Genomic DNA, 57,671 nt, shown 5'->3' with positions numbered 1-57,671 from the left:
TAGCAGCCGTGCCGAGCGGGTGATGAAGGTGCGGCGGCCGGAATGCGACGAGCAGCCGGGCAGGGCGGTCTCGGCGTAAAGCAGGGCAAACCAGTTCACGACCGAGCGTGGACGAAGGTGGTCGCCTCGTTCCGACGCAATGACCGGGCCGCCGCAGGGGCGACCGGCAGCACGGTGCAGCTTGGCCAATGATAACTTTAGCTCGGGGTTCATTGGCACGCGGCGAGCGGTGCCGTTCTTCGCGATCGTGCCAGCGATGACCAAATGGTCCCCAAGCGATCCTCCGGGCTTCAGCACCATGGTCCAGTCCAGCCCCGCCATTTCACAAGCCCGCAGCCCGGCCTTGTAGCTGAGCAGGATCATGGTCTCGCTTCTGAGTGGATAGCGGTGGGCACGGACATGGCGAAGAAGACGGCGCACGTCGGCCGTCTCCAGCACGCGAGCGGGCTGGTTCATGGATGGTCTCCAAGCTGTTTGGGAGGTACAGCGGCCATGGCCACTGTATTAATATAGTAGCACAGATAGCTTGGATGAGCAAACCCGCCGGGCTTGCACCGGTTGGCTAACACCGTGGCCTTACATCAAGCGTGCCACGCCCTAGCAAGGAGACACGCGCGTTTTACGCACCTCTGCGATCGGTCGAGCCGGTATCGATGGCCAATCTCGCGCTCGAATGGCAGAGAAGAGCCAGGAGTGTTCTTATGCCCAACCCCCGCGTCCTGGCTTTCGACGTGTTCGGTACCGTGGTCGACTGGCGGTCCGGGATCATCCGCGAGTCCCAGCGTCATCTGGCGACGATAGGCCGACCGGATATCGATGCGGCAGCGTTCGCCGACGCTTGGCGCAGCCACTACCAACCCGCGATGGCAGCGGTACGCGACGGTAAGCGTACATTCGTCATCCTCGATGTCCTTCACCGCGAGACGTTGGAAGCCGTTCTCGCCGATCGAGACGTCGATGTTCAGGCAATCGAGGCAGCGCTGCTCGAGGATTGGACCCGCGCATGGCATCGGCTCGATCCTTGGCCAGACGCGGTGGAAGGCCTGACCCGGTTAAAGGCGCGGTTCCCCATCGTCACGCTATCGAACGGCAACATCGCGCTGATGCTCAACATGGCCCGGCGTGCAGGTTTGCCTTGGGATGCAATCCTCGGCGCCGAGGTGACCCGCACCTACAAGCCTTCAGCGGAAGCCTACACCACGACCGCGGCCATTCTCGACATCTTGCCCGGCGAGCTCTGCCTGGTCGCGGCGCATCACAGCGATCTTGGCGCGGCGCGAGGGGCGGGATTGCTCACGGCCTATGTCGATCGTCCGATGGAACGCGGTGGGGCACCTGCGCCGGATCGCGACCAGCAAGAGGCGTGGGAATGGCAGACCGACAGCCTTATCACGTTAGCCGAACAGCTTGGCTGCTGACGATCGGGCCCGCCCGGTCCCACACCCACGCACACGCTTTCACAGGAGTTTGCCATGATGCCCGACCGTCGTATGTTTCTCGGAGGGATGGCCACCGCGGCGATGACGACAAAGCTCTCCGCCCTCGCGCCGGAACGCGGCGCCTTGCTCGGCACATTGCAGGACCTCGCGGATGCCTTGCTCGCGGGCATGCCGGAACAGCGCACATCGCTGGGGCTGGACAGGGGCCGGTACGCGGCCGCCAAATCGCGCCTCAACAGCCAATCGCCGGCACGCTTTGCTCACGATGTCGCGACCTTGCGCTCCTACCGAACCCGTTTGGCGTCGCTCGACCGATCAATGCTAAATCCCGCCGATCGGATCGAGGCGGACAGTGTATCGACCGCGCTTGATCTTGGCATCGCCGGTTCTGCCTTCGCCTTTGGCGACAACAGCTTCGGCGCCGCCATGGGGGAAAGCGCGCGGCCCTATGTGGTAACGCAATCCTCCGGCGCCGTGTTCAGCGTGCCTGAGTTCCTGGATAGCCAGCATAGCATAGCCGTTGCAGGCGATGCCGATGCCTATCTCGCACGCCTAGCCATGCTGGGGTCCGTGATCGACCAGGAGACGACCCGTATACGGACCGACACTGCCGCCGGTGTCATCGCGCCGGACTTCATCCTCGACAATGCAATCGGGCAGATTACGCGCATCCGCGCCACGCCCGCGTCGCAACAAAAGCTCGTCGTGTCGATCGCGAGGCGAACTGCGGCGCTGCATATTCTCGGAAACTGGTCGCGTCGTGCGGAGACGAGTGTCGTCTTAGGTGTCTTTCCCGCCCTGGATCGGCAGTTGAGCGCACTTCGTGAAGCCCGCGCGCGCGCCAATGCCGATGCCGGCGTCTGGAAACTCAAAAACGGAGAGGCCTATTACGCCTGGCTGCTGTCGGTCGGCACCACCACCCGTCTTACCGCCGCGGAGATCCACCAGATCGGGATCGAGCAGGATCGCGAGCTCGAAGCTCGGATGGACGCCATCCTGAAGGGTCAGGGGCTAACCAAGGGTACGGTCGCCGAACGAACGCAGGCGCTCACCCGTGATCCCAAGAACCTCTTCGCCGACAACGACGCCGGCCGTGACGAACTGATCGCCTATCTGAACCAAACGATCGCGAACACGCGGCCGCGCCTCGCGCGCATGTCAAAACTCGGTCTCAAGGCGCCGGTAATCGTCAAGCGCGTTCCCGTCGATATCCAGGATGGCGCTGCCCAAGGCTACATGAACTTTGGCTCGCTCGATGGGGCTCGGCCTTCGATCTATTACATCAATCTGAAGTCGATGGAGAATTGGCCACGGTTCCAGCTGCCGACGCTGACCGCGCATGAAACGATCCCAGGGCATGCATGGCAAGGCGCGTATATCGCCGAGCATCATGATCAGGTCCCGCTCATCAACTCCATCATGGGCTTCAACGGCTTCATCGAGGGCTGGGCGCTCTATGCCGAGCAGTTGAACGACGAGTTCGGCGCCTATGTCGATGATCCACTTGGCAAGCTTGGCTACCTGCAGGCGCAGCGCTTTCGGGCAGGGCGGTTGGTCGTCGACACCGGACTGCATGCATCGCGGTGGACGCGCGACCAGGCCGTGGAATGGTTGATGGCGAGCACGGGACGGGCCCGCAACGGCGTGACGAGCGAGATCGATCGCTACTGTGCGACGCCAGGGCAAGCGTGCGGCTACAAAGTGGGGCATAACGAGATCCTGCGGCTTCGTACCAGGGCACAAGGACAACTTGGCGCCCGGTTCGATATCCGAGATTTCAACGATGTCGTGGTGTCGACTACAGGCGTGCCGCTTACCGTGCTGGCAACCGCGATTGACGCCTATATTGCTCGCACGGGGTCTAGAGGGGTCGGCTAAACTCCTTGCCTGGGGGTACCGCTCGAGCGTAATTTGAGGTCTGGTTGCAATAACAGCCGGATTTCAACTTCGTCATCCCTGAGTAAGATGGGTGGAGGGCGGCCTGTCCGGTTTGAGGCATCGATCGGCGTAAGCGGACGTTCGTTCAGATGGTGCCCGAGGCTAGGCGCCCGAAGATTCTGGCAGTTTGCGCCGTGGTCGCTTAGACCTAGAAGCAGTCAAGGCCAATGTGTTACCCTACGAGCAAGATCGGCAGCGACAAGCGTACTGACACTGGTCTATTCCCCAACATTCGCGCGCGCAGTTGCGTCGTCGCTCGTGAAGGGGAAGCAAACATGCAACTCAGCTCAGTCGCGATCCGAAATTTTCGGCGCCTAGAGAATGTTGAAATTGATATCGAAGCCGAGAAGACCATTTTCGTTGGTCCCAACAATAGCGGCAAGACCTCCGCGACGGCAATATTTCGCTGCTTTCTCGGCGGGCGCGAATTTAAGATTCATGATTTTTCGGTCTCGCGTATGGCCGATCTCGAGGCCTTCGCCGTCATGGGCGATCCGGCGCATCTACCGGAGATTACCCTCGACCTTTGGTTCTCGATTGATCCCGACACCATCGCTTATGGGCGCATATTCTCCCTGCTGCCCAACCTGACTGATTTCGAGCGCGTCGGCTGCCGAATGACATTCGGCTTCGCGGACCCGCAAAAATTGCTGGAAGCCTACCAGGCGGCTTATCCTGCCCAGGAAAACGGCAACCGCGGCAAAACTCTTGCTCAATATCTGGGAACGGACAACAACCTGGGTCGGCACGGCATTGTGCGGATCGCTTCCCTGGAACAGCGCCAAGATGACGAGGGAAACCCCTCGATCCATGTTTCGGCAATCGAGCCCGAAGAGGGCAGGCGACTTCTGAAGCAGTTAGTCCGGGTTGAGTTCGTCGACGCGCAGCGTAACATTAACGACGATGACAGCAACCGCAGCAATCGGCTTTCCTCAGCCTTCTCCGCCTTCTACCAAAAGAACCTGCAAGATGCCGGTCCCGCGGCTGCCGCCCATAAGGTGATCGACGAGAACAATGAACGACTGACCGATCACTATAAAATCCAGTTTGCCCCGCTAATTGACCTGATCAAGGGGCTGGGGGTACCGTCCGTCAATGACCGGGATCTGCGCATCATCTCGTCACTTAGCCCAGAGACAGCGCTCAAGGGCAATACAGAGCTCCTGTACGTCGATCCAACGCGGAAGCATGAACTGCCAGAGCTCTACAACGGCCTAGGCTTCAAGAACTTGATTTATATGGCTATCCAAGTCCGGCACTTTCACGCTCAATGGCTGGCAACGCCCGACAACCGGCCGCTCTGCATGCTGGTGTTCATCGAAGAACCGGAAGTTCACCTCCACGCACAGGTGCAGCAGACTTTCATCAACAACATTTGGAAAGTCATCGAAAAATCAGCGTTGGCCGCCGAGGAGCCGGCTTTAATGCCGCAGCTGGTCGTGACGACCCATTCATCGCACGTTCTTGATGCGGTCGACTTCGAGACGGTACGCTACTTTCAGCGCCGTCACGCTTTGGACGAGCAAGTTCCAGCCGGTATCCGCAACGTGTCGGACGTACGTAGCTTGCGCAAATTTCGGCCGGACGGCGACGTCATCGATGGTAAGGCCGTATCCACGGAAGACGCCATTGCCTTTCTAAAGCGCTACCTGCGCCTAACCCACTGCGATCTCTTCTTTGCTGACGCCGCCATTCTCGTCGAGGGAGCGGTAGAGAAGTTACTGTTGCCGATGATGATTGAAAAGTCGGCAGCGGAACTTAGAAAGTCCTACATCACGATTTTGGAAGTCGGTGGCGCCTATGCGCACCGCTTTGAAGGGCTGCTTTCGTTTTTGTGCATTCCCTATCTCGTGATCACTGATCTTGATTCAGTCACGCCTGATACCGGTGCGGCCTGCCGCGGTGATGTGAGTGAGGCTAAAACATCGAATGCAACGCTGAAGGTTATGTTGGAAAAAACTACCGTTGCGGAACTGATGGCCATGCCCCCGGAATCTAAGGCTAGCACCGAGAAGGACCGATGCGTCGCGTTCCAGATCGACGTAACCGTCGAGGACAAAGGCAATCAACTAGCGATGCGGCCGCGTACGCTGGAGGAAGCGTTCGCCTATGATAATTTTACCCTATTACGCGAAGGCACGATAACGATTGGCAAGCCGATACCCAATGATCTCGCAGACGCTTATCAGTCAATTTACGACCGTATCCGAGCGGATACCTTCAAAAAAACTGATTTCGCAATGAGTCTGCTCGACGGCGATATCGGCTGGAAGACCCCGGTCTATATCGCCGAAGGACTTACATGGCTGGAGACCAAGCTTCAGCCGATGGTCGTAATACCCGAACTCGCGCCTGTTGCGCTCGAGGACGATCTCGAGCTCGCTGTCGCCTTGAACAATGATGCTGCTGACGTGCAGCAGGGGGAGGGCTGAGATGGCAAAGGTTCTGACGCAGGCCGACCAAGACGTGGAGACTTGCCTTAACACTAACGTCAGTTTCGCGCTTATCGCCGGGGCAGGTTCCGGCAAGACCTCCTCGTTAATTGATGCCTTGGATTGGATTCGCCAGCATCGAGGTAAGGCCCTGCGCCAGAATGGTCAGCACGTCGCCTGTATCACATATACCAAGCGTGCCGTGGCCGTCATCAGTGAGAGGCTCGGCTTCGACGACCTATTTGTCGTCTCGACCCTGCACAGTTTTCTGTGGGCGCAGCTTGGGCGTTTTCATCGTGACATTCGTCTAGCGGTTGAGAACCGCCGGCTGCCGGACCTGATCGAGAAGGAGCGGGCAAAAGACAACGGCGGGCAAAGCAAGGCCGCTCGTGAAGCTCGCGCGAAAGCTGATCGCTACGAAGCGGATTTGGCAGCGTTGAAGGACGTCGATCGTTTCGAGTACGGCGACACGGTGTATGGCGACTACCCCAATGGGATCCTCGGGCACGACGACATTCCCGTGGTCGCGGCCTATCTTTTGGAGGAGAATGCGACTTTTCGCCGGCTCCTTGGAGTGCGCTTCCCTTATCTTTTTGTGGACGAGGCTCAAGATACCGCGGGGGATATCGTTCGGGGGCTGAACTTAGCCTACGGCGGTGAGGGCTTGCCGGTGGTCGGCTATTTCGGGGATCCCTGGCAGCAAATCTACGGCGAGACGGCAGAGGACTTCGCACCGCCCGAAGACGGTAAGACTATCACGAAGGTCGAAAACTTTCGCTGTTCCAAAAGCGTGATCCGGCTACTCAATGGGTTTCGCACGGACGTCGCGCAGGTTCCCGCCGGCGCCAACCAGGAGGTCGAAGGGAGTGTCATTTTCCGGCTGGTAAAGGCCGAAATTCCGGAAGAACCTCGTAATCGCTATTCGGAAGCCCAAACAGGACGCGCGCTCGTGAAATTGGACGAAGCGCTGGCAGCATGGGGCTGGGCAGATCGCAACGACGTCGTGAAGCTGTTTCTCGTCAAACAGATGATTGCCCGCCGCATGGGATTTGTGAACCTCAATCGCCTGTTCGCGGGAGATTTCGCTTCCTCACGCGCACAGGATGCATTTGATCGCGGAGAACACTTCCTTCTGGTCCCACTCACAAGCACGATCTGGCCACTCGTCCAAGCGCAGCGCGCTGGCGACAGCCGGGCAATCATCGACATCCTCAGGCGGAATAGCCCGGCTTTCGCAGTGGACGGTGTCAATGCCAAAAAGAGCCTGCGCTCGATGGTCGACACGTCGATCGATGTCGTGTCTAATCTACTCTTGCTGTGGGACACCGCGCCGGTTGGTGAAATCCTGCGCTTTGCCGCAGAGCGGCAACTGATCCGAGTCGGCGAGCGATTTCAGGCGCATTTCGATCGCGATCCTCGCGGCGAGGCGTATGACGCCGAGCAACACGGGGAGGAAAAGGGCGACTGGCTTGCCGACGCGCTCTTTGCCATGGATACAAAAGAGATTGCTTCCTACGCATCGTTCACCAGCACGAACACCGCCTATAGCACTCAGCATGGCGTAAAAGGCGAGGAATATCCTAAGGTTTTGGTAGTCTACGACGATATCGAGGCGGCTTGGCACAATTACAATTTTGGTAAGTTGTTAACGCCAGGCGTTGTGGGAGGTGTAGGAACCGGCAGGCAGGAGGCTCGCGGCAAGAAGCTCGCCTATGTGTCGTTCTCGCGGGCGCTTGAGGATTTGCGGGTTCTTCTATTTACCCCTAATCCAAAAGGCGCACGCGACGAATTGGTTGCGAACGGACTGCTTACGGTTGATCAGGTCGAGATAATAGATTGATGTGGTCGCCGCGAGGAGCGCGTCTTGGCAGACCGGCAAGGCTTCGTCCCGTCGCATAGCCCCATTCCTCGCCCATTGCGTTGAGGATCGCCAGTACACGGTTAAGGGTCAACGCCGCTGCAAGGTTGGCGTTAGCTCTCGACTAGAGCCGGTCGTTCGTCTCATCTCTGGTGAACGTCCGGTCCTGACGGAAGCTGCCTATCGAAGCCGATCAACGCAGATGTGTCAGCACTGCGCCTTAGCTGTCACCATTCCCTAGGAAGCGGGCCCTATTCTGGTTTAGGTACCAAACTAAGTACAAACCAATTCGGTCTCAGGGGAGCAGGGCGAATCATGAAGATTGAAATCTTGGAGTCAGCCGCGATCGCGCGCCGCTTGAAGTTGCTTATCCAAGAACATGATAGCATCTCCATCGCCGTCGCCTGGGGTGAACTGACCGACGTCGCCGAGGCCCTGATCGCTAACAAAGCCAAGTTCGAGTCGGTCTTGTTCGGTGTAGACTTTTCCGCGACGGATCCCGACCTTATCGACAAGCTAATCGACGTCGCCAACGCCTTCGTCGCGAAAAACCGTGCCGGCTGCTTCCACCCAAAGATTTTCTATTTTCAGTCCGGGGCCAAGGCAGAGGCCATCGTCGGCAGCGCGAATTTCACCAAGGCCGGTCTAGGCAAGAATCTGGAGGCCAGCGTTCATGTCAAAGGTGAGGCTGACGAAGCATTCTTCGACCAAGTCCGGGACCAGCTCGCGAGCTACGAGCATCTCCATCGCCCAATCACGAAAAAGCTGGCGGCGAGCTATCGACGGCAAGCTGAGGCTGCAGCAAACGCCCTCAGGCCGAAGAATCCTGTCCTGCCAGACGACAAGGATAAGTGGCCGCGCTTCAACTCTCCGCTTGCAACAATGTCCTGGGAGGAGTTCGTCAAACGGGTTCGGCGAGACAAATTTCACGGTTTTGACAAGCGCATCGATCTGGTGCGAGAGATCCAGAAGATGTTTGCGCGCAAGGGCTCCTTCGCCGACCTCACCGTCGCTGAATGGAAGGCTGTCGCCGGCCTGCTCGGCGCAGCCGAAGCGCGGACCGCCGAACTCGATGGTTTCGAATGGGGATGGTTCGGCTCGATGAACAGGGCCACCGAGTTCGCGAAGGCTGTTGGGCTTCAGGCCCCTTCTATCGCCCAGGCCGTTGATCTTATTCCGAGGCGCGGTCATTTTGTGACATTATTCCGTGCATTTGATTTGAACGCCTCTTAGCATAAGCCCGGTACGAGCACTGGGGAACGATGTTTGAGGGGCGCTGCTTGATCACTCCACTTCGAAAGCGGAAGAAGAGCGGAGAGCTCTACAAACGTCGTGACACCAACGAGGCCATTCTAGGCGAGCTTCTGGCACTCGATCGGGAGGATCTGCTCGAGCGTTGTCGCATCCGCTCCACTCGGGATCCGAATCGGGTGCCGAGCGAATGTCTCCTCTATCTCGTCAGGGCGTGCCGGGACGACAACTCGGACGGATGGTTCAACCTGCTCTGGCCGCTGCTGATCCAGCGCGTGCGGGACCGAATTCCCCGCATCGACGTCGCTAAGGGCGCTGAATCCTCGACGCGGATGACGATCCGCGACCAGATCGAGGGCCGCTTCCTCGAGCTCATCGCCGAGGACAGGGACCAGTATCAGCCGGCGCTTGACTACCTCGAGGTCAACTTCGACGCGGGACTGGCGATGCGGCGGCGCGACGCGCAGAAACCCGCATGGCGCCAGGAGAACCGCAGCCGCCCTCTGGAGGCTCCCGAGCACCCCGGCGAGATATCGGCCGAGGTCGAGGCGGCCGTGGGGGATTTCGACCCCTTCGCGGAAAATCTCGGCGAGGTTTACCGGTTGCGGCTCGATGCGGCGATTGAAGCATTACCAGAGGAACAAATCAGGATCATCGAGATGCTCCGCCTAGACATTCCGATTGACTCGAAGGATTCGTACATGATCACCATCGCGAAGACGCTCGATCGATCGGAGAAGACCATCCGCACCTATCGGGACAAGGCGTTCGCCGCGATCCGCGCCGCGGTCGAGGAGGACGGCGAATGACCGAGATGGACGAGATCCTGGAGGAGTTCGCCGTTGAGCCGGTGCACAATCGCGATACGCTCGAGCGCTACCTGCGCAGATGGCCGCAATACGCCGCCGCCCTCATCGACCTCTCGCGCGAGATCGCGCGCCCGATCGACGCCGATCCGACCGAGATCTCGGCGGCGGACATCGAGCGGATGAGTCACGTGTTCCAGCGCCGCCGAACGGTCGCCACCGAGCAGGCGGTCGATCCGTTTTCCACCATGAGCGCGCAGCTGCGAGAGAATCTGCCGTCGCGCCTTGGCGTGCCAGACATGGTGGTGCTCGCCTTCCGCGAGCGCCGGATCATCCTTTCGACCGTGCCTGCGTCTTTCTCGCGCGCGTTCGCCGCCATTGTCGGAACGACGCCAGAGGCCCTCCTGGCGGGGCTCGCGCTTCCTCGGACGACCAGGCTCGCCCGCGCCTACAAGTCGGACCGCAAGCCGAAGATCGCGGAGCAGGTCAGCTTCGAGCAGATGCTGGTCGAGGCGCGCGTCCCGGAGGACGTGCGCGCGTCCCTGCTGGGCGGGGAGGCATGACATGGACGCCGGAGAGATCGGACGCCAGACCGCCGCGGCGCTCCACGCCGCAGCCCTTGCGAGAGGAAGCGATCCTTGGGATGCCTACGCGTTCGCGCTCGCCGAGGCGCGAAACCAGGGACTGAGGGTCAACGCCTGTGCGCCCGGTAGCCATGTGCTCGACGGCGGACGGGCCACCTACGACCCCGAGGACCGGCTCATCATCCACGAGGACGCTGGCACGCACTTCGAACAGGCCTTCCTCGTCGCTCACGAGATCGGCCACGTCGTCCTAGGCGACGATCCGGACGAGGTCGTGGTCAACACCGTCGATCCGGCCCGCACCGCGGAGGCGATGGCCGGAGGTCTCGACGAAGGGCTGGCTGACTACGGCCGTCGTCAACGTCGCGAGGTCCAGATGGATCTCTTCGCGAGGGAGCTTCTCTTCCCCCGTGGGCTCGCGCGGACGCTGTTCGTAGAGGATGGCATGAGCGCCTCCGACATCGCCCTGAAGCTCGGGGCTCCGTTCGAGATGGTCGCACAGCAGCTTCTCGATGCACTGCTTCTTCCCCACGTGGTTCCGCCTGCGCCGGAAACCGAGAGGGTGCGTCGGCCGCTGAACGAGCGTCAGGGCGCCGCGGCCTCCCATCGGGGCGACGCGTATCTGCTCGAGGCCGGGCCGGGAACCGGCAAGACCCAGACCCTGGTGGGTCGCGTCGAGGGCCTGCTAGCGGATGGGGTCGATCCGCGGCGGATCCTCCTCCTCACCTTCTCCAACAAGGCGGCGGGGGAGATGGCCGAACGCATCGCCCGGGACAATCCCGAGGCGGCTGCGGCCATGTGGATCGGCACTTTCCACGCCTTCGGGCTCGATCTGATCCGCCGCTTCCACGACCGTCTCGGTCTTCCCGACGATCCCCGGATGCTGGATCGGACCGAGGCCGTCGAGCTGCTCGAGGACGAGTTTCCACGACTGAACCTGACGCACTACCGCGACCACTACGATCCGACGCAGATCATCAGCGATCTGCTCTCCGCGATCTCCCGCGCGAAGGATGAGGTCGTCGCGCCCGCCGAATACGCGGAGCTCGCCGAAGGGATGGCGCGAGCGGCGGGCGGCGACGCCGATCGGAAGACGGCGGCGGAGAAGGCCGGCGAGGTCGCCCAGGTCTATGCGCTCTACGAGGAGCTGAAGAGGGCAAGGCGGGCCATCGACTTCGGCGATCTCGTTTCGATTCCGGTCCGACTTCTCGAGGGTGACGAGGAGGCTCGGGCGGAGCTCCAGGAGCGCTACGACCATATCCTCGTCGACGAGTATCAGGACGTGAACCGAAGCAGCGTCCGGCTGCTGACCGCCCTGAAGCCCGACGGTCGCGGTCTCTGGGCGGTGGGAGACGCGAAGCAGTCGATCTACCGCTTCCGTGGCGCGTCGTCGTTCAACATGGCGAGGTTCGGCGACCAAGACTTTCCTGCGGGAGATCGCGGCGTCCTGGTCGAGAACTACAGGTCATCGGAGGAGATCGTCTACGCGTTCTCGGCGTTCGCGACCGCGATGCAGGTCGCCACTCCCGGCTCGCCGCTGAAGGCGACCCGCGGAGCGCTGGGCCACGTGCCGGAGCTCGTCCGGTTCGGCACCAAGGCGGATCAGGCGGCGGCGGTGGCCGAAAGCATCGAACGCATGCGCGACGAAGGCTTCCGCTTCTCCGACCAGGTGATTCTCTGCTCGGGAAACGACAGGCTGGCGGAGGTCGCCGCCGAATTGGAGGCGGCGGGGGTCCCCGTGCTCTTCCTCGGCAGTCTCTTCGAAAGGGCCGAGGTGAAGGAGCTTCTCTCATTCCTCACGCTGCTCGTGGACGACCGCGCGATGGGACTGGCCCTGATCGGTGCGTCGCAAGACTTTTCGATGGATCTCTCCGATGTCGCGACGCTCTTCGAGCGCCTCGGTGGGATCGACGAGGAGCCGACGCCGACGCGCTGGCGCGATCACCTGCCGGCGATCATGGATGCGATCTCCGAAGATGGGGGCGCGACGTTCGCCAGGCTCTGTGACGCCCTCGATGGATTCGATGAGACGGCTTCGCCCTGGCGGTTTCTCGCGACGGTTATCCTCGACCGGTCGGGCATCGGCGCGCGCTATGGAACGGCGTCCGACGTCGCCGGCAGGACCGGGGCGATGGCGGTCTGGCAGTTCATGAACTTCCTCCGGGTGCAGCCGTCGGGGAAGGGGCTGCCGGTCCAGAGGCTGCTCGATCGCGTCCGCCGCCTCGTCCGGCTCGGTGACGACCGTGAGCTCCGCCAGCTTCCCGCTGCCGCCGAGGAGCTGGACGGCGTGAGGCTGATGACGATCCATGGCTCGAAGGGTCTGGAGTTCCCAGTCGTCCACGTGCTGGGCATGAACAAGGGCTCGCTACCCCGCACGCCCCCGCTACCGAGCTGCCTGCCGCCCGACGGCCTCGTGAAGGAAGCCGAGGGCGACGCGGCCACCCTGTTCCGTTCGGGCCAGTCGCAGGAGCAGGAGTGCCTCTTCTACGTCGCCGTATCCCGTGCCCGCGACCGCCTCATGGTCTACGCCGCGAGCGAGACTGCCGACGGTAAGCGGCGGGAGGTCTCGCCATTCGTTGGCAGATTGGGTCCGGCCGTCGGGCGCATCGAGAGCGGCGCGACGGGGGCGGAGGGCGCGGCCGAGCGCCTGGTTCCCGTCGGGGGCGGCGCTCCGCTGGCCTTCGAGGCGACCGAGATCGCCATCTACGAACGCTGCCCGCGCCGCTTTCTCTACAGCCGTATCCTCCGGGTTGGCGGTCGCAGGACCATGACGCCCTTCATGCTGATGCATGAGGCGGTGAGGGCGACGATGGTCTCGATCCGGTCGGGCGATCTCGTCCTCGACCATGCGGACACTCGCTCGATCCTGGCGGCGGCCGACGCCGGCTGCGTCGCCCAGGGTCTGGAGGATCACGGCTACCGCGCCGACTTCGCGCGGATCGCCGCCTCCATGATCGGGCGGTTTCTCAGGATGCGCGACGGCTGGAAAGCCGAGCGCCCCGGCCGCATCGCGGTGGCGATCGGGGCGGATGAGGTTACTGTGCGGGCCGACGAGCTCCGCACCAATGCCGGCGCGCGCCCGGCGCTCGTCCGGGTGCAGACAGGCAGGAAGAGGTCGACCGATGACGGCGATCTGGTCGCGACCGCGCACATGCTGGCGGCCAGGACGCTCGGGGTTTCGGTCGAGGCCAGGATCGAGTATCTCACGGACGGCGGGGCCATCGAGGTCGCTCTGTCCGATGGGAAGCTTGCGACCCGTCACGGCAAGATCGCCGACGGCTTCGCCGGCATCCGCGCCGGCCGGTTTCCAGCGAGGCCTTCGGGCTTCAGCTGTCCCTGCTGTCCGGCCTTCTTCGTGTGCGGGCCGCTCCCCGAAGGCTTCCTCTGAATCTTTTTTTGCGCCGACCTTACCGGTCTGACCAGGTCCCGTCGATTGGCTGGATGGAGCCCCTGAGGCTGCCGATCAGTAGGACCAGAAACCAATGAACATTGATCACGAAATGCCATCCGAACCGCCAGACGGCGATCCGCTCGACCGCGCGCTGAAGGACGTGCGCAAGGCCGAGCACGATCTGGAGGCCGCCCACGAGGCCGAGGAGCGCGCCGAGCGCGAGCTGAAGGCTGCGGAGCATGAACTGGAGGAGGCGCTCCACCGCGAGACCGACATCATCGTCAACTCGCGCGAGCGCAAGGTCCCCGGCCACACAGTGACCTTCGAGCAGGTGGTTCTTCTCGCCTTCCCGGCGAACGGGCCGCCTCCACCTGGCCAGGCCTACGTCTACTCGATGACCTATCGTCACGCCGCTTCGGCTCCCCATGCGGGCGAACTCGGCCCGGGCGGTGAAGTCCACGTCAAGGAAGGAACCATCTTCAATGTCAGCCGGACCGTTCAGTCTTAGCCAAGACCTGAAGCGGCTCCGCGACGAGGGCTACTCCGTACAGATCAGGGGCAATCTCCTGATCCTGCGCGGCGTCCCCTATGTCGACGGTGCGCGCCAGGTCCGCCGCGGAAACCTCATCTCTCCGCTCGTGATGGCAGGGGACGTCACCCGTCGTCCCGACAATCACGTGATCTGGTGGGATGGCGCCTATCCCTGCAACCCGGACGGCGCGCCTATCGCCGCGCTTCGCCATCAGGATCATCCCGTCGACATGGGGCACGGGATCACAGCATGCCACGGCTTCTCCAACAAGCCGCCCGAGGGATACGCCGACTACCACCACAAGATGACCACGTACGTGGCGGTCATCTCCGGGCCGGCGACCACGCTCGAGCCCGGGATCAACGCGCGGCCCTACGCCCCGCCCGAACCCGAGGAGGAGAGCCCGTTCAACTACATGGACACGGCCTCGGCCCGGGCGGGCATCGGCGCCCTGGCCGAACGGCTGGCGAAGGATCGGGTCGCCATCATCGGGCTGGGCGGAACCGGCAGCTACGTGCTGGACCTCGTGGCCAAGACGCCAGTGCCGGAGATCCGTATCTTCGATGCCGACGAGTTCCTGACCCACAATGCGTTTCGCGCTCCCGGCGCGGCTGCGCTGGAGGAGCTGAGGGAAGCTCCGCTGAAGGTCGACCACTTCAAGGCGATCTATTCCAGGATGCATCGCGGGATCGTGGCGCATCCGGTGGCGATCACCGAGGCGAACGCCCAGTTGCTCGACGGGGTGACATTCGCGTTCATCAGCATCGACGACGGTCCGTCCAGGCGGGTCGTCATGGACAAGCTGGATGCGATCGGGGCCTCGTACGTCGACGTGGGCATGGGCCTCGAGCTCGACGGGGACTCGCTGGGCGGCATCCTGCGGGTCACCTCGAGCACCCCCGGTAAGCGCGATCACGTCCGGGCGGGGCGGGTCGATTTTGCCGACGCCGGCGGCGGAGACGTCTACGCCTCGAACATCCAGGTGGCGGATCTGAACGCGCTCAACGCGATCCTGGCGGTGATCAAGTGGAAGAAGATCCGCTGCTTCTACCGCGATCTGGAGCGCGAGCACCAAAGCACCTACACGACCGACGGGAACATGCTTCTGAACGGAGACCAGGCATGATCGTGCACAACATGCTCGAACATCGCTTCGTGAGGAACATCCCGGAGGAGCTGGAGCCTGGCGTGCTCTACGTCTCGATGGAGTATGGCATGGTCTCGCACAGCTGCGCATGCGGTTGCGGCGAGGAGGTGACCACGCCGCTCACTCCGACGGACTGGCACTTGGTCTACGATGGCGAGGCGGTCACGCTGAACCCGTCGGTCGGCAACTGGAACCTCGCCTGCCGGTCGCACTACGTGATTAGGCGGGGGCACGTCATCGAGGCCGGACCGTGGTCGGAGAGGGAGGTGGCAGCCGAGCGAGCCCGCGACCGCGCCTCGAAGGCCCGCTACTACGGCACTGCGGATCTCCCGGTAGAGATCGCCGAGCAGCAGGAAGCCGTTCCGGCACCTGCGGTGGGCTGGTTCGAACGGCTCAAGCGCTGGCTCGTCGGCTGATTGGGAAAGAGTAGGGAAAGGGTATAGCCATGCGCATCATCCACACGGCCGACTGGCAGATCGGCAAGTCCTTCGCGAGGTTCACGCCGGAGGTGCGGTCGGCCCTGACCGACGCCCGTTTCGACGCGATAGACGTGATCGGCGGGCTGGCGAGGGACAGAGGTGTTGGCAACGTGGTGGTGGCGGGCGACGTGTTCGACACCACCGGTCCCTCCGATCGGGAGATCGTCCAGGCGGTGACGCGGATGTCACGGGCCGACTGCACATGGTGGCTGATGCCCGGGAACCATGACTACGCCCGCTCAGGCGGTCTCTGGGACCGCGTGAGGGCCAAGCTGGCGCCGAACATCCGGATAGTCGATCGCCCCGAACCGGTCGAGGTCTCGGAGGGCGCGTGGCTTCTTCCGGCACCGCTGGAGTTCAGGCACACCCGGGAGGATCCCACGGACGCGATGACTGCGATGGCGACCCCGCCTGGCGCCGTCAGGATCGGTCTGGCTCACGGCTCCGTGGTCGACTTCGCGCAGCGCGGCGAAGCCAAGAACCTTCTGCCACCCAATAGGGCCGAGCTGTCAGGCCTGGACTATCTGGCTCTCGGGGACTGGCACGGCTTCCAGATGATCGGCAACCGCACCTGCTACAGCGGAACCCCCGAGACCGACCGCTTCGACAGGGACGTTGGCACGATCGCTCTGGTCGAGGTGAAAGCGGGCGCGCTGCCGGCGGTCGAACGCATTGAGACGGGGCGGTATCATTGGCTGCAGCGGCGATGGTCCATCTCCGATGCCTCCGAGTTTGCCGCTGCGCGCGCGAGACTGGAGGCCGAGGTCGATCCGGTCCGCACCCTCCTGCGGCTCGAACTGTCCGGTGCGATCGGCATCGCCGAACGAGCCGCTCTGATCGCCGAGGCAGAGGGCGATCTCTCCGACGCGCTGCGCTGGTGCGAGATAGACGACCGTGAACTGCTCGGTCGTCCGACCGACGACGATCTGGCCGCGATGAGCGTCGAAGGGACCCTAGGCGCCGCCGCGAGGCTGCTGCGGGCGGACTGCGATGCCGGTGGGCCAGACGCCGCGGTCGCGGCGAAGGCGCTGGAGCGCCTCTATGTGGAGACCATCCGCGCGGGAGAGCCGTCGTGAGCCTCGTCATCAAGCGGATCGAGCTGGAGAACTTCCGGAAGTTCCGCACGCCGCGCACGATCGACGGCCTGGCTCCGGGATTGAACATCGTCGTCGAGCCCAACGAGACCGGCAAGTCGACAGTGCTCGAGGCGCTTCGCGGGGCGTTCTTCATGCGGCATTCGGCCAAGACCGACCTGACCCGATCCTACTGCCCGGTCGGCGATGACGTCGCGCCGCTTGTCCAAGTGACCTTCTCCGTTGCCGGCGACGAGTGGCAGCTGTCCAAGCAGTTCCTTAAGAGCGCGAAGGTGCAGCTCACCGCACCGGACGGGACGAGGACGACGAGCGACGAGGCCGAGGAGCGGCTCCAGCACCTGCTTGGCTTCGAGAAGGGTAGCACCCGCTCGTTCGACCCGGACACGCTCGGCGCGCTGGGCCTGCTCTGGGTGGGGCAGGCGTCCGCGCTCGGCATCGACGCTCCCGGCCGGATCGTCAGGGAGACCGTCCATTCTGCTCTGGAGGCTGAGGTCGGCACGGTGGTGGGTGGCCGCGCCTACGATGCCGTCCGCCGGCGGGTGTCAGAGGCCTATGGCGAGCTCTGCACGGCCACGGGCAAGCCGACCGGGCGTCTCGCCTCCGCCAACGCCGAACTCGCGGAGGCACGCGCACGGTTGGCCGATGCGCAGCAGCGCAACGCCCAGTACGAGACTCATCTCGCGGAATTGGATGACGCCCGTGTGCGCCTGATCATCGTCGAGCGGGACATCGCCGATCCGGAGGAGATCGCTCTGCGCGGTCGTCTGCTGGGGGATCTGGATATCGCGAGGAGCGCTTCGGAACGGCTTGCGACGAGGAAGGCGGAGCACGAGGTAGCCAAGGGTGAATCGGCTCGCCTCGAAGGAGCGCTCGCAAGACTCCGCGAGGCGCGCGCGAAGGCCGTCACGACGGCCGAGGCCAAGCGTCTCGCCGACGATGCGGTCGTCGCGATCGGCGACGAGCGCGCGGAGGTGATCCGGATCGAGCGTGATGCCCGCAAGGCTCTATCCAGCGCCCGCACCGAACGGCAGAGGACAGCGATCGAACTGGAAGGCGCGCGCGGCGCGCTCGCCGAGAGGGCGAGGCGGGAGGCCTACGCGGGTGCAAGAAAGAGGAGGGGCGAGCTCAACGCGCTCGAGGCTCGCATCGCGGATCTCGAACCTGCCACGAAGGTTCGCATAGACGCCGACACGGTCAGGCGTCTGGAGGAGCTGGAGCGGGCGGTCGTCAGGGCGAAGGCGGCGCTCGAGGCAGGGGCGACGCGCATTGAGATCGAGCGGCATGACGGAACGCCAGTCACTGCGGACGGCGAATCGGTCGAAGGGGTGATCGACGCGATCAGGGAGACGAGGATCGATGTGGGCTGTCATGCGACCGTCGTCGTCCGACCTCCGATCTCCGGCATGGCTGCGGCGGGCGCAGCCCACGAAACGGCGCTGGAGAGGCTCGCCGACGCTCTCTCGTCCGCGGGTGCCCTTGACGTTGCGGATGCGCGCGACAGGGTCGAGGCGGCGCGGGTCGCCGCACAGGCGCTCGAGGCAGTCCGGCTCCAGATCGCAACCCTCTGCGTCGCCGACCCGATGATCGGCCTCGTCGCGGGACCGGTGGCGCTCATGGCTCTCGTCATCCCCGAGCCGGAAGCCGCCGTGGAGGACGGAGAGGCTCCGGATCTGAACGCTCCGGAGAAGACGGGGCGCGAAGCGGGCGAGACGGAGGGCGCGGCCCAGATCGCGCATGAGGTCGCGGAGTCCGCGCTGAAGGAATTCGAGGATCGCCATCACGGCCTCACACTCTCCCAGGCGACAGCGTCGGCCGACCACGCGAACGCCAGCGCGCTACTCGAGGAGATCGAGACCAGGACGCCACCCGAGGAGACCAAGGCGTCGGCCGTCGAGGCGGCCGAGAATCTGGTCCGCGCCGCCGGCTTGCTGGTGGAGGCTGAGCGAAACGCATCCGTCTTCGATGAGAAAGTCATCAGGAAGCGCGTCGATAATCTCCACCATGCGCGCAACGCGGCGGAGCAGCGCAGGACCGATCTGAAGGGGGCGATCCTGCGTCTCGAACTCCAGATCGACGGCGAAGGGGCGAAGGGGCTCACGGGACTTCTCGCGGATGCGGTCCAGGAAGAAGCCGTCGCGTCCGAGGCAGCCGACCGGCTCGCTGGCGAAGCCGCTGTCTTGAAGCTCCTGCAGGACAGGCTGGACAGCGCCCACGATGAAGCCGCCAGACGGTTTCTCGGTCCGGTTACGCGACGGGCGTCAGCCTACGTCGAGCGGATCCTTCCCGGAAGCGAGCTCTCGTTCAACGAAGGCTTGGCGCTCGCTTCGGTGTCGCGCGGTGGCATGCGCGAGGAATGCGCCGCGCTTAGCCGGGGCACGCAGGAGCAGCTCGCGGTCCTCACTCGGTTGGCCTTTGCCGATCTGCTGAAGGATCGTGGCGCCCCTGTGTCGCTCATCCTCGACGATCCGCTCGTCTATTCGGACGACGCCCGGCTCGATGCCATGACGACGCTTCTCGCTGAGGCCTCCGGGCGGATGCAGGTTATCCTCTTCACTTGCCGCGAACGCGCCTTCCGTCATCTCGAGGGGAACCGGATCACGCTGTAGCTGAGACCGAGCATCTTCCTCAAGTCGACAGCCGTGACTGGCGATCTGATTTGGGTTCATGTGGCACCAATAATGGAGCGGCTCATCTACATTTGGGCATGGAGCGAAGGTCTGCTTCCTCGCGCGCGGCCCTGAGACCGGTCAGTCACCTAACGGCCAGCCTTGCTCGTTCAACGAGCCATGGTGGCCGAACGCGCGAAGTGTCGGCTCGTGACGGAAGCCGACATTTGGCGGACCGGGCGGAAATGACGGGTTTGTCCCAAATTTCGCCATTGCGCGTGTGACCGGTTGCACAAGCCAATGGAAGTATCGCCGCGGATGAACGTACGTCCGCTTCCGGGAAGCGCGGATAGCGCCGCGAGAGACCGGGTTTGGGTCCTTGCAGCTTTATAGCGGCCGTTCGGCCTTTGCCCGAGTTGAGGGACCTGCGATGACGGGGCGCGGGTCGGCGAATGCCGCCGCCTTCGCCAAGCCATCGAAGAAACCGAAGCGATGGATGCGCTCTCATCTTCGGTGGGTCTCCTGAAGGCATCACCACTTTTGATGCATCAATCGCGTTTCCGCGCGCGTATCTTAGTCATGGGCCTAGATCTGAAAATCTGTCCGCCGGCATCGGAAGCGCCGTCGATCAACGAACGCGGATGCGCGTGCGACCGCTGTCGCCGCATTCTGGCCATGGCGGATTCCATGACCGACATGTTCGGTAACGCTGCTCTATCTGTCGCACAAAGTCAGATTAGCGGCAGCGACGTTGCCGGCCGGAGCGGTGTTCGTTGGCATGACATCGTGGATGCGCTGCGCGGCAACTGACCGGCGGTCGAAGTAACTGCCATGACGAGCATCATGGACGAGCGTCCCCTTCTCGAAGGCGGGCAGATCGCGCTGAATAACCGATTTGCGGGGCGAGTGTCAGGCCGGAAGAATGCGCGGCTGCAGCGTGGATCAGGTTACCTCAGCCATGCGCCATGGATCCCAGGCGGCACGCGATGCGGGATGCGGACGGATGCCACCGGTGGTGCCTCGAAGTTCCGGGCATCCAGTATCTCCAGCGCGGTGGTGTGCCCCCCGGCGTCGATCACGAGCCCGATGAGCCAGCCATCATCCTCATCTGCGCTTAGCGAGCGCGGCACGAACACGAATTCGCCCGCAACGCGCCCCGTCCCGAATTCGTGTAACCGCCGGGTTCCACCATCTAGGTCGTGCTTGATGAGCGGCGCCTCGCCGACCAGCGCTTCCGTCATTTGTTCTGGCAGGCCTAGCGCGTAGACATGGCGGTAGGCGCGGCCGGTGCGACGCTCGTCTATCGTCGGCAGTTCCTGCGGCGCGGGGTCGATCGTACGCTGGTTCACCAATCCGGTAGAAGGATCCAATGTCCAGCGCTCAAGGCCGCGCGGCTGCTCGTCTGGTGCCAGGTTGTCGCCAGCGAACATGCGGTCGTACGCGACCACATCAAGCGCCACCCGCCCGTCCGGCAGATCATGGGCGTTGGCGGTGTGGAATACGAAGCAGGGATCAAGCGGAAACCACCGGATATCCTCCGCCTCGCCATCGCGCGGCAGCAGCCCGATCCGGGCCGGGTGCTTTTCATTCCAGCGATAGGGAAAGCCGTGCCCCGCCAGCACCGTCCGCATCGACAGGGTGAGCGGCAGGTCCATGACGATGACGTAGCGCTCAGTGATCGCGCAATCGTGAATTAGCGGACCGTGCGACACCGGGATCGTCACCGATCGTCGCACCCGACCGGCGACGTCGACGATGTTGTAGCGAATGCGCTTTGGATCGGTCGCTTCGTAACACAGCGCGTGCAACTCGCCGGTCGCGGGATCCCGGCGCGGATGGGCGGTGAACGAGCCGGGCAGGGTGCCGCCGAAATCGTCGTAGCGCTGCGCCTCCAGATGCTCGTCGAAACGGACCGGCGTGCTGCCGGCCTCCACCAGCGCCCAGCCGCTGCCGGCATGATCCAGCACGCTGGTGTTGACCGTGTCGAAGATGTGCCGTGGCCCTGGAGCCGCCGGCACGTGCCTGGCCGCCGCAACATCGGTCGAGAGGATCCAGCGGTTCCGGTACCACCGGGCCCGACCGCCCTGGAGGCGGATGCCGTGCAGCATCCCGTCGCCGGTGAAGAAATGGTAGGAACGCGGGTCGGCATCGGCGGGGTTGGGTCCGATACGAACGTAGCGGCCGTCGAGCTCGGGCGGGATGATACCCTCGACGGCGAGGTCGGTGAGCGTCAGCTCCTCGGTCATCGGCTCGTGGATGCCGGTAAGAAGCGGATGCGGCGCATCGCGGGGCGGCAGGCGGCGCTTGTTGAACGCCGCGATGCCGGTGACGATCGGCGAGGCGACTGCGCCGACGACGTTGTCAATCGCCTGCTCGACCCGGCTGCCGAGCGTTGGGCGTGAGGTGACCGTCACGATGGCGTGACGGTCTGGATGACGTCAAAGCCCTCGAAGCGGGGCGGGGCCAGGTACAGTGGCTTGTGGTCGCCCGCGCCGCGATGGGCCGTGCGAAACGCCTCTGACCGGGTCCACGCCTCGAAATCCGCGCGCGACCGCCATACGGTATGCGAAGAATAAAGGGCGTGATCGTCGGTCGCGGGCCCGCTCAGCATGTGGAACTCGACGAACCCCGGAACGCCGGCAAGGTACGAGTCGCGCGACAGCCAGACCTGCTCGAACGCCTCCTCTTGACCCAGAACCACCCGAAATCGGTTCATGGCGATGAACATGGGGCAAGCTCCTGCGTCGACCAGAGGCCTAATGTGGGGCCGGGCGGGCTAGGATGCGAGGGCGATGACGCCTTGGAAAAATTAAAGCTTTGCGTGAACGAATGTCCGAAGGTGGAGGGTGGGCAGGGTGCCCGGAACGTCCGACACTGGGTCAACCTGCTTATCGGAACGGCGTTCCTTGCAGAGCAGCCTGCGTGCCCATGATCCCCCGATCGATCATGGCCAGGAAGATGCGTGCCGCTGCAACATCGTCGCCGGTGGCACTCGCTTCAGCGTGCGCTCGGGAGAGGGCGACACTTCCCGTCGCCGCGATCAACCCGGCTGCGAGATGGGCGTCGGGATCATCGGCGGGTCGGCCCGCCTCGTCCGCCAGCACGCCGGCCAGCGCGCGCACGAAGTCGTCACGCATCTGACGCGCACGCGCTTTTAGCGCCTCGCTGGCCTGAGCCGTCTCGACGAAGGTTCGGGTTTCGGCGAAAAGCGGAAAGGCCTCTGACGGCTGCGCGACCATATCGTGGGCGAGCGTGCCCAAGGCCTCGATCGGCGAGGTGCCGGGTGCGCGCGATCGAATGGCATTGAACGCGAGATCGCGCATCTCCTGCTCGCGGTCGAAGAACATGTCCTCCTTGCGCGGGAAATGGTTGAACACCGTCATGCGTCCGACGTCGGCGGCGTCCGCGATCTCATCGATCGTCACCCGGTCGAATCCTCGCTCCATGAAGAGGCGCGTGGCGACGTCGGAAATGAGCTGACGGGTCGCCAGCCGCTTGCGGGTTCGTCGATCCAGACTGCGATCCTTCATGGCTTGCGTATTACGATGTACTCGGTACACGTCGCGGCTGCATACTTATTGGAGGCTTCGCCATGGCACCGTCAACCACCATCCCAACGTCGCATGGGGTGCGCGCCGAAGCCGTGCTCGTCAGCGGTGCCAGCTTCGCTGGTCTCGCGACCGCCTATTGGTTGAACCGACTTGGGTACCGCGTCACGGTCGTCGAGACCGCGAGCGGCTTGCGGCGCGGGGGAACGCCCGTCGATATCGAGGACGAGACGGTCGACATCCTGGCCCGCATGGGTCTTGCCGATGCCGTTCGCGCCAAGGCGCTTCCTCACCGCCGATTCGAGTTCAAGGACGCGGACGACGTGACATTGGGCTCGATCGGAGCCGATGGCGACGCTGGCGGTGATCGACCATCGCACGAGCGCCACGAGATCCATCGCGACGACCTGCTCGACATCCTTTCCGGCGCGCTCGCGGACGACGTCGAGCTGCTGTTCGGCCGCTCGATCGCCCGGCTGGAGGAAGGCGCCGACAACGTCTCGGTCACGTTCAACGATGGCGAGCGGCGCGACTACGCCTTGGTGTTCGGATGCGACGGCAATCGGTCGAACACGCGCAAGCTGCTGTTCGGCGATGGCGAGCAGTTCACCTATTTCATGGGCGGCTACTTCTTCCTGAAGGTCGTTCCGGGGACGCGGCTGCTCCCCGCGAACGTGACGGAAACCTTCAGCGTGGCCGGCCGCATGGCGATGCTCAACGGCTATCACGACCGGACCGACATCGGCTTCGGTTTCCGCACGCCAGCCGAGATCGACTACGACTATCGCGATCGCGCGCAGCAACGTCGGCTGCTTCAGGAACGATTCGAGGGGCTTGGCTGGAAGGTGCCCGCCATGCTCGCGGCGGCGGCCGGCGACGACGACTTCTACTTTGATCGGATTAACCAGATACGGATGCCGTGCTGGTCGCGCGGGCGCGTCGTCCTGGTCGGCGATGCGGGTTATTGCGTCTCGCCGCTGGCGGGCTTTGGTGGCTCGATGGCGATCATCGGTGCCGGTCGCCTGGCGGCGGCGCTGGAGCGGTTTCCCGGCGATCACGTCGGCGCCTTTCGGCACTATGAGGATGGGCTGCGGCCGTTCGTCGAGGAGGTGCAGGAGCGCGCGGCCGTCCACGGCATGTCGATGATGTGCCCGGCCGACGAGGCCGAGCTCGCCGAGCGCGATCGGAAGATCGCTTTAGGCGACATCGGTTTTTAGCCGCACGGGGCAGCAGGCGGCGGATCCCCTATCTGAACGGATATCCGAAGTTCGGCGGCTGAGACCTTGCCGTGAACGGCCAAGAGCGGGTCAGGCTACCTTTCCGTTCAGGAAGACTGAACCTCGCAGCTGACGAAACGTCGGAAATATGGGAACGGCGAAGCTGAACCGCCGACATGAACAAGCGGCCGGAGTTGGGAAACGGAAATCAGCACGCGAATGGCGGCTTCTGGGTCAATTCCTCGAATTCAGCAGTGTCGCATCGCTGAAAGCAAAGGGCGGTGCGTGCAGGCCGACGGGGTGCAAGTTTTCGTTGCAGGAGGCTGTGGAGGTCGGGCTCGGCCTCCACAGCACCGCCGCTCGCTATCCCCTCACTCGGCGGCAATGCCCGAGTGGTTGGGCAAGCCCGCCTTGTCGTTGGCGGCCGTCGGACTGTTCAGCATCGCCATGCCCTTTTCCGACAGCAGCATCCCAATCAGCGCCTGCAGCGAGCCGCCACCGCCTTCTCCGGCTGCGACCGATCCGCTGTTGATCTGCACCCGTGGTACGATGTCGACGCCCGACTTCTCCAGCGCCTCGGCCAGCCGCTCGATCACCTGGCGTGTCAGCTGATATTGCGCACCGCCCGACGCCGCGGCCTGCTTCTCGATCGTCTCGGCCGTGGCAAGACCGGTCTTGGTGATGCGATCGGCCTCCGCGCCCGCCAGTGCGACGACCTTCGCGGCTTCGCCCTCGCCGATGATGCGGATGCGGTCAGACTCCGCCTTGGCCAGGGTACGGGTCTGCTCGGCATCCTGGGTCGCGCGCTTCAACGCTGCCTTGCCCTGGTTCTCCTGCACCGTGATCGACAGCTCGGACTCGGTGATCGAGGTCTGCTGGTGTGCGCGTGCCCGCGACTCCAGCAGCTCCTTCTCACCCTCGGCGGCGATGCGCTGCTTGGCATAGGTGGTCACCTGTTCCTCGGCCACCTGCCGCTCGCGCAGCTGCTGCAGCACCTTCTCAATCTGGTCGTTGCCGCCCACTGCGCGAGGCGTGCCGATCAGAACTTCCTGCAGTTCGAGATTATAGGCGGTAAATCGCGCCCGCATCTGCTCGCCGGCCTGCTCTTGAATGTCGGAGCGTTCCTGTAGCAGTTCAATAAGCGTCTTCTTCTGCGCGACATTCTTGAAATAGGCCGAGACCATCGGGTCGAGTGTCTGCTCCACCAGCTTCTTGATGTCGCCGAAGCGCTGGATGACGAGAGGCGCCTTCCGGTAGTCGATATGGACGACAACTGACAACGGCAGCGTCGGCTCGAACGCGTCGCGAGTAATGAGCGATACCTCAGACAGGTTCTCGTCCAGCTTATGCTGGCCCGTCGTGTCCTGGTCCCACTTCAGGATGAAGTTGGTGGTCGGCACGACGACGATCTTGCCGGCATAAGTGTTGAACGCGTATTTGCCGGGCAGCAGCGGATCGCTCCACACCCCGCGGGTGCCCCGCGCAACCAACTCCCCATGGCGGTAATCCTCGCCCGACGTGTCAGCGCCGCTGTCGCCCGTATAGCTGATGACGACGCCGACATGGCCGACCTCGATCACCGTCTTGGCGACCATCTCGACGGTCGCGAACAGGCGGTTAATGAAGTAGCTGCCCTCGACCAGCACCTGCAGCTGGCGTCCGCGACGCCCACCGGCGGCGATGAACTTCTCCGGGTCCTGGAAGCTGTTGTGGAAAGTTGAGATGTCGTTTTGGTCGGTGCCGACCTCGGGCGCGATGATCTGATCGGCGGTCAGCGCCGGGCCGTCATGCACCGTCACCACGCCGATCTGGTCGTTCGCATCCTTGATGACGACTGCGTCGAAGCCGCCGCGCTGTGCGATGACGCTCTGCATCTCGGCGAACAGCGGGCCGTCGTTCGCCTCCAGCATCAATCCATGGATTTGCTCGCGGGTGATGACGACGAATTGGGCCAGGTTGATGGCATAGGTGCCCTCGCGCAGGATGGTGCGCTGCGGTCCTTTTTGACCTCCGTTCGACAGAAAGGCACGCACGTCGAGGAAGTCGGCGGTGCGCACGTTGCTAGCCAGCGTCTGAGTCGGGCCGAGCGGCGCACCGTCGCGGGCGAAGATGTAGCCGATCTGCCCCTGCGGGATGGTCACCAACGGCTGGGCGTGCACGCGATACTGGAAGGGAATGAAGAAGTGATAGCCGCCGCGAAGGACGATTGGCTGGTATCCCGCCTCGTCGTTAAGCGCGATCAAGCCGCCGGCGATGGAGCCGTTGCGGCTCCACATCTTCTCGACGATGGCCACGCGGTTGTTGCCGACGTATCGAACGCAGCGCGAAGCAATGAAAAGCACGACGACAATGAGGGCCACGGCGAGCACTGCGCCGAGGACGTAAAGGTTTGTCATGTGAAAAGGTGTCCTTGGGACTTATAGACGAACGCCCCCCTGAGCGTTCCTTATCTGTTTACGCCTCACTGGACCGAGTCGCTAGCGTAATCGGATGGCGGATAGCGACTGTCGATGTAGCGGGCGACAACGCGCAGGTCGCCTTCGTCAAGCCGGCCGCGTTGTTCTTGCAGGTCGCGAAGGGTGGCGGCGATGCGGGTCAGCGTTGCTGTCGTGACGGTCGCGAGTTCTTGCCGACGCTGCGGTGTTGCCGTGGCCATCGCGGCGACCGAGGTTCTGATAACTTCGACAAGGTCGGCGGATATCGACTGGAATGCCGGCTCCGCATGCTGCCAGGCTATGCCGGCGATACCGTCCAGCGCCGACACGGCGTCACGATCCAACCGCGCCCGGCCCTCAGTCAGCGCGCCCGCCAGGTTGCGCTGCGATTGCCGCTCGGCGGCGCCGGGATCGCGTCCGACACGCCGTTGTTGGCGTCGGCGGAGCGGTGGGTCGAGCACCGCGGCGGCGGCCGTCGCGATCACCGCCAGGATCAGGTAAGCGACGGCGAACCGGACGCTATACGGCAGCGCCCACGCGGCAAGATCAGGCGGGGTCAGTCCGTCGAGTAGCCCCACCGCACCGCAGGCGAGCCCGATGAGCAGGTAGGCCGGAAGCGCGAAATGCAGGAACGCTCCCGCTACAATCGGCCACGGTAGCACCGGACGGTCGGTGACGTTCTTCCACGAAGGTTCGACCTTCCACATCTGAGCGTTGTGCCATGATGTTCGGGGAGCGTCATCAACGCTTCGCGTGAGGCCGGATCGATTAACAAGTGTCCGGTTCCGGGGGAGCTGATTTAGCAGGTGGATGACCGTTTCTGGGTCTTTACGTCTATGGATCAGCCGTATGGCATCACATCACATACCCAATTTGCTTCGCACACGCTCAGCTCGGCGCCCCGCGGCGAACTGTCGAAACATCCGCGCATGCATGTCTGCGATCTGCCCCACGTTCGTCGACACACCGGGCGTCGACCATGCCGGCAACTACACCGACGCATGGCTGTCGCTTCCCCCGGGCGCGCTCGCTGTGGATAGGCGTCGAAACGGGACCCCGCCTGTCAACAACACAAGTGATTGTTTTGGAGAAGAAACTCTAGTTTCGAACGGGGCTCCGATCGGCGCCGATCGAGTCCCCCTCTAGAGCGAACGTCTCTCGCAAAATGAAGGAGTTGAAATGAGATAGGGTGGGGTCCCGTTTCGACGCCTATCGCCACGCTGGCGCCCAGATCCTGGCACGAAGCAGGTCTGACGTGGCCGTCTTTGATGCCCTGATCGAAAGCTACCGTAAGGCGGGGCCGCTTCCCAGCTAAGGAGTCTTCGAAGGTGCTCGATCAGCGGCAGCTTTGAATAACTGTTTGGTTCGACCGGCAATTCGAACGTCCTGCTGCCGCGTGTATCAGCTTGACGGATGGCCGAAATCGGGAAGCGTACAGAGGGCGTTGGACGGCCGGTATTGGGTCATCCGGGCTTATGAGCATCCATGAGAAATGGGCCAAGTCCGAAATGTAATTCGCCTGGACCGTGACGTTCTTACTCGCCCGCGGCCATCGAACGCTGCTCATCACATTTCCGATGGGCTCCTCGCGACCGCCGATCCGACCATAGCTCGTCATCGATCGTAAAACAGGGCGTCAACGCCTTCGGCGGAGAACGGGCCGCGCCACCGAAAAGGACGCGGCGCGGCGGTGCAAGATTAAAGATTTCGGCGTTCGGTTCTTTTCGTGGGCGATTGCATTTTTCGGTCAAGAATCGCGGCAGCCCTCGCTGCAGCGTGACGTGCTTGGCTGGCTGCTACCTCAGAGAAAAGAGGTTGCATGGCTGCGTTCCACTGCAGATCGAGTGGCGCCTTGGCGTCGAATCTGATGACCGGTTCCGCGCGCTTTTTCCTGGTGCGGGTATTTTCCCACACCCGCTGAAATGCGCGTCGATAATCGAAATCTTTTCGCACTGGGTGCGCCTTCGTCCATGAAGAAACCTGTCTAATCCAAAGGCCCTTCGGCTTGACCAGATCGCCGTGCGCCGTGGTCGCATTGCCCAACGTGATGTGCGACAAAATCTGCATGAGCAGCAGCGCGCCCGATGGATCGAGAGCTTCGGTGTGTTTCGTGTACTTCCCGCTGCGCTTTTCGCGATCGTTGCCAAAAAATTGAGATTGTAGGGGTGCCTTGAACATATAGCGGCACCGATATTTGAGATCGTAGAGGCTGGTAACCGGTCGGAAGTCGGCAACGCTGGCGCCGAGCCAGTTCGAGGATGTAGATCCTCGGGCGAGGGTAGCCTCGGCACCCTTCAGTGTCGCTACGGGATCGTCGAAGTAACCAAGGGTATGAACGTGGGCTTGGACGGTGCGGCCCGCTCCCTTGCCCGGGAATCGGCCCAACTGCAGTTCGGTGACGCCGACGGCATGCATGCCCACCGCAGCTAACATTTTCCCGGTATCGCGCTTAACGCGAAAGAGTTCGACATGCGGCGCATATTCAAGGGAATTACCAACGTCGGGAATGAAGGTGCCGAAGGCCCAGACGCGGTCAGGATGCGCAAGCCATATTGGCCGTAGCGTGCGGTATAGTAGAAGTCCGGCACGGCGGCGCATGCGCAAATGCGACATTGGGTTGCCATGGGAACGCTGGTGACGTGTAAGTCCACAAATCTGGCGCACTGCTTTTTTTTCTACAACCGGTGCATCAGAACGTACGAGGGCTTTTTGTAATAAGTTCGAATAATCCGCGTCAAGGCGGGCAAAATGTTGAGCGGGTTCGAGCCAGCGAGACGTGGCATCTACGGCACCAAAGCGATGACCTTGTTGTGAGACGATAGACGGTGTGTTCTCAGATGGATGACGCATTCTCATAATAGCAAAGCCTAGGAAAAAGCATAACCGAGAAGGGGCCTAGTTACACCCTTATAGCGGCTATACGGGGATAGAAGGGGGCTATGACAACCCTTGCCTAATTGTTAGCATAAGCTGTCAAACGGCTATGGCCATCAAGCTGCTCTCACAACCTGATGGCCACCAGGTATTTACCGGGTTATAGCTTGATCAACGGTGGAACTGCGCACTGCGTAGTTAGCGCGTGTCTCCACATGCGATGTAATAATACATCGCGAGCTAGGCCGTCTTTTCCCAGACGTTTGCTGTGCGCTTCCGGTCCGGTTAGCGCGTGCTGAAAAATTTCTTTCCCAAACCCAAACGCAACAATGACTTTTTTGACCGGCATCAGCATGTCGACCTGAAACAGCTTGATATGTGCCTCGTCCCGAAGCTGAGCCCAAGCCTTCTTGTCCGCCGTTTGTGCTGCAAGGCTTGCTGCCCGCCGAATGTCCCCGGCGGCCGACTTAAAGCGGCCGACGATGCGGGAGATCGCCACTTCGTTGGGATCGCCTGTCCACTCATCGAAAGGCAATGCCAACGATTGCGATGCCGACTCGTTGGTGAGACTCGGCGCGTCTAAACCCTCGCGACTGAGGATCAGAGATGCCGTCACAACCTGGAGGGTTAGTGTGCCATGCACCATCGTCGGCCGGATGACCGCCCGATTGATCGAGTTCGGGACGTCCTTCTTGCGCCGACCGGCTTCTTTCCGCATCACGGACGTGTCTACGACAAATTCCGTTGTGTCGAAGTTCATGGCTGCAATACGGTAAGTCACGCCAATGCCACCGATCGCTTTGGATTCAACTCCCAAAAGGATGCGACGCTCGATTTCAGTGGCCATTTGAGCGGAAGCTCCTTTATCTGCGAAGGATAAATAAGCCAAACCAGGATCTTCTGCCCCATTCGTTAATTGATCGATCAACGTTAAGAAAAAGTCGTCATTCTCGTATGCCGTTTTCAAGGCGCTAGATTTTTTGCGATGCGGCATTAAAATGCCTCCACTTCGATGGCACGATGGACGAGTTTGTCGATGTCTTCAATTAACACGAAGCGGCGATTAACCAACATAAATGAACGAGTCGATCCCTGATTATGAAGCCGATAAAGCTTAGTCTTGCAGATAATAAGCATATCAGCCAACCCGTTAACTGTAACGGTGATGGGCGCCATTTGTTGTCTCCTCATTCGTCAAGCGAAATGCTCTGCGAACGAGAGGGACATTCGCTGAGTTGCTAGCGAGAAGCCATTCGGTAATGGTTCGGAAATCAAGACACGCCGCCACCGTGCACCGTAAAAATTCGGAAATGGTTCGGGATGTGCTCGACAATCATTCGGGATCGGCAAGGTGTTGCGGTTTGAGGACCTTCACAACCATACTCGCAATCTCACCTATTTGACCCTCGCCTAGACGAAGGGTCTCGTCAGGAAGCTGGAGCCTATGATAAAGCTCTTCTATAAGGCTTTTTCTGGTCTTATATTGATCGGAGTTAAGGCGGCCTTCTTGAGAAATTCTGACAATTTCCATCCAACCGGCGTCGCGAGCCTCTACATCGAGACTTCTGCCAGACTTCTTCTTTTTTGAAGAACGGAAGTGGTCGGGCTGAAGGGCAGCAAGAGAATTATGGGAAAACGTTACACCCTTAAACATCCGCCTTTTTATCGGATTAGTCCCCAAGGTGTAGAAAAATTTGTTAAATGGCCAACGCCAGCGAGCTCTGTCAGTTAATGCGTGCTTGTCTGTTCGCCAATATCGGACTGGAACGTCAATATTGCGTTCAACTTCGGGTGACACAAGGTCAGATTTCCACGCTTTTCCCAAGTTAGCTTCGGTTGATATCCAAACTGCTTCAGCGCGGGCCTTGAGATGACCGGCTCGAAGATATTCCGCCAACATAGCCTGAGCCTCAACAGGATTTCGGCCACCGATTGAAAGATTCGCTAGCGCATCTTTCGCCGATATCCATTCAGATGCTACTTCTATCGCATCGTTCGTCATTCTGTAGCTCCTCGCCTCGTTGTTGGATTTTCTGACGCGATTCAACCATCCCACGCGGCCAGCAGCTTACGCCGCACACCAGGGAATCGGTCCGTTCGTACGCCGCTTGCACCTTGTCAGGGTCACCATGAGCCAACGACGCTTCCGCTTCCGCTACCGCATCCATTCGGCAACCCACTCGCGGAAGGGCTACGAAAGCCATGGACGGTGGCGTCCAGCTTAACATCTCGCATAATTTTGGAGAGCGTCATGTCTAATAACGGCTTGCCCTTGGCCCTAGGGAAGATGAGATCGTCATCAGCCCCTTTCAGGGGTAGCACGCGCGCAAGAATCGCAACAGCAACACCATTTAACGTTAAGGTTTGGGGCCTGCGCATCTTCATAAGTTCTGCCGGCCTATGCCACAAGCGTGGCTGTAGGTCGATGTGACACCAACGCGCATTCCGGGTCTCCCCAGACCTTGCCCCGGTTGAAATTGTGAGCAGCAGCGCGGCCCGACCGACGGTTGTAGACGCCGCGGCCAGGCTTGCAACGAAAGCAGGCACATCAGCGTAGATACCGGCGTCTTCAGCAGGCTTCCTGCGTAGACCAGATAACTCTCAAGAAAGACTTAGCGTCGGTAATCTTACTATGTATTACCTTTCTGACGATTCCCATTCGAATATCATTGTTCGAAGACGATCGTTCCATAAACGGATGGCTTCCTTCTTCTCTTCCTTCCAGACATGTCGTTGATAAACGCCGGCGACACCGCTGCGCGCGCCGCTACTATGGTTTAGCAGCGCCTCTGTCACCTCGAAGCGCACACCCAGTCGCTGCATATTTGTAGCAAAGGTTCTGCGCAGGTCGTGAAAGCGCCAAGGATCAATTTCACGCTTTAAAACGCGGCCAATAATTTTATCCAGTCGAAGTTTTACCTTAGAGAATCCAGAAATCGACGTCTTCCCGTTCGTGGTCAGAACATAGCCCGCTCTCGGCCATCTTGTGCTGCCAGCGAGACCGTCGAGCTCTCCTCGTGCGATGTCAGACAGCGGTACAGTACTTGGAACGCCATTTTTTGCTCGTGCTGCCGGGATTGACCACTCCATCAGACGTCGGTCCAACTCGCCCCACGTCATGCCCGCAACCTCTTCCCGCCGCTGTCCCGTGACGATGAGCAGGCGAATCATCGCGCCAAATACGTCGCCCACCGCTTCAGCGCACGCGGCCACAACGACTAGTTCTTCATCTTTTAGAACGCGGTCGCGGGCTCCGACGGGCGCAGGTGGCTTCATCGTGTCCATCGGTGAGCGTTCAAGATCTCCTCGCTCAGTGGCCCAATTGAACAGCTTGCGCAAAAGCGCAAAAAGATTACGTGGCAGCGCTGGGTTCGTTGCCGGGACGCGATCAAGCAATTCGATCAAGTCTCGCTTCGTAATGGCAGGAAGTGCCTTACGGCTAAGAAATGGAATGACCCAGCGCCGCATGTTGCTCTCCGCTGAGGTATAGGTGCGCTGGCGCCAGTTACGCTTTCCATAGTCGGCAAGGAAGCGCTCTGAATAAGGTCCAAAAGCGAGTTCTCGCTCGGCGTGTTCTCGCTCTTTAGCCGCCGCCTGAGGGTCCACACCGCTGGCGGCCATGCGAAGCAATCTCTCTGCTTCAGCGCGAGCTAGCGTTGCGGTCCACGTGCCGTCTGGCCCGATGGTGTATCTTCGTGTGGCCGACCCGCGGCCGCCCATTCGATATTGTACGATGTAGGTCTTCCCGCCAGCGGGCGTGACCTTGACTCCGAACCCGGAGAGATCCTGATCCCAGAAGATGATCAGCTTTTCTTGCGCAGCGAGCGCCTCGACTGCTCTCTTCGTAATCTTGATCGTCGGCATGGCCTACCCTCAGCAATCACCTGGTAAGCACCATAGCGCGCTCATGCGTATGATAGCAGCTATTTCCAAGCCGCTGCCATCTTAAAAGGGGCTTAGATAAGCGAGGCATTTCAACCGTCTAGCGAAAGGTTACTAATTTCTAACCAGTGTCGCCCCGCAAACTGGGGGTGTGGGGGTCGCAGGTTCGAATCCTGTCGCCCCGACCAATTCTTGCAGAGACTGAGCGGCGATAAACGACGGCGGTCTTGCCGTCGGATCCAAATCAGCAAGCACTGTCTTCAACCGGAAGCGGCGAGCCTCGAGCTTCGACACGCACGGTCGGCGCGACGCGTTCCAGCATCTTCACACGCAGGCTGCCAGTCCCCCGCGTCGCGGCTTCGAGCCGTTCAGGTAGAGGGTATCGTCGATCTGTCCTGCGGATACGGCGGAGCTGCTGATCGCGACCTTGAACTGATCGGGCAGCCCTAGCCTACCAGGACGTGGGCGCGATCCGGGCGCAAACAGCAGCGAACCGCCACCCGGATCGGCGCTGTGCATGGTGACGGACAGGGTTGCGTGTCCGTTATGAAGCAATCTTCCCGATCAGTGGTCGTCTTGATCTGCTTGCGCGCGGGGGCGTGGATCGAAACGCCGACAGCGGGAGCGGGCGCAGTGCGTGACGGGGTCGCCCTCCGCGCAGGGGCGTGGATCGAAACACCATCGTCGCAGCGGCGATCCCGAGAGGCGTGGCGTCGCCCTCCGCGCGGGGGCGTGGATCGAAACAGCGGCAGGGAAATAACCTCGACGGCGCCCCGGCTGTCGCCCACCGCGCGGGGGCGTGGATCGAAACAAGGCATGCCTGTCCGGGGAGGCGGCGGACGGGGGCGCCCTCTGCGGGGGGGGGCGATCCAACGGCAGCACGTCGCACTGCCCAAGGCCGAGCGTCAGGCGCGGGCCACCACAGCGATGAGGGGATCACCGCGCGCGCCGTCGGCGAGCAGGCGCGCCTCCATCTCGCCGAAGCCGGCATGCGCGAGATAGTGGCCGATCAGCGAGGCCTGCCCGTTCATGTCCAGCGATCGCCAGACCGCGACCGCTTTGGTCGCGAAGCAACGATTCGAATAGCTGACGATGAATGGCGCGCCGGGCGCGAGCACGCGCCTGACCTCGGCGAACACGTCATAGGGCTGTTGCAGATACTGCACGCCGACGCAGCAGAGGGCGGCGTCGAAGGCCCGCGTGTCGAGCGGCAGCGCGGGATCGGTGTTGAGATCCTGGACGAACCAGCGATCCAGCCGCGGATTGGCGGCGAGCTCGTCCGCGTTCATGCCGTGGCCCACGACCTCGGCGTAGCGCCGGTCGTCGGGAAGATGGCTGACCCAGCTGGACATCAGGTCGAGCACGCGCGCGCCAACCGGTAGCCGATCGCGGTAGAGACGGGTCAGCGCCGCAATCGCGTCGTCGTCGACGTGCGTGACCAGCCGCGCCGATGCGTAGAATGCGCGGTCGTCGCCGCGATCGTCCTTGGCGAACGCCGCAGGGGGCAGGGCCGTATCGTCGCTCACGTCCGCCGCCCGATCAGCGCTCGGTCCGGTCGCCCGCGAGATAATCCATCTTCCCGATCATGACTCCCTTCATCCGCAACAGACCATAGGCGGTCGTGACGTGGAAGAAGAAGTTGGGCAGCGTGAAGTCGGTGACGAGGCTCTGACCGGTGAACGTCATCTCCATGTTCGGGAAGTTGAGCGTGATTTCGGCCGCTTCCCGGCCCTCGAACGCGGCGGGGTCGGTTTCCTGCAGATAGGCGATCGTCCGGGCGATGCGGTCCCGCAGCTCGGCCAGGCTCGTTTCCTCATCCGCCATCGGGCGGGGCGCGGCCTGCGCGATCCGAGTCACCGCGAGCTTGGCGGTGTCGCAGGCGATCTGGATCTGCTTGGTCAGCGGCAGCATGTCCGGCGCCAGCCGCGCGTCGAGCAGGCTCTGCTCGTCCACGCCGCTCTCCGCCGCTTTGGCCAGCAGATGGTCGAGGTTGCCCAACATGCGGGTGAAGACCGGCACGGTGATCTCGTACAAACTCGGCATCGTTCCTCCTGTGCGGGCCTCTTGCAGGCCGTCCCGCGAGGCTTGGACGCGCAAGGACCGGGGCGCAAGACGTCCGGCGCCTGCGGACCGTCGACGCGCCGCCGAGATCGCGACGCGCATGAACCAACGTCCGCTTTTCCGGGAAGCGGTGATCTGGCCACGAACGACCGTCATAGGGTCACTCGCAACGGCTACCCAGCCGCCGCACCGTCGGTGAACAAGCGGTATGCCCGTGTCCCACGTGATCTAATAACGGTAGCGCAGCTCGGCCCGGCCGCCCGGCGGCAGCGTCGGGGACCAGGTGGCGATCCCGTCCATATGGGCGACCTCCTGGCCTTCGGCCTCGATCTTCTGCCCCGCGGTGCAAATCGGCACGTCGAGCGTCACCGCAAAGGGATTGGCGTTGCTCGCCGTCAGCATCGCCTCGTGGCGCCCTACAGGGTTGGGGGCCACCGGTATTGGCTCGCGTGGGGCTGCGTTCACCTGCGTCACCGTTACCTGGCTGCTCACGCCAGCCGAGAGGCGAAAGGTCTCGCCGATGGTGCGGTCTGCGATCGCCCCTAGCCCGAGCAAGAGCCGCTCGCCCGCCCGTTGGGTATAAAGCGCGGTGCTGCCGGCAGGCAGCGGCACGCCCAGGCCATCCTTCTTCTCGTTCTTCAGCACCAACACGATCGCCGTGGGCGCGGCGTCGACCCGCTCGCCTGGATGAACCGGTCGCCGATACCGCCGTTCGAAAGGCACGGGCCCTTGCGCCAGCAACGCCACCTGCTTCTGCGCGCGCGGGGCGACGGTGGTCGGCGCCGGGATGCGGTAGAGCTTCAGGTCGCCAAGATCTTCCGGCGGCGGCGGCGGCGGCGGCGGCGGCGGCGGCGGTGGAGCAGGCGCCATCATGCGCATTGCCGTCACCACGATCTGATCGGCGGGCTCGATTGGCGCGGCCGGCGCGAACTTGCTCTCGCGCAGGTCGGAGGTGGTCGTGCCGCGCGGGTAGCAGACCAGCCGAAGCGCGCTGGCCTCCTGCGGGATCGCCGACACGGCGACCCGGTTGAGCCGCCCGGCGACCGCCTGCACCTCGGCCTGGGAAAACGCCTCGCCATTGCCGTTGGCCAGCGTCATCCAGGCGAACAGGTCGAGCGCACGGCCATCGGGGGCGAGTGTGGCGACATAGCTCGCGCGCCAATCGAAGCCGGAGGCGAGATAGGTCAGCCGCACCGTGACGGTCGCCGCTGCCGGGCTGGCGGTGGTCACGCTCAACACCGGCTTGCTGGACAGCCCGGCCGGCACCCCCGCATAGCCGAGATGCTCGTGCAGGCCCGAGCAGCGCAGTGCCTCGATGCCCGCGGCCGTCTGTACGATCACGCCCCGCCGCGGGCCGGCGACGATCGTCGCCTCCTCGCTGACCGACCGGCCGGTCGCCTTGTCGGTGCGGGTCAGCGTGACCCGTCGGCCGAGCGTGCCGTCGACCAGCGAGGCCGGCGACAGCAGGCGGGCGTCGCGGTTCTTCTCGATCGTGCCTCCGGGCAGGCCGTCGATTACCGCGCTGACCGGCACGATCCCCTCGGCCACGCCTTCGAACCGCAGCACCGCGGTCCCACGCGGCAGCCGCACGCGCCGGGTTTCCGTCACCAGCGCGAACCCGCCGAGGAAGCGCAGGTCCATCGTGCCCCTGCCATATGGCGCACGGTAGACGGTCAGGGACACCCGATCGGGCGCAGCGGAGGTGACGGTGACCGGCTCGGCGCGCAGCGGCGTCGCGGCGACCGCCGCCAGCAGCACGGCCGCCGCAAGCCACCGGTGCGGCATCAGTAGCGCGTGTCGAAGGTCGTGGTCACCACGGCGCTGCCGTTGGCCGGCACCGGCACTTGCCAGGCATAGGTTCCGGCATCGCGGCGCTCGCCCTTGGCGCTGTCCGCGACGACGCGCACGTCGCCCCCATCGAGGCCGCCCTGGATCAGCTCGACCGTCACCGGCCGCGACCGCGCATTGGTCAGCGTGTAGCGCACCGCCGTCCGCCAGCGGCTGTCGCCCTGCCGGGTCCGCGAGACCGTGGTCGGCTGGACCTTGACGTCGAACGCGTCACCCGTGGGCAGCGCGATCGTCGAGCCCTGCGGCGTGTGCTCGATGCGGTTCTCGCCGGTGAACTGCGGCTGGCCGCGCGCATCACGGACATAGACCCGCACGACGCCGGCCGGCAGCGCGTCGCCCATGCCGGCCGCGCCGGAGTTGCTGAAGCGCAGCACCGACTGCGCGCTGCGCGGCGCGTCCGAGCTGCCGAGCCAGGCGTTCTCGAACCGGTAGCCCGCGCTTGCCGCGACGCCTTTCGCGTCCAGGAAGCTGACCTGCTTGGTTTGCTTGTCGGCGATCGTGGTGCGCTCGGCCAGCGGGTAGAGGTAGAAGTCGCCGAGCTGTTCGCGCGCTGCGCTCTCGGTGCCTGTCACGGTCCGCGTCGCCCGCCGCCGCCGGGGCGTGTAGTCGCCGTTATTGTCGTCGGTGCTCCCGACCTCGCCGGCGACCAGCAGCGTCTTGGCGTGCGAGAAGGTGGTGCCGCTGGTGTTCTTCAGCGTCACCCAGCCCTGCACGTCCACCGTTCCGCTTTTGTCGTCGAACAGCGCGACATAGTCCGCGCTCCAGCCGAGGCCCCGGCTGAGATAGGAGAGCGTCGCCGGCCGCGTGCCCGCGCGGCTGCTGGCCAAAGTCACCGACAGCGTCGGGCGCGCCCTGAGCGCATCCGGCACCTTGTCGAAGATCGCGCGGGCCGGCAGCCCGTCGTCGCGCAGCACCTCGACATGGCCGTTCACCTCGATGACCACGCCGCCGTTGACGGCCAGCACCTTCGCCCGCTCGCGCGTCTCGGCGCCGGTGGCGGGGTTGGTGCGCACCAGCGTGATGGTTTCGCCCACCGCCTTTTCCATCAAGCTCGACGGGCTGAGCAGGTCATAGTCGAAATTCTGCTCGACGATGGCGGCGTCGGGCACGACCAGCGACACGGTTTCCGGCCGGATCGCCGCACTGACGTCCGGGAAGCTTTGCCGCACCCGCCCGTTCCCTAGCGGGAGCTGGCGCACGTCCTGCACCAGTGCGACGTCGTTTTTGTAGATGGTCACCGACACGTCGCCCTGCGCACTGCCCGCGGCGGGCGCGTCGGCGGGCGGGGGGAGCTGCTGGGCGAAAGCCGCCGTCGGTCCGAGCAGCATCGCCAGACAAGCTGCTCGCCAGAAGTTCTTGCCCACGCCATCCTCCCCTGATCGGCCTATAAATGGCGCAGCCGAGCCGTAGAGGCAACGCGGCAGTGCCGGGGGGGGGGGGGGGGGGGCTGTAGGAACAGGCGCGGCTCGTCGCAAGGGAAGGCTGCCCGGTCCTGAACGTCCGCCATCCGGGGCCGTGAGCCTCTCCGCCCCAAAATCTGTGCCGCGGCCGTGCCGGCGTGCTAGAACCGCCTTCATGGCGAAATCCCAAAGCAACAGCGGCACCGTCGATGTCGATGGCGCCCTCCATGATTGGCACCTCCAGCGTGAGCCGCATCAGTCGGATGACGGAGGCTGGAAAGGAATGACGATCGCCCTTCTCCAGCGCGATGCCAAACGCGAAGCTTGGGTGGAGTTTCCGCCGCCCAAGCGGCTGTTGAAGGGCTTGCCGCGCGGGCGGATTCAGCTCGATGACGCGACGATCTCGCGGTGCGTGCGCGCCGCTCTGTCGGCCGGTTGGGAGCCGATGTCTCGGGGCAAGCCGATGGTGTTCACCGTCGATGCCGAAGGCAATTGACGCCGCCGATGCGGGCAAGAGCGGACGTCTCGGTGCCTGATCGCCTCGCGCTCCAAGCGTGCCCGACAGCCCATCTGAAGGCAGATCGCAAGATCTTCGAACCCCGATGAATTATCGACATTCCTTCCATGCCGGCAATAGCGCCGATGTCGTGAAGCACAGTCTGCTGATCGCGCTGGTGCACGCCTTGCAGCGGAAACAGGGCGCGCTGACCCTGATCGACACCCATGCGGGCTGCGGGCTGTACGACCTTGGCGGCGAGGACGCGCGACGCACCGGCGAGTCCGTGCAAGGCGTGCTGCGCGCCTTTGCCGACCCGAACCCCTTGCTGAACGATTACCGTGCCGCCGTCCAGGCGGTGAATGTCGGGCCCGCGCCGCACCTCTACCCCGGCTCGCCGCGGATTTTGGCGCAGCTTCTGCGCCCACAGGACTTCCTGATCCTGAACGAGAAACACCCCGAGGATGCGTACGCCCTGCGCCGCACGATGCGCGACACGTCCGCTGCCGTGCATGAGCGCGACGCCTACGAGCTTTGGCTGGCGATGCTGCCGCCCCGCACCGCGCGCGGATTGGTGGTGGTCGATCCGCCCTACGAGCAGACGGACGAGCGCGCACGGATCACCGCCACGCTCGCCGCCGCTGACCGCAAATGGGCGCACGGCGTGACGGTGATCTGGTATCCGCTGAAGGACCGCGCCACGCATCGGCAATGGAAGGAGCGGTTACGCGCGCTGGGCATCCCGAAATTTCTTTGGGTGGAGCATTGGTTGTACGACAGCGATCAGCCCGGCATCTACAACGGCGCGGGCCTTTTTATCGCCAACCCGCCCTACGCCTTCACGCAGGCGCTGCCGCCTCTGCTGGAAGCCTTGCGCGTCGTGCTGGCGCCGGAGGGGCATAGAGGCGAGATCGCCTCCGACTGGTTGGGCGGTTGAAGCGAATCGGCGGGTGACGATCATGCGCGCGCTCGCCGATGCGCAGATAGGTCGCTTCGAATTCGCCTTCCTGTTGAAGGCGCCGCAGATCGGGGATGGTGAGGGCGGCCAGCGACTTGCCGCGCGCTCGGATGATGCTTTCGCGTTCGTAGGCGATGTCGAAATGACCGTCGCTCTCGCCCTTGTTCCGGCCGGAGCGAGACGACGCCGCACCTGCGCGTGGTGCGGAACGATGGCGATCACGAGGCGTGCGGCACCCTCATCGGGGGGCGACGGCGCGCGCGATCCACGGTTTTTCTGGACGCAATCGATCGCGGCGATCGCATTCTGGAAGAGCATCGCGCCTGAGGCTCAACCGAACGCTTGGCGCAAGACGGATTGTTAACCTGCATGCGCCATGGCCCGACGGTTGGCCGCGTGAGGTAAGTCGCAGATGTTCCAAGGCATGTTCCGCGAGCGGCGCCGAACGTCGGCGGTGCGGGGAACCGGGCTGTTGCACACGCCGGCCGAGCCGGGCTTCAATCGCTTCGTCGATGCCGCGGCGCGCGCGTTCAACGCGCCCATCGCGCTCCTGTCGCTGATCTCCGGCCAGCAGCAATGGTTCAAGGCCACGCACGGTCTGGAAATCGACTGTATCGACCGGGACGAGGGGTTCTGCAGTTTCACGCTCGACCGATCCGGCTTGCTCGAGATCTGCGATCCGCAAAGCGATCCGGATTTCGCATCACTGCCCGTGGTCGCCGGTGATCCTCACGTCCGCTACTATATCGGGGCGCCGCTGCGCCTGTTGAGCGGAGTCGATGTCGGCGCGTTGTGCGTGCTCGACACGGTGCCGCGGCAACCCGCGTCGGGCGACCAGAAGGCCTATCTGCTCGGTCTCGCCCGGCAAGCCTCGCTGGCGCTGGAGGCCCGGCTCGATCTCGTCGGTGATGCGGCATGATGCGCATCACGCTCTGCATCGCCCAGGAGCACGATCTCAGACTCGTGGCGCTGGCGCTCGTCGTCTGCCTGATCGGCTCCGCTGCCTCGGTGCAATTGTTCGGCCGCATCCGCTCGGCTTCCGGGCACAGCCGGACGGGATGGATCGGGCTGACGGCGGTCGCCACCGGCACGATGGTGTGGGCCACGCATTTCGTGGCGATGATGGCGTTTCGCACCACCGCGCCGGTCGTGCTCGACCCGATGCTGACGCTCGCGTCGCTGCTCGTGGCCATCGTCGTGGCGGCACCCGGTCTCGCCGTCGCGGCAAGACGCCGCCCATCGGCGGGCACGCTGGGCGGCGGCATCATCGGGCTTGCCGTCGCGATCATGCATTATCTCGGCATGTCGGCCTACCGCGTCGACGGCATCGTGTCGTGGCGATGGGGCTATGTCGCCGCATCGATCGTCCTGTCGGTCGTGCTGAGCGCCGCGGCATTTCGCGTCCTGAACAGCCAGCATCGTCGTCGTCGGAGCGCGGCGGTGTCGCTGCTGGCGCTGGCGGTGGCCGCGCTGCACTTCACCGGCATGGCGGCGATGGACATCACCGTGCTGCGCATGGGCGACGGTCTCTCCGACGGCACCATGGCCGCCCTGGCCTTCACCACGACGATCGGCGCGCTCATCGTCGTCGGCTGCGCGGCCATCAGCGCGCTGATCGATGGCCACACGCAAGGGGAATCCTATCGCCGCCTGCGGCGCATGGCGCTGCACGACGGCCTGACCGATCTGCCGAACCGGATGAGCTTCACCGAGGAACTGGAACGCCGCTTTCTCGTGAAAGAGGGCTATCCCTGCATGGCCGTCGCCATGCTCGATCTGTCGCGCTTCAAGGTCGTCAACGACACCTATGGCCATCAGGCGGGCGACCAGCTCCTGATTGCGTTGGCCGCACGCCTGTCTGCGATGCTGCGAAGCGGCGAGTGTATCGCCCGCCTGGGTGGCGACGAATTCGCCGCGGTCATCTCGTTCAACCAGCGCAGCGAACTCGACGGCTTTCTCGCGCGCCTGCGCGATGCCTTCGAGCAGCCCTTCGTCTTCGACCGGTTCACGGCCGCGATCGGCGCCAATATCGGCGTGGCGATGGCCGCTTACGATGGCTTCAACCCCGACGAGCTGCTCGCGAAGGCGGACCTGGCGATGTACCGGGCCAAATCGGCCAGATCGGCCGAACCCTGTTTCTACGACGCGCAGATGGACGATGCCGTCCGCGAACGCCGCGAGCTGGTGGCCGATCTGCGCGAAGCGCTCCTGACGGACGCGTTCGAGCTTCACTATCAGGTGCAGGCGTCGATCGAGACGGGCGCCATCACCGGCTATGAGGCGCTGGTCCGCTGGAACCATCCGGCGAAGGGGCTGATCCCGCCGGCCTCGTTCATCCCGCTCGCCGAGGAGAGCGGCGAGATCGTGCCGCTGAGCATCTGGATCTTGCGGCAGGCCTGTTTCGAGGCGGCGCTCTGGCCGAACCGCCATGCCGTCTCGGTCAATCTTTCGCCCAAGCACCTGGCCGACCCGCGGCTGATCGAGACGGTGCGGAGCGCGCTCGCGGACAGCGGCCTCGCACCCGAGCGCCTCACGCTGGAGCTGACGGAAAGCGCCATCATCCACGATCGGCTTTTCGCCCTGGAGCAACTGCGGGCGTTGAAGACGATGGGCCTCGCCATCGCGCTGGACGATTTCGGCGTAGGCTATTCGTCGCTGGACGTTCTGCGATCCTTTCCCTTCGATCGCATCAAGCTGGACGCGTCGTTCGTTGCCGAGATCGAGCGGGACGAACAGGCGGTCTCGATCCTGCGCTCGGTGGCGGCGCTCGGCGTCACGCTGAACATGCCCGTGCTCGCCGAAGGGATCGAACAGCCGGCGCAATTGGCGATCGTCTCGCGCGAAGGCTGCTCGGCGATCCAGGGCTATCTGATCGGACGACCGTCCCGCAAGCTGGTGAGCGCCGATCAGGTTCGTCGGATCATGCTCCTCAAGCCGCAAGCGGTCGAATCGGGATCTGCGGTCGGATAGGCCTGTTCCAGGCCGACGTCCTGCCCGCAGCGTTCGCTCCGAACGTGTCGAACGGTCCGTCGCACGCGGTAGCTCGACTCCTGGTCAGCGCTGTTTCCGCGTTACGGTCGCGGTGAAATCGGGATCCTTGTTGGCGACCCAGTCGACGAACTTGCGGACGTTCGGGTTGGCGAGCAGCGCCTCCGCATCCATCCCGGCGCGCTGCAGTTCGGAATTGGTGAAGTTGGCGGTCAGCGTCTGCTGGCAGATCGCATGCATCGGCACCACGTCGCGCCCACCGCGGCTCTTGGGAACGGGATGGTGCCAGACGATGGTCTTGCCGGTTGGGCGGCCGCACAGCCAGCACGGAACGGGCGCCGCCGGCGCATCCGGATCCGCCGCGTCGCGCAGCTCTTCACGGGGATCATGTTTCGAATGTTTGCGGGCCATGTCTCTCGCCGATACCGGATGGTCGTCGCCAGCCTATAGCGTCGCGGCGCCCTTGTCCCATCCTCGACGCCGTCGACGGCGCGTCGTCCCGCAAAAGCGACTGCGCGGATGGGGCCGCCGATCCTTAAACGCGGGTTCAGCGTAATTCGTAAAACCCGGTCAATCCGGAGATCCTATCATGGTGCCGTCATGAACGGGGTGGGCCTTCGATGAAACCGATATCGTATGCGGGGTTAGCGCTCCTGTCGTTGATGCCCTCGGCCGCCGGCGCGCAATATAGCGTCTACTGGTCCGCGCCCGTTCAAACGAACGCGGCGCGCTCCTATTTCCCGATGGGCACGCCGTTGCGCCTGACGTCGCGAGTCGAGCTCAACACCAAAGACAATCACGCCGGCGACCGCTTCTATCTCGAAGTCGCCGAACCGCTCCTCTATCGCGGGCAGGTCGTGGTGCCGGTGGGGTCGATGGCGGTCGGCGAGGTCATGCGTTCGGAACGCAACGGCCATTTCGGCAAGAGCGGACAGTTGGAGATCCGGCTGGACTATGTGGAGACGCCGAGCGGCCCGGTTCGCATTTCGGGGCGCCTCGCCCGCAAGGGGACGGGGCAGGAAGTGCTGGCGATCGGCGGCGGCGTCGTGGTCGCATGGCCGATGTTCCTCATCCACGGCACCAGCGGCCGGCTCGCCGCCGACACCATGGTGACCGCTTATCTCGCGGACGACTTGCACTTCGCGGCCCAGCCCGATGCGCAGCAAGCCGCGCTGGTCAGGCCCGATGCCACCACCCCGCCGCCACGCGTGTCGCCGGCACGCTTCGATCCCGTGGCCTTCTCAGGCCCCGACCAGCGCTGAGCATTCGGCGGAGGCGCCCGGACAGGGCGTCTCCCGCTGACGACGATGGCGACCCGGATGCGGGCCGGTCCGCTCAGCCTTTCTGCTCGTCGATATAGGCGTCTGGGTCCTTGTCGACCGCCTTCACGCCGGTCAGGTATTTCGCGTCGAACGCGGCGAACTTGATCGCGGCGGCATGGCGTTCCTCGGCGCTGGTATGGCGGCGATAATCGGTCATGCCCTGGCGTTCCTCCTCCGCCATGTGCTTGGAATTGACGAGGTTGGCCTTGTCCACCGCGTCGAACCACGCCTTCGTGCCCACCTGCTCCTTGGCGACCGCGGCGGCGGCGTCGCGGATCTCGTTATGATCGTCGATCGCGTCTTCCACCTCCTCGTGCATGTCGTCGGCATCGCCAGCGCCCTCGCCGCGGCGCACCACGGTCGGGTAGAAATAGCGTTCCTCGGCCTCGGCATGCGTGTCGAGCAGGCCGTGAAGGCGGTTCCACACCGAGCCCAGCGCCTCGGCGTCGTCGGTGCCGATCTCCTCGATGATGGCGAACAGCTTGCGCTGCTCGGCATGGTCTTCGAGGATGAGATTGCAGATATCCATGAACGCCTCCCTTGGACGTGATGAGCCCTTGATCGCGATCAGGAACCGGCGCGCGCACGGGATGTTCCCGGCGCCCCGCGATAAGGCCTCGCGTTGACGCTGCCCGCCCGCGCGGCTAGGGGCGCCGCTGTGAAGGGTTCCCGGCGACGGGATCAAAAGGGAAGCCGGGACAGCGGGAATATCCGCGAGGCCGGCGCTGTACCCGCAACTGTGACCGGATAGCGGCCACCCCGATATGCCACTGGGCCACGGCCTGGGAAGGCGGGGTGGGCGCGGCGACCCGGAAGCCAGGAGACCTGCCTCTCACGGTCGATCCACTGCACGGGCGGGAGCTCCGGTGCGGACGAGGCATTCCCTCGAGCGAGCGACATCCGGCCGCTCGCACTTCCGCGCGCGGTCCTTATGAGGATGTGCCCACGTGAAGTCCCTTTTCCTGATCTCCGCCGCGCTGATCCCGGCCGCGCTGATCGCCTCGCCCGCCGTCGCGCAGGTCGCGCCCGCCGATACCGGCCTCGACAGCGTCGCCCCCGGCACCGACGTCATCGTCACCGCCTCGCGCGTGCCGCAGGATGCGCGCGAGGTGGGGCAGGCGGTCACCGTGATCGACCGCGCCGAGATCGAGCGCCGCCAGACGACCGTGCTGTCCGACCTGCTGGCGACGACGCCGGGCGTCACGGTCACGCGCAACGGCGGCATCGGCACGCTGACGAGCGTGCGCATCCGCGGCGCCGAGGCGGAGCAGACGCTGGTGGTGATCGACGGCGTGCGCGTCAACGATCCGTCGTCGGCGGGCGGCGGCTATGATTTCGCCAACCTGCTGTCGGCCTCGGTCGCGCGGATCGAGGTGCTGCGCGGGCCCAACGCCGTGCCCTGGGGCAGCCAGGCGATCGGCGGCGTCGTCAACATCATCACCGAGACGCCGACCGAGGGCCTCCACGCCCGTGCGCGCGCCGAGGGCGGCTATGCGGGCACGGCGTTTGCGAGCGCCGGGCTGTCGGGGGCGACCGGCAACCTGTCGGGCGCGCTGACCGCGGGCTATCTGCGGACCGACGGCATCTCGGCCGCGGCGATCGGCACCGAGCGCGACGGTTACGAGCAGATCGGCGGCACCGGGCGGCTGGATTACGAGATCGCACCGGGCATCGGCATCGATCTGCGCGGCTATTATGCGCACAGCAAGGCGAATTTCGACGGCTTCCCGCCCCCCAACTATACGCTGGCGGACGATCCCGAATATGGCACCACGCAGGAAATCTACGGCTATGCCGGGCTTCACGCGAACCTGCTGGGCGATCGCCTGCGCAACCGGATCGCGTTCACCATCGCCGACATCAACCGCGACAATTACGATCCGACGCAGGCCCCGACCGAGACGTTCCTGGCGCGCGGTCGCAGCGAGCGGTATGAATATCAGGGCGATTTCACGCTGACCCAGCAGATCCGCCTCGTCGGCGGGGCAGAGCGCGAGAATAGTCGCTTCTACGACGGCTTCACCACCGAGCGGACCGGCATCACCAGCGTCTATGGCGAGGCGATCGTGAAGCCGATCCGCGAGCTAACGATCACCGGCGGCGTGCGCAACGACGATCACGACACGTTCGGCAACCACACGAGCTTCGGCGCGGATGCGGCGCTGGCGCTTCGCACCGGGACGACGCTGCGCGCGAGCTATGGCGAGGGCTTCAAGGCGCCGACGCTCTACCAGCTCTACAGCGCCTATGGGAACACGCGGCTCTCGCCCGAGGTCGCGCGCAATTACGATCTGGGCGTGGAACAGTCGCTGCTCGGCGGCCGGGCGGTGGCGAGCGCCACCTATTTCAACCGGATCACGCGCAACCAGATCACCTTCCGCTCGTGCACGCGGCTCGAGCAATTGACGAGCGGCAGCATCTGCGTCGATCGCGCGTTCGGCGTGTACGACAATATCGCGCGCGCGACCGCCGATGGCGTCGAACTGACGTTGGCGCTGAAGCCCGTCGATGCGCTGACATTCTCGGCCAATTATTCGTATATCGATGCAAAGAACCGCACGCCGGGCACGGCCTATGGGCTCGATCTCGCGCGGCGGCCGCACCAGACGATCAGCACGAACGTCGATTACCGCTTCCCCTTCGGGCTGCAGATCGGCGGCACCGTCACCGCCGTGGGCGACAGTTTCGACAATGCTGCCAACTCCGTCCGGCTCGACGGCTATGCGCTGCTGGGGGTGCGCGCCGAGATGCCGATCAACCGGCGGATCGCGGTCTATGGCCGCGTCGACAACGTCACCGACCAATCCTACCGCGTGATCGCCGGCTATGGCACCTATGGCCGCGCGGCCTATGGCGGCGTGCGCGTGTCGCTCGACTGATGCGCGCGCTCGGCGCCCTTCTGCTGCTCGGTGCGTGCGGGCCCGTGCCCGCCGCGCCGCCGCCGCGGGCGGGCGCGGTGCCGATGCGGATCGTCTCGACCAATCCGTGCGCGGACGCGGTGCTGATGCGCCTCGTGCCCCCCGCACGGATCGCGGCGATCAGCCATTATTCGCAGGAGCCGAGCGCGACCTCGATCCCCGTGGCACTGGCGCGGCGGTTCCGCGGCACCGAGGGCACGGCGGAGGAGGTGATCGCGCTCCGCCCCGATCTGGTCATCACCAGCAGCTTCACGCCGATGGCCACCAAGGCGGCCTATGCACGCGCCGGCCTGCACACTTTGGTGCTGAATTTCGCGCCGTCGATCGCCGACAGCGAGGCGCAGGTGATGCAGATCGCCGACGCCACGGGCACGCGCGCCGCCGGGCGCGCGCTGAACGCCGAGATCGATCGCACGGTCGCCTCCGTCGCGCGGCACGACCGCCGGCCCACCGCGCTGCTCTATATCTCGGGCGAGCTGGCGACCGGGCCGGGCACGCTGCTGGACGACATGATGACGCATGCCGGTTTCGCCAACGCCGCCACCCGGCACGGCCTCACCCACACCGGCCGGCTGTCGGGTGAGGCGCTGGTGATGGATCCCCCTGCGATCATCATCGCACCCGACGGCCCGAGCCGCGGCGCGGCGATGCGCCGCGCGCTGCTGAAGGATGCCCGCCATGCGTGGTTCGCGCGCGACCTCATCAATTGCGGCGGCCCGGTGATCGTGCCCGCGCTGCGCCGCCTCGCCGCGATCCGGGCGACGCTATCATGAGCCGCGCGGTCAAACTCGCGCTGCTCGCCGGGCTCGTCACGCTGCTGTTCCTCGCCTCGCTGCTTTGCGGCAAGGTCTGGGTGCCGCCCGCGGCCCTCTTCAGCGCCGATCCGCGCTGGTGGATCATCCTCCAGTTGCGCCTGCCGCGCGCGGTGCTCGGCCTCGTGCTGGGTGCGGGGCTCGGCCTGTCGGGCGCGGTGTTGCAAGGCTATCTGCGCAACCCGCTGGCGGACCCCGCCGTGCTGGGGGTATCCTCGGTCGCGGCGCTGGGCGCGGTCGCCGCGATCGTGGCGGGGATCGCCACCGGGCCGATCGTCTTTGCCTGCGCCATGCTCGGTGCAGGGCTGGCGATGGCGCTGCTGGTGGCGCTCACCTGGCGCTCGCCGGGCACCGTCACCTTCGTTCTCGCCGGCACCGTGCTGACGAGCTTCGCCGGCGCGCTCACCGCCTTTCTCATCTCGATCGCGCCCAATCCCTATGCGGTGGCGGAGGTGATCGACTGGATCATGGGCGCGCTCACCGATCGCGGCTGGGGCGACGTCGCGATGGCGGTGCCGCCGATGCTGGCGGGCGGCGTGCTGCTGCTGCTGACCGGCACCGCGCTCGACGCGCTGTCGCTGGGCGAGGCGGCGGCGCATTCGCTGGGCGTCCGGCTGGGGCGGGTGCGTGCGCTCGTCATGCTCGGCACCGGGCTGGTGGTGGGCGCAGGGGTCGCGGTGACGGGCGTGGTCGGGTTCGTCGGACTGGTGGTGCCGCATCTGCTGCGGCCGGTGTTCGGGCATCGGCCGGGCGGGTTGCTGCTCCCGTCCGCACTCGGCGGCGCGGCGCTGGTGCTGGCCGCCGACAGCCTCGTCCGGCTGACGCCGGGCGCGGGCGAGGTGCGGCTGGGCGCCGCGATGGCGCTCATCGGGGCGCCGTTCTTCCTGACGCTGCTGGTGCGATCGCGGGGGGCGTCATGGAACTGACCGGCGGCGAACTGCGGATCGAGGCGCTCGGCGTGACGCTCGGCCGGCGGCGGGTGCTGCACGACGTGTCCGCCATCCTGCGGCCGGGCCGGCTCACCGCGATCCTGGGACCGAACGGCGCGGGCAAGAGCACGCTCGTCAAGGCCGCCGCGGCGCTGATCCCCGCAGCCGCCGGCCGGGTGCGGATCGGCGACGAGGACGTGGCCCGGCTCGACCCGCGCGAACGCGCCCGCCGGATCGGCTATCTGCCGCAGGAAGCGACGGTGCACTGGAACGTCGCGGCGCGCGACGTGGTGGCGCTCGGCCGGCTGCCGTATCGCAGCCCGCACGCCGCGCCCTCGGCCGACGACCGCGCCGCGGTGGAACGCGCGATGGCGGATACGGGCACGCTCTCCCTCGCCGATCGGCCGGTGAACGAACTGTCGGGTGGCGAGCGCGCGCGCGTGCTGCTGGCGCGCGTGCTGGCGGGGCGCCCGCGCTGGCTGCTGGTGGACGAGCCGCTCGCCAGCCTCGATCCCGCGCACCGGTTCGATCTGGTCGACCGGCTGAAGGCCGCGGCGGCCGAGGGCGCCGGGGTGGCGATGGTGCTGCACGACCTGATGCTGGCGGCGTCGGCCGCCGACGACGTGCTGCTGTTGCAGGACGGCCGCATCGCCGCCTTCGGCCCCGCGGCCGAGGTGCTGACGCCGGCGCGCCTCGCCGCGGTGTTCGGCGTCCGCGTGGTGCCCGTCATGATCGAGGGGCGGCCGATCGGCATACCCGTCGCGCGTCTGGATCGCTGACAGCGCTCGACGGTTGTGCCAAAGGCGGCCCGACAGAGTCGGCGCGGCCGATCGGCAGGAGAGCCCGTTTGCGTATCATCGATCATTTCATCGCGGGCGCCAGTGGCGGCGCGGGCGGGCGTAGCAGCGACGTGTTCGACCCGAATACGGGGCAGGTGCAGGCGCAGGTGACGCTCGGCACCGCCGCCGATCTCGATCGCGCGGTGGCCGCGGCGCAGGCCGCGCAGCCTGGCTGGGCCGCGACCAACCCGCAGCGCCGCGCGCGCGTGATGTTCCGCTTCAAGGAACTGGTCGAGCAGAACATGGACGAGCTCGCCCGGCTGCTCAGCGCCGAACATGGCAAGGTGGTGGCGGACAGCCGCGGCGACATCCAGCGCGGGCTCGAGGTGATCGAATTCTGCTGCGGCATTCCGCACATCCTGAAGGGCGAATACACGCAGGGTGCGGGGCCCGGGATCGACGTCTATTCGATGCGCCAGCCGCTCGGCATCGGCGCCGGGATCACGCCGTTCAACTTCCCCGCGATGATCCCGCTCTGGATGTCCGGCGTCGCGATCGCGACCGGCAACGCCTTCATCCTGAAGCCCAGCGAGCGCGATCCGTCGGTGCCGGTGCGGCTGGCCGAGCTGTTCCGCGAGGCGGGGCTGCCCGAGGGCATCCTGCAGGTCGTGCACGGCGACAAGGAGATGGTCGACGCGATCCTCGATCACCCGGCGATCGCCGCGGTGAGCTTCGTCGGATCGTCCGACATCGCGCATTATGTCTATCGGCGCGGCGTCGATGCGGGCAAGCGCGTGCAGGCGATGGGCGGGGCGAAGAACCACGGCATCGTGATGCCCGATGCCGATCTCGATCAGGTGGTGGCCGATCTGTCGGGTGCGGCCTTCGGCTCGGCGGGCGAACGCTGCATGGCGCTTCCCGTGGTGGTGCCGGTCGGCGAGAAGACCGCCGAGGCGCTTCGCGAAAAGCTGATCCCCGCAATCGCCGCGCTGCGCGTGGGCGTTTCGACCGACGAAGACGCGCATTACGGCCCGGTGGTGAACGCCGCGCACCGCACGCGCATCGAGAACTGGATCCAGACCGGAGTGGACGAGGGCGCCGAACTCGTCGTCGACGGACGCGGCTTCGAACTCCAGGGGCATGAGAAGGGCTTCTTCATCGGCCCCAGCCTGTTCGATCACGTGACGCCGGCCATGAGCGCGTACCGGGAGGAGATTTTCGGCCCCGTCCTCCAGATCGTCCGGGCTAGGGATTTCGAGGAGGCGGTGCGGCTGCCGAGCGAGCATCAGTACGGCAACGGCGTCGCGATCTTCACGCGCAACGGCCATGCCGCGCGCGAATTCGCCGCGCGGGTGAATGTCGGCATGGTCGGGATCAACGTGCCGATCCCGGTGCCGGTCGCCTATCACAGCTTCGGCGGGTGGAAGCGCAGCGCGTTCGGCGACACCAACCAGCACGGCATGGAGGGCGTGAAGTTCTGGACCAAGGTGAAGACCGTCACGCAGCGCTGGCCCGACGGCTCGGCGCTGCCGCGCGGGTCGGAGGATGGTGGCCCGTCGCGCGTCAACGACGCCTTCGTCATCCCGACGATGGGCTGAGCGGCATGCGGATCCTTCTTCTCGCCACCGCCGCGCTGGCGCTGTCGGCCTGTTCCAAGAGCGGGTCGGGCAACAATTCCTCCGACGCGGCGCCCACCGCCATGCAGGAGCAGGTGCCGGCCAACCTCACCATGGATCCGGGCAACCAGATGGTGCCGATCGCGCAGCCTTCGCCCTCGCCGGTCGCCGGCATCCCTGCGCCGTTCCAGGGCCGCTGGGGCATGGTCGGCAAGGATTGCGTGCCCGGCCGGGGTGATGCGAAGGGGCTGATGATCGTCTCCAGCGACGCGCTCACCTTCTACGAATCGCACGCCACGATCGGCAGGGCGGACCGGCTCGCGCCGGGCAGCCTGTCGCTGAAGCTCGACTATCTGGGCGAGGGCAAGCGCTGGAGCGACACCGAGACGCTCACCCTGGTCGATCCGCAGACCTTGGTGCGCGAGGCGAAGAGTCCCGCGGGATCGTTCCGTTATTCCAGGTGCCCGAAATGACCGACCAGTTCGACCTGACCGCCGACCAGCGCGAGATCCAGGAGCTCGCGCGGCGCTTCACCGCCGACCGGATCACGCCGCACGCCGCCGAATGGGACGAAAAGCACGTTTTCCCGCGCGAGACGATCAAGGCCGCCGCCGATCTGGGCTTCGCCGCGATCTATGTCAGCGAGGAGTCGGGCGGCATCGCGCTCGGGCGGATGGAGGCGGCGCTCATCATGGAGGCGATGGCCTATGGCTGCCCCTCCACCAGCGCGTTCATCTCGATCCACAACATGGCGAGCTGGATGATCGACCGGTTCGGATCGCCGACCGTGAAGGCCAAATACCTGCCCGATCTGGTGACGATGGAGCGGCTCGCCAGCTATTGCCTGACCGAGCCGTCGTCGGGTTCCGACGCGTCCGCGCTCAAGACCAAGGCGGTGCGCGACGGCGACGACTGGATCGTGACGGGCTCCAAGCAGTTCATCTCGGGCGCCGGCGAGAACGAGGTGTACGTCACCATGGTGCGCACCGGCGAGGAGGGGCCTAAGGGGATCTCCGCGCTGGTGATCGAAAAGGACATGCCCGGCGTGTCGTTCGGCGCCAACGAGCGCAAGCTCGGCTGGCACTCGCAGCCGACGCGTCAGGTGATGTTCGACGGCGTCCGCGTGCCCGGCGAGAACCTCGTCGGCGGCCTTGGCGAAGGCTTCCGGATCGCGATGATGGGGCTCGACGGGGGGCGGCTGAACATCGGCGCCTGCTCGCTGGGTGGTGCACAGCGTTGTCTGGACGAATCCATCACTTACACGAAGTCCCGGCAGCAGTTCGGTACCAACATCGCCAACTTCCAGAACACCCAGTTCATGCTGGCGGACATGGCGACCGAGCTGGAGGCGGCGCGCGCGCTCCTCTATGTCGCCGCCGCCAAGGTGACTGCGAACGCCCCCGACAAGACGCGCTTCGCCGCCATGGCCAAGCGGCTGGCGACCGACACGGGATCTTCGGTGGTCGACCGCGCGCTGCAGCTGCACGGCGGCTATGGCTATCTGATGGACTATCCGATCGAGCGTTTCTGGCGCGACCTGCGCGTCCATTCGATTCTGGAGGGCACCAATCAGGTGATGCGGATGATCGTCGGCCGCGATCTGGTGCGCCAGTGACGCCGGACCTGATCGTCGCGCTCGATGGCCCGGTCGGCCGGATCCGGCTGAACCGCCCCAAGGCGCTGAACGCTCTCAACACGCCGATGTGCACCGGGCTGATCGAGGCGCTGGAGGCGTGGCGTGCCGATCCCGCCGTCGCGACGGTGATGATCGACCATGCCGAGGGCCGCGGCTTCTGCGCGGGCGGCGACATCCGCATGCTCGCCGGGTCGGGCGCGGGCGACGGCGCGGAGGCACGCGACTTCTTCCGCGCCGAATACCGGATGAACCACCGGCTGTTCACCTATGCGAAGCCGACCATGGCCTTCATGGACGGGATCACGATGGGTGGCGGCGTCGGTGTCGCGCTGCCCTGCCGCTATCGGATCGCGACCGAGAACACGAAATTCGCCATGCCTGAGACGGGGATCGGCCTGTTCCCCGATGTCGGCGGCGGCTGGTATCTGTCGCGGCTGCCGGGGCGGATCGGCCAGTATCTCGCGCTGACCGGCGCGCGGCTCGACGGCGCCGAATGCCACGCGCTGGGCCTAGCGACGCATTATCTGCCGGCCGCGACGCTCGACGACGCGAAGGCGCGGATCGTGGCGGGCGAAGAGGTGGCGGCCGTGCTCGGTGCGCTGGCCGTGCCGCCGCCCGAGGCCGTGATCCTCGCGCACCGCGACGACATCGACCGGCTGTTCGCGGGCGCGGTGCTCGAAGACATCCTGGCCGCGCTGGAAGCGGATTCCGGCGACTTTGCGCGCGCGACGCTCGCGACGCTGCGCACCAAATCGCCCCAGGCGATGAAGGTCAGCCTGAAGCTGCTGCTCGACGGGCACGCTATGGCGACGTTCGAGGACGAGATGCGCCAGGAATATGCGGTCGCCACGCGCGTCGTGCAGCGGCCCGATTTCATCGAGGGCGTGCGCGCGGTGATCCTCGACAAGGACCATGCGCCGCGCTGGAGCCCGGCGACACCGGAGGGCGTGAGCGATCATGCGATCGACCGCATCTTCGCGCCCTTGCCCGAGGATCAGGCGTGGACGCCGGTATGAAGGACCCGAATCATGGCTGATTACGAAACGCTGCTGGTGGAGCGACGCGGACGGGTGACGCTCGTCACGCTCAACCGGCCGCAGGCGCTCAACGCGCTCAATTCGCAGTTGCTGGCCGATCTGCTCGCGGTGATGGCGGATTACGATGCGGACCCCGAACAGGGCTGCGCGGTCGTCACCGGATCGGCGAAGGCGTTCGCGGCCGGCGCCGACATCAAGGAGATGCAGGCGCAAGGCTTCGCCGACATGTACGGCCATGACTTCTTCGCCGGATGGGACCGGTTCGCGCGGACGCGCAAGCCGGTGATCGCGGCGGTGGCAGGCTATGCGCTGGGCGGCGGTTGCGAGCTGGCGATGATGTGCGACTTCATCCTCGCCGCCGACAGCGCGAAATTCGGCCAGCCCGAGATCAAGCTGGCGGTCTCGCCCGGCATGGGCGGATCGCAGCGGCTGACGCGCGCGGTCGGCAAGGCCAAGGCGATGGAGATGTGCCTCACCGGGCGGATGATGGACGCGGCCGAAGCCGAGCGTGCGGGCCTCGTCAGCCGGATCGTCGCGGCGGACGATCTGGTGGAGGAGGCGGTGAAGACCGCCGCCGCGATCGCCGGGATGGCGCCGCTCGCCGTGCTCGCCAACAAGGAGATGGTCAACGCCGCCTTCGAGGGCGGGCTGGCGATGGGTGTGCAGTTCGAGCGTCGGCTGTTTCACGGCCTGTTCGGCAGCGCCGACCAGAGCGAGGGCATGGCGGCGTTCGTCGAAAAGCGGCCGGGCAACTGGTCGGGACAGTGATGGAGTAGGGTGATGGCACGCGTCGGGTTCATCGGTCTGGGCAATATGGGCGGCGGCATGGCCGCCAATCTGGCGAAGAAGGGGCATGACGTCCGCGCCTTCGATCTGTCGGCGGCGGCGCTCGACCGCGCGAAGGCGGCGGGCTGCCTGCCGGTGAACTCCGCTGCCGAGGCGGTGGACGGCGCCGAGGCGGTGGTGACGATGCTGCCGGCGGGCACGCATGTCGAGCAGGTGTACCGCGAGCAGGTGTTCGCAGCGGCGCCGGCTTCCGCGATCCTGATCGACTGTTCGACGATCGACGTGGCGACCGCCCGTCAGGTGAGCGAGGCCGCGCAGGCGGCCGGGTTCGCGATGGTCGACGCGCCCGTCTCGGGCGGCATCGGTGCGGCGGCGGCGGGCACGCTCACCTTCATGGTGGGCGGCAGCGCACGGGGGTTCGAACGCGCGCAGCCATTCCTCGCCGACATGGGCAAGGCGGTGATCCATGCCGGTGCGGGTGGTGCTGGACAGGCGGCGAAGATCTGCAACAACATGCTGCTCGGCGCGACGATGGTGGCGACGTGCGAGGCGTTCCTGTTGGCCCAGAAGCTCGGGCTCGATCCGCGCACCTTCTACGATATCTCCTCGGTCAGTTCGGGCCAGAGCTGGTCGATGACGAGCTATGCGCCGCTGCCGGGCGTCGGACCCGATACGCCGGCGGACCATGATTACCAGGGCGGCTTCGCAGCGGCCTTGATGCTGAAGGATCTGCGCCTCGCGATGGAAGCGGCGCGCGATGCGAGCCTCGACGCGCCGATGGGCAAGCGGGCGACCGAACTCTACGAGGCATTCGCCGGCATGGGCGAGGGGGGCACCGATTTCTCGGGCATCATCCGCATGCTGGGCGCGTGAGGGTCAGGTGACCGCCAGCCGCTCGGCATAGGCGGGGTCGCGCCAGCTTTCATCGGCAATCACCGTCTTCAGCAGTTCGCCCGCGCGCCACACCTCGGCATGCGACAGATAGAGCGGCGTGAAACCGAGCCGCAGGATGTCGGGTGCGCGGAAATCGCCGATCACGCCACGCGCGATCAGGGCTTGCGTCAGTTCATAGGCATGGGCGTGGCGGAAGCTGATATGGCTGCCGCGCTTGGCCGGGTCGCTGGCGGTCACGCATTCGAGGCCTGCCGCCGCACCCGCCTCGGCCATGATCGTCCACAGCGCCGCGCTTTTCGCCCAAAGCGCATTCCGGTCGAGATCGGCCCATAGGTCCAGCCCAGCCTCCAGCGCCGTCATGGCGAGGATGGGGGGCGTGCCGGCGAGCCAGCGCGTCATGCCGGGTGCGGGGCGATAGCCGTCTTCGAACGCGAAGGGCGCGGCATGGCCCATCCAGCCCGAGAGCGGGCTGGCCAGTCGCTCCTGCCACCGTTTGGCGACATAGAGGAAGGCTGGCGCCCCGGGGCCGCCGTTCAGATATTTGTAGGTGCACCCGACCGCCAGGTCCGCACCGGCACCGCCCAGATCCACCGGCACCGCGCCGACGCTGTGGCTGAGATCCCAGAGCATCAGCGCGCCGGCATCGTGCGCGGCGCGCGTCCAGTGCGCCATGTCGAAGCGATCGGCGGTCTTGTAGTGGACATGGGTGAGCATCAGCACCGCGGTCTCGTCATCGAGCGCCGCCGCGAGATCGGCACGCGCGACGATCCTGAGCCTGGCGCCGGGCACGCACGCCACCGCGCCCTCGGCGATGTGCAGGTCGGTCGGGAAATTGCCCGCCTCGCTCACCACGGTCCGGCGCGTGGGCGAGACGCGGAGTGCCGCGACCAGCGTCTTGAAGAGGTTGGCCGAGGTGGAATCGCCGACGATCACCTCGTCCGGCGCGGCACCGATCAATGGGGCGATCTTGCCGCCGAGCCGCTGGGGCGCGTCGATCCATCCCTCGTTCCAACTGCGGATCAGCCGATCGCCCCAGGCGCGCGCCGCCGTGTCGGCAAGCGCCGCCGGGGTGGCGCGGGGCAAGGGGCCGAGCGAATTGCCGTCGAGATAGATGACGCCCTTGGGCAGCGCGAAGCGATCGCGATAGGCGGCGAGCGGATCGGCGGCGTCGCGGGTGCGGGCCTGTTCAAGCGTGGTCATTGGCCGTCCTTCCGCGGATCGAGCGCGGCCACGATCAGCCGCTTTGCTTCGGCCCACGCCGCCGTTTCGGGTGCGATCAGTTCGACATGGCCGGTCTGCGCAACGGTGTGGAGCGCGACGCGGTCGCCGGCTGTCGCCGCCTGTGCGACATAGCCGGTGGCCAGGCGATAGGGGATGATCCGGTCCTCGCGCCCGTTGACCAGATCCTGCGGCACGCCGAGCGGCAGCAGGCGGGGGACGGAGGTGTCCGCATAAGGATCGGCGCGGCCGGTTCCGACCAGCTTGCCGACCACGTCGGTGCCGCAGCCATTGTCGGGGCTGGCGGCGGTCGCCTCCAGATCGGGCAGTCCGCCCAGGCTGACGACATGCGCGATCGGCAAGGGATTCGCGGCGTGAAGCGGGCTGGCGGCGGGGATGTGCCGACGCCCTGCCAGCCAGAGCGCCAAATGACCGCCTGCCGAATGGCCGACCGCGACGA

At 64.9% G+C, this 57,671-nt stretch carries 50 protein-coding genes and 1 riboswitch (2 of these 51 cut by a window edge); of the genes, 31 read left to right on the top strand and 19 right to left on the bottom strand.

The features are described 5' to 3' along the window. A protein-coding gene (locus L8H00_RS12455) for a site-specific integrase (protein ID WP_242097660.1) crosses the window boundary here: on the bottom strand, window positions 1–456 show its 5' portion. Its footprint begins 123 nt before the window's first position; 456 of the gene's 579 nt are visible here — the first part of the coding sequence; it begins with the start codon at window positions 454–456; the stop codon falls past the left edge of the window. Window positions 457–701: 245 nt separating this feature from the next. Between L8H00_RS12455 and L8H00_RS12450 the strand changes: the two genes are divergently transcribed. From L8H00_RS12450 to L8H00_RS12385, 14 genes are all read left to right on the top strand, one after another. Next, window positions 702–1,418, top strand: a complete 717-nt coding sequence (locus L8H00_RS12450) for a haloacid dehalogenase type II (protein WP_242097659.1) — start codon at window positions 702–704, stop codon at window positions 1,416–1,418. Between the two features lie 54 nt (window positions 1,419–1,472). Next, a complete protein-coding gene (locus L8H00_RS12445) occupies window positions 1,473–3,317 on the top strand; it encodes a DUF885 family protein (protein ID WP_242097658.1) in 1,845 nt (614 codons plus the stop codon). A gap of 335 nt (window positions 3,318–3,652) precedes the next feature. Further along, window positions 3,653–5,809 (top strand): AAA family ATPase, encoded by a 2,157-nt coding sequence (locus L8H00_RS12440; protein ID WP_242097657.1) that lies wholly within the window; start codon window positions 3,653–3,655, stop codon window positions 5,807–5,809. A 1-nt stretch (window position 5,810) separates the two neighbouring features. Beyond that, the gene (locus tag L8H00_RS12435; RefSeq protein ID WP_242097656.1) at window positions 5,811–7,649 is read left to right on the top strand and encodes a UvrD-helicase domain-containing protein; all 1,839 of its coding nucleotides are present in this window, start codon (window positions 5,811–5,813) and stop codon (window positions 7,647–7,649) included. A 333-nt stretch (window positions 7,650–7,982) separates the two neighbouring features. Continuing rightward, the gene (locus tag L8H00_RS12430) at window positions 7,983–8,900 is read left to right on the top strand and encodes a phospholipase D family protein (protein ID WP_242097655.1); all 918 of its coding nucleotides are present in this window, start codon (window positions 7,983–7,985) and stop codon (window positions 8,898–8,900) included. A gap of 47 nt (window positions 8,901–8,947) precedes the next feature. After that, window positions 8,948–9,727, top strand: coding sequence for a DNA-binding response regulator (locus L8H00_RS12425; RefSeq protein WP_242097654.1), 780 nt, complete (start codon window positions 8,948–8,950; stop codon window positions 9,725–9,727). Next, the gene (locus L8H00_RS12420) at window positions 9,724–10,287 is read left to right on the top strand and encodes a hypothetical protein (RefSeq protein WP_242097653.1); all 564 of its coding nucleotides are present in this window, start codon (window positions 9,724–9,726) and stop codon (window positions 10,285–10,287) included. Before L8H00_RS12425 ends, L8H00_RS12420 begins: the two co-directional genes overlap by 4 nt. A 1-nt stretch (window position 10,288) precedes the next feature. Further along, window positions 10,289–13,696, top strand: coding sequence for a UvrD-helicase domain-containing protein (locus tag L8H00_RS12415; RefSeq protein WP_242097652.1), 3,408 nt, complete (start codon window positions 10,289–10,291; stop codon window positions 13,694–13,696). A gap of 94 nt (window positions 13,697–13,790) precedes the next feature. Continuing rightward, window positions 13,791–14,207 (top strand): multiubiquitin domain-containing protein, encoded by a 417-nt coding sequence (locus tag L8H00_RS12410; RefSeq protein WP_242097651.1) that lies wholly within the window; start codon window positions 13,791–13,793, stop codon window positions 14,205–14,207. Further along, window positions 14,182–15,357, top strand: coding sequence for a ThiF family adenylyltransferase (locus tag L8H00_RS12405; protein WP_242097650.1), 1,176 nt, complete (start codon window positions 14,182–14,184; stop codon window positions 15,355–15,357). The genes L8H00_RS12410 and L8H00_RS12405 overlap by 26 nt, the downstream gene beginning before the upstream one ends. Next, entirely contained in the window at window positions 15,354–15,794 is a 441-nt protein-coding gene (locus L8H00_RS12400) for a DUF6527 family protein (RefSeq protein WP_242097649.1), read from the top strand. The genes L8H00_RS12405 and L8H00_RS12400 overlap by 4 nt, the downstream gene beginning before the upstream one ends. 29 nt (window positions 15,795–15,823) lie before the next feature. Then, window positions 15,824–16,933, top strand: coding sequence for a DNA repair exonuclease (locus tag L8H00_RS12395; RefSeq protein WP_242097648.1), 1,110 nt, complete (start codon window positions 15,824–15,826; stop codon window positions 16,931–16,933). Continuing rightward, window positions 16,930–19,557 carry an AAA family ATPase gene (locus L8H00_RS12390; protein WP_242097647.1) on the top strand — a complete coding sequence of 876 codons (2,628 nt, stop codon included), beginning with the start codon at window positions 16,930–16,932 and terminating at the stop codon, window positions 19,555–19,557. Before L8H00_RS12395 ends, L8H00_RS12390 begins: the two co-directional genes overlap by 4 nt. 492 nt (window positions 19,558–20,049) lie before the next feature. Beyond that, entirely contained in the window at window positions 20,050–20,367 is a 318-nt protein-coding gene (locus tag L8H00_RS12385; protein ID WP_242097646.1) for a hypothetical protein, read from the top strand. Window positions 20,368–20,504: 137 nt separating this feature from the next. Here the strand turns inward: L8H00_RS12385 and L8H00_RS12380 are convergent, their stop codons facing one another. The 3 genes from L8H00_RS12380 to L8H00_RS12370 all read right to left on the bottom strand — a co-directional run bounded on the left by L8H00_RS12380 (window position 20,505) and on the right by L8H00_RS12370 (window position 23,087). After that, the gene (locus tag L8H00_RS12380; RefSeq protein ID WP_242097645.1) at window positions 20,505–21,971 is read right to left on the bottom strand and encodes a carotenoid oxygenase family protein; all 1,467 of its coding nucleotides are present in this window, start codon (window positions 21,969–21,971) and stop codon (window positions 20,505–20,507) included. Next, window positions 21,968–22,285, bottom strand: coding sequence for an antibiotic biosynthesis monooxygenase (locus L8H00_RS12375; RefSeq protein ID WP_242097644.1), 318 nt, complete (start codon window positions 22,283–22,285; stop codon window positions 21,968–21,970). Before L8H00_RS12375 ends, L8H00_RS12380 begins: the two co-directional genes overlap by 4 nt. 160 nt (window positions 22,286–22,445) lie before the next feature. Next, window positions 22,446–23,087: a TetR/AcrR family transcriptional regulator gene (locus tag L8H00_RS12370; RefSeq protein WP_242097643.1), complete on the bottom strand. Its 642-nt coding sequence runs from the start codon at window positions 23,085–23,087 to the stop codon at window positions 22,446–22,448. 62 nt (window positions 23,088–23,149) lie between these two features. On the opposite strand from L8H00_RS12370, the gene L8H00_RS12365 reads away from it, so the two are divergent. Further along, a complete protein-coding gene (locus L8H00_RS12365; RefSeq protein ID WP_242097642.1) occupies window positions 23,150–24,322 on the top strand; it encodes an FAD-dependent monooxygenase in 1,173 nt (390 codons plus the stop codon). 371 nt (window positions 24,323–24,693) lie between these two features. Here the strand turns inward: L8H00_RS12365 and L8H00_RS12360 are convergent, their stop codons facing one another. The 11 genes from L8H00_RS12360 to L8H00_RS12310 all read right to left on the bottom strand — a co-directional run bounded on the left by L8H00_RS12360 (window position 24,694) and on the right by L8H00_RS12310 (window position 38,750). Further along, window positions 24,694–26,718 (bottom strand): SPFH domain-containing protein, encoded by a 2,025-nt coding sequence (locus tag L8H00_RS12360; RefSeq protein WP_242097641.1) that lies wholly within the window; start codon window positions 26,716–26,718, stop codon window positions 24,694–24,696. A 65-nt stretch (window positions 26,719–26,783) separates the two neighbouring features. After that, complete coding sequence (locus L8H00_RS12355; protein ID WP_242097640.1) at window positions 26,784–27,464, bottom strand: hypothetical protein; 681 nt, start codon at window positions 27,462–27,464, stop codon at window positions 26,784–26,786. Between the two features lie 991 nt (window positions 27,465–28,455). After that, window positions 28,456–29,613, bottom strand: coding sequence for a hypothetical protein (locus L8H00_RS12350; RefSeq protein ID WP_242097639.1), 1,158 nt, complete (start codon window positions 29,611–29,613; stop codon window positions 28,456–28,458). Between the two features lie 178 nt (window positions 29,614–29,791). Next, a complete protein-coding gene (locus tag L8H00_RS12345; protein WP_242097638.1) occupies window positions 29,792–30,625 on the bottom strand; it encodes a hypothetical protein in 834 nt (277 codons plus the stop codon). Beyond that, window positions 30,625–30,807: a hypothetical protein gene (locus L8H00_RS12340; protein WP_242097637.1), complete on the bottom strand. Its 183-nt coding sequence runs from the start codon at window positions 30,805–30,807 to the stop codon at window positions 30,625–30,627. Before L8H00_RS12340 ends, L8H00_RS12345 begins: the two co-directional genes overlap by 1 nt. 157 nt (window positions 30,808–30,964) lie before the next feature. Continuing rightward, entirely contained in the window at window positions 30,965–31,633 is a 669-nt protein-coding gene (locus L8H00_RS12335; RefSeq protein ID WP_242097636.1) for a hypothetical protein, read from the bottom strand. 635 nt (window positions 31,634–32,268) lie between these two features. Further along, a complete protein-coding gene (locus tag L8H00_RS12330; RefSeq protein ID WP_242097635.1) occupies window positions 32,269–33,495 on the bottom strand; it encodes a tyrosine-type recombinase/integrase in 1,227 nt (408 codons plus the stop codon). Between the two features lie 923 nt (window positions 33,496–34,418). Continuing rightward, window positions 34,419–35,039, bottom strand: coding sequence for a methyltransferase domain-containing protein (locus L8H00_RS12325; protein WP_242097634.1), 621 nt, complete (start codon window positions 35,037–35,039; stop codon window positions 34,419–34,421). Window positions 35,040–35,052: 13 nt separating this feature from the next. Further along, window positions 35,053–35,676: a DUF1993 domain-containing protein gene (locus L8H00_RS12320; RefSeq protein ID WP_347340729.1), complete on the bottom strand. Its 624-nt coding sequence runs from the start codon at window positions 35,674–35,676 to the stop codon at window positions 35,053–35,055. Between the two features lie 126 nt (window positions 35,677–35,802). Continuing rightward, complete coding sequence (locus L8H00_RS12315; RefSeq protein ID WP_242097633.1) at window positions 35,803–37,359, bottom strand: hypothetical protein; 1,557 nt, start codon at window positions 37,357–37,359, stop codon at window positions 35,803–35,805. Then, window positions 37,359–38,750: a DUF4139 domain-containing protein gene (locus L8H00_RS12310; RefSeq protein ID WP_242097680.1), complete on the bottom strand. Its 1,392-nt coding sequence runs from the start codon at window positions 38,748–38,750 to the stop codon at window positions 37,359–37,361. Before L8H00_RS12310 ends, L8H00_RS12315 begins: the two co-directional genes overlap by 1 nt. A 247-nt stretch (window positions 38,751–38,997) precedes the next feature. Between L8H00_RS12310 and L8H00_RS12305 the strand changes: the two genes are divergently transcribed. The 5 genes from L8H00_RS12305 to L8H00_RS12285 all read left to right on the top strand — a co-directional run bounded on the left by L8H00_RS12305 (window position 38,998) and on the right by L8H00_RS12285 (window position 43,246). Then, window positions 38,998–39,318 carry a hypothetical protein gene (locus L8H00_RS12305; RefSeq protein ID WP_242097679.1) on the top strand — a complete coding sequence of 107 codons (321 nt, stop codon included), beginning with the start codon at window positions 38,998–39,000 and terminating at the stop codon, window positions 39,316–39,318. Window positions 39,319–39,424: 106 nt separating this feature from the next. After that, window positions 39,425–40,255: a 23S rRNA (adenine(2030)-N(6))-methyltransferase RlmJ gene (gene rlmJ / locus L8H00_RS12300; protein WP_242097632.1), complete on the top strand. Its 831-nt coding sequence runs from the start codon at window positions 39,425–39,427 to the stop codon at window positions 40,253–40,255. Window positions 40,256–40,268: 13 nt separating this feature from the next. Further along, window positions 40,269–40,640 (top strand): hypothetical protein, encoded by a 372-nt coding sequence (locus L8H00_RS12295; protein ID WP_242097631.1) that lies wholly within the window; start codon window positions 40,269–40,271, stop codon window positions 40,638–40,640. Window positions 40,641–40,700: 60 nt separating this feature from the next. Then, window positions 40,701–41,195: a GAF domain-containing protein gene (locus tag L8H00_RS12290; protein WP_242097630.1), complete on the top strand. Its 495-nt coding sequence runs from the start codon at window positions 40,701–40,703 to the stop codon at window positions 41,193–41,195. Beyond that, window positions 41,192–43,246, top strand: coding sequence for an EAL domain-containing protein (locus L8H00_RS12285; RefSeq protein ID WP_242097629.1), 2,055 nt, complete (start codon window positions 41,192–41,194; stop codon window positions 43,244–43,246). The genes L8H00_RS12290 and L8H00_RS12285 overlap by 4 nt, the downstream gene beginning before the upstream one ends. An 84-nt stretch (window positions 43,247–43,330) precedes the next feature. Here L8H00_RS12285 and L8H00_RS12280 read toward each other — a convergent pair whose 3' ends face one another. Then, window positions 43,331–43,675: a hypothetical protein gene (locus L8H00_RS12280; protein WP_242097628.1), complete on the bottom strand. Its 345-nt coding sequence runs from the start codon at window positions 43,673–43,675 to the stop codon at window positions 43,331–43,333. Between the two features lie 209 nt (window positions 43,676–43,884). Here L8H00_RS12280 and L8H00_RS12275 point away from each other — a divergent pair, with 209 nt between their 5' ends. Next, window positions 43,885–44,526, top strand: a complete 642-nt coding sequence (locus L8H00_RS12275) for a hypothetical protein (RefSeq protein WP_242097627.1) — start codon at window positions 43,885–43,887, stop codon at window positions 44,524–44,526. 73 nt (window positions 44,527–44,599) lie between these two features. On the opposite strand, the gene L8H00_RS12270 is transcribed toward L8H00_RS12275, so the two are convergent. Further along, on the bottom strand, window positions 44,600–45,115 hold the full coding sequence (locus L8H00_RS12270) for a hemerythrin domain-containing protein (protein WP_242097626.1): 516 nt from the start codon (window positions 45,113–45,115) through the stop codon (window positions 44,600–44,602). A gap of 117 nt (window positions 45,116–45,232) precedes the next feature. Continuing rightward, window positions 45,233–45,434: riboswitch (cobalamin riboswitch) on the top strand. A 99-nt stretch (window positions 45,435–45,533) separates the two neighbouring features. Between L8H00_RS12270 and L8H00_RS12265 the strand changes: the two genes are divergently transcribed. From L8H00_RS12265 to mmsB, 10 genes are all read left to right on the top strand, one after another. Then, on the top strand, window positions 45,534–47,465 hold the full coding sequence (locus L8H00_RS12265) for a TonB-dependent receptor (RefSeq protein WP_242097625.1): 1,932 nt from the start codon (window positions 45,534–45,536) through the stop codon (window positions 47,463–47,465). Further along, window positions 47,465–48,277 (top strand): ABC transporter substrate-binding protein, encoded by an 813-nt coding sequence (locus L8H00_RS12260; protein WP_242097624.1) that lies wholly within the window; start codon window positions 47,465–47,467, stop codon window positions 48,275–48,277. The genes L8H00_RS12265 and L8H00_RS12260 overlap by 1 nt, the downstream gene beginning before the upstream one ends. Continuing rightward, entirely contained in the window at window positions 48,274–49,242 is a 969-nt protein-coding gene (locus L8H00_RS12255) for an iron ABC transporter permease (protein WP_242097623.1), read from the top strand. Before L8H00_RS12260 ends, L8H00_RS12255 begins: the two co-directional genes overlap by 4 nt. Then, window positions 49,233–50,024 (top strand): ABC transporter ATP-binding protein, encoded by a 792-nt coding sequence (locus L8H00_RS12250; protein ID WP_242097622.1) that lies wholly within the window; start codon window positions 49,233–49,235, stop codon window positions 50,022–50,024. The genes L8H00_RS12255 and L8H00_RS12250 overlap by 10 nt, the downstream gene beginning before the upstream one ends. Before the next feature lie 68 nt (window positions 50,025–50,092). Beyond that, on the top strand, window positions 50,093–51,622 hold the full coding sequence (locus tag L8H00_RS12245; protein ID WP_242097621.1) for a CoA-acylating methylmalonate-semialdehyde dehydrogenase: 1,530 nt from the start codon (window positions 50,093–50,095) through the stop codon (window positions 51,620–51,622). 5 nt (window positions 51,623–51,627) lie between these two features. Beyond that, window positions 51,628–52,113, top strand: a complete 486-nt coding sequence (locus tag L8H00_RS12240; protein ID WP_242097620.1) for a hypothetical protein — start codon at window positions 51,628–51,630, stop codon at window positions 52,111–52,113. Beyond that, window positions 52,110–53,255 (top strand): acyl-CoA dehydrogenase family protein, encoded by a 1,146-nt coding sequence (locus tag L8H00_RS12235; protein ID WP_242097619.1) that lies wholly within the window; start codon window positions 52,110–52,112, stop codon window positions 53,253–53,255. Before L8H00_RS12240 ends, L8H00_RS12235 begins: the two co-directional genes overlap by 4 nt. After that, window positions 53,252–54,292 carry an enoyl-CoA hydratase/isomerase family protein gene (locus L8H00_RS12230; protein WP_242097618.1) on the top strand — a complete coding sequence of 347 codons (1,041 nt, stop codon included), beginning with the start codon at window positions 53,252–53,254 and terminating at the stop codon, window positions 54,290–54,292. The genes L8H00_RS12235 and L8H00_RS12230 overlap by 4 nt, the downstream gene beginning before the upstream one ends. Before the next feature lie 12 nt (window positions 54,293–54,304). Continuing rightward, window positions 54,305–55,081, top strand: coding sequence for an enoyl-CoA hydratase (locus tag L8H00_RS12225; protein WP_242097617.1), 777 nt, complete (start codon window positions 54,305–54,307; stop codon window positions 55,079–55,081). Between the two features lie 12 nt (window positions 55,082–55,093). Next, window positions 55,094–55,972 carry a 3-hydroxyisobutyrate dehydrogenase gene (gene mmsB, locus L8H00_RS12220; protein WP_242097616.1) on the top strand — a complete coding sequence of 293 codons (879 nt, stop codon included), beginning with the start codon at window positions 55,094–55,096 and terminating at the stop codon, window positions 55,970–55,972. A gap of 3 nt (window positions 55,973–55,975) precedes the next feature. Here the strand turns inward: mmsB and kynU are convergent, their stop codons facing one another. Further along, window positions 55,976–57,193, bottom strand: coding sequence for a kynureninase (gene kynU / locus L8H00_RS12215; RefSeq protein ID WP_242097615.1), 1,218 nt, complete (start codon window positions 57,191–57,193; stop codon window positions 55,976–55,978). After that, window positions 57,190–57,671 carry the 3' portion of an alpha/beta hydrolase gene (locus L8H00_RS12210; RefSeq protein WP_242097614.1) on the bottom strand. It continues 373 nt past the right edge of the window, so 482 of the gene's 855 nt are visible here — the last part of the coding sequence; its start codon lies off the right edge, out of view; the stop codon is at window positions 57,190–57,192. Before L8H00_RS12210 ends, kynU begins: the two co-directional genes overlap by 4 nt.

The organism is Sphingomonas sp. CROZ-RG-20F-R02-07 (assembly GCF_022662335.1).
Lineage (GTDB): Bacteria > Pseudomonadota > Alphaproteobacteria > Sphingomonadales > Sphingomonadaceae > Sphingomonas.
This window is presented reverse-complemented; position numbering and strand designations above follow the sequence as displayed.

What these genes read in the sequence shown, in the direction of transcription:
- L8H00_RS12250 (WP_242097622.1), top strand. Translation starts at nt 49,233, where the DNA reads ATGGAACTGACCGGCGGCGAACTGCGGATCGAGGCGCTCGGCGTGACG.
- L8H00_RS12415 (WP_242097652.1), top strand. Translation starts at nt 10,289, where the DNA reads ATGGACGCCGGAGAGATCGGACGCCAGACCGCCGCGGCGCTCCACGCC.
- L8H00_RS12420 (WP_242097653.1), top strand. Translation starts at nt 9,724, where the DNA reads ATGACCGAGATGGACGAGATCCTGGAGGAGTTCGCCGTTGAGCCGGTG.
- L8H00_RS12225 (WP_242097617.1), top strand. Translation starts at nt 54,305, where the DNA reads ATGGCTGATTACGAAACGCTGCTGGTGGAGCGACGCGGACGGGTGACG.
- L8H00_RS12410 (WP_242097651.1), top strand. Translation starts at nt 13,791, where the DNA reads ATGAACATTGATCACGAAATGCCATCCGAACCGCCAGACGGCGATCCG.
- L8H00_RS12445 (WP_242097658.1), top strand. Translation starts at nt 1,473, where the DNA reads ATGATGCCCGACCGTCGTATGTTTCTCGGAGGGATGGCCACCGCGGCG.
- L8H00_RS12260 (WP_242097624.1), top strand. Translation starts at nt 47,465, where the DNA reads ATGCGCGCGCTCGGCGCCCTTCTGCTGCTCGGTGCGTGCGGGCCCGTG.
- L8H00_RS12360 (WP_242097641.1), bottom strand. Translation starts at nt 26,718, where the DNA reads ATGACAAACCTTTACGTCCTCGGCGCAGTGCTCGCCGTGGCCCTCATT.
- L8H00_RS12305 (WP_242097679.1), top strand. Translation starts at nt 38,998, where the DNA reads ATGGCGAAATCCCAAAGCAACAGCGGCACCGTCGATGTCGATGGCGCC.
- L8H00_RS12395 (WP_242097648.1), top strand. Translation starts at nt 15,824, where the DNA reads ATGCGCATCATCCACACGGCCGACTGGCAGATCGGCAAGTCCTTCGCG.
- mmsB (WP_242097616.1), top strand. Translation starts at nt 55,094, where the DNA reads ATGGCACGCGTCGGGTTCATCGGTCTGGGCAATATGGGCGGCGGCATG.
- L8H00_RS12285 (WP_242097629.1), top strand. Translation starts at nt 41,192, where the DNA reads ATGATGCGCATCACGCTCTGCATCGCCCAGGAGCACGATCTCAGACTC.
- L8H00_RS12290 (WP_242097630.1), top strand. Translation starts at nt 40,701, where the DNA reads ATGTTCCGCGAGCGGCGCCGAACGTCGGCGGTGCGGGGAACCGGGCTG.
- L8H00_RS12430 (WP_242097655.1), top strand. Translation starts at nt 7,983, where the DNA reads ATGAAGATTGAAATCTTGGAGTCAGCCGCGATCGCGCGCCGCTTGAAG.
- L8H00_RS12370 (WP_242097643.1), bottom strand. Translation starts at nt 23,087, where the DNA reads ATGAAGGATCGCAGTCTGGATCGACGAACCCGCAAGCGGCTGGCGACC.
- L8H00_RS12355 (WP_242097640.1), bottom strand. Translation starts at nt 27,464, where the DNA reads ATGTGGAAGGTCGAACCTTCGTGGAAGAACGTCACCGACCGTCCGGTG.
- L8H00_RS12275 (WP_242097627.1), top strand. Translation starts at nt 43,885, where the DNA reads ATGAAACCGATATCGTATGCGGGGTTAGCGCTCCTGTCGTTGATGCCC.
- L8H00_RS12350 (WP_242097639.1), bottom strand. Translation starts at nt 29,613, where the DNA reads ATGAGAATGCGTCATCCATCTGAGAACACACCGTCTATCGTCTCACAA.
- L8H00_RS12320 (WP_347340729.1), bottom strand. Translation starts at nt 35,676, where the DNA reads ATGCGCGTCGCGATCTCGGCGGCGCGTCGACGGTCCGCAGGCGCCGGA.
- L8H00_RS12270 (WP_242097626.1), bottom strand. Translation starts at nt 45,115, where the DNA reads ATGGATATCTGCAATCTCATCCTCGAAGACCATGCCGAGCAGCGCAAG.
- kynU (WP_242097615.1), bottom strand. Translation starts at nt 57,193, where the DNA reads ATGACCACGCTTGAACAGGCCCGCACCCGCGACGCCGCCGATCCGCTC.
- L8H00_RS12235 (WP_242097619.1), top strand. Translation starts at nt 52,110, where the DNA reads ATGACCGACCAGTTCGACCTGACCGCCGACCAGCGCGAGATCCAGGAG.
- L8H00_RS12385 (WP_242097646.1), top strand. Translation starts at nt 20,050, where the DNA reads ATGGATGCGCTCTCATCTTCGGTGGGTCTCCTGAAGGCATCACCACTT.
- L8H00_RS12315 (WP_242097633.1), bottom strand. Translation starts at nt 37,359, where the DNA reads ATGCCGCACCGGTGGCTTGCGGCGGCCGTGCTGCTGGCGGCGGTCGCC.
- L8H00_RS12280 (WP_242097628.1), bottom strand. Translation starts at nt 43,675, where the DNA reads ATGGCCCGCAAACATTCGAAACATGATCCCCGTGAAGAGCTGCGCGAC.
- L8H00_RS12450 (WP_242097659.1), top strand. Translation starts at nt 702, where the DNA reads ATGCCCAACCCCCGCGTCCTGGCTTTCGACGTGTTCGGTACCGTGGTC.
- L8H00_RS12375 (WP_242097644.1), bottom strand. Translation starts at nt 22,285, where the DNA reads ATGTTCATCGCCATGAACCGATTTCGGGTGGTTCTGGGTCAAGAGGAG.
- L8H00_RS12435 (WP_242097656.1), top strand. Translation starts at nt 5,811, where the DNA reads ATGGCAAAGGTTCTGACGCAGGCCGACCAAGACGTGGAGACTTGCCTT.
- L8H00_RS12240 (WP_242097620.1), top strand. Translation starts at nt 51,628, where the DNA reads ATGCGGATCCTTCTTCTCGCCACCGCCGCGCTGGCGCTGTCGGCCTGT.
- L8H00_RS12255 (WP_242097623.1), top strand. Translation starts at nt 48,274, where the DNA reads ATGAGCCGCGCGGTCAAACTCGCGCTGCTCGCCGGGCTCGTCACGCTG.
- L8H00_RS12345 (WP_242097638.1), bottom strand. Translation starts at nt 30,625, where the DNA reads ATGCCGCATCGCAAAAAATCTAGCGCCTTGAAAACGGCATACGAGAAT.
- L8H00_RS12335 (WP_242097636.1), bottom strand. Translation starts at nt 31,633, where the DNA reads ATGACGAACGATGCGATAGAAGTAGCATCTGAATGGATATCGGCGAAA.
- L8H00_RS12310 (WP_242097680.1), bottom strand. Translation starts at nt 38,750, where the DNA reads ATGCTGCTCGGACCGACGGCGGCTTTCGCCCAGCAGCTCCCCCCGCCC.
- L8H00_RS12365 (WP_242097642.1), top strand. Translation starts at nt 23,150, where the DNA reads ATGGCACCGTCAACCACCATCCCAACGTCGCATGGGGTGCGCGCCGAA.
- L8H00_RS12400 (WP_242097649.1), top strand. Translation starts at nt 15,354, where the DNA reads ATGATCGTGCACAACATGCTCGAACATCGCTTCGTGAGGAACATCCCG.
- L8H00_RS12330 (WP_242097635.1), bottom strand. Translation starts at nt 33,495, where the DNA reads ATGCCGACGATCAAGATTACGAAGAGAGCAGTCGAGGCGCTCGCTGCG.
- L8H00_RS12440 (WP_242097657.1), top strand. Translation starts at nt 3,653, where the DNA reads ATGCAACTCAGCTCAGTCGCGATCCGAAATTTTCGGCGCCTAGAGAAT.
- L8H00_RS12340 (WP_242097637.1), bottom strand. Translation starts at nt 30,807, where the DNA reads ATGGCGCCCATCACCGTTACAGTTAACGGGTTGGCTGATATGCTTATT.
- rlmJ (WP_242097632.1), top strand. Translation starts at nt 39,425, where the DNA reads ATGAATTATCGACATTCCTTCCATGCCGGCAATAGCGCCGATGTCGTG.
- L8H00_RS12405 (WP_242097650.1), top strand. Translation starts at nt 14,182, where the DNA reads ATGTCAGCCGGACCGTTCAGTCTTAGCCAAGACCTGAAGCGGCTCCGC.